The sequence below is a fragment of the Thermococcus aciditolerans genome (assembly GCF_008152015.1).
Classification (GTDB): Archaea; Methanobacteriota_B; Thermococci; order Thermococcales; family Thermococcaceae; genus Thermococcus; species Thermococcus celericrescens.
The window spans coordinates 1,537,993-1,588,881 of the sequence record NZ_CP041932.1 but is presented as its reverse complement, the minus strand read 5'-3'; the positions used below and the strand labels follow the sequence as shown (position 1 = coordinate 1,588,881).

Below are 50,889 nucleotides of genomic sequence, written 5' to 3'. Positions count from 1 at the left end.
CCGTGACTATCGGCCGCGTGCTGCCCTCGTTCATCTCCTCCAGGAAGCGGTGGGTGAGGTGCATGCCGTAATCGACGCCCAGGCCGACTATCATGGATATAACCCCCGCGAGGCTCTGGGTGAAGGGGATACCCGCGAGCCCCATGAAGCCCACGGTCCAGAGCGCCCCGAGGAACATGGGGGTTATCATTGCCAGGGCCACCCGGATTCTTCTGAAGAGAAGCATGACGATGAGGACAACAAAGATCGTTCCGTAGGTAGAGATGCGGTTTATCTCAACGCTGGTGAGCTGGTCGAGGACGTAGTTCAGGTACAGATCGCCGGTCAGGGCCAGCCTCACCCCGGGCGGAAACTCCGTCCCCTGGGCCAGCGCCGTCTCATCCTCGAAATAGCGCATTATCCTCCTGAACTCGTCCATACTCGCACCGCCGAAGTCCCCCGTGAACTTGATTATTGCCATTGAGTAATCCGATGAGACCAGGCCGGATCCCTGGTATGAGGCCAGTGCCGCCTTTATCTTTTCATCGTCGTTTGGAATGTGGCCGTACTGCCTGTAAACGACGTCGGCCAGGCTCTCGGAGCTGAAAACCCCGTTGTAGTAGGAGTCCGCCTTCACCTGATTCTCGAAGCGGTACATGGCCCTCACGATGGCGGGGTTCCTAACGTCGTCCGCCCTCACCAGCACGTACAGCTCGTCCTGGCCCCCAAACTCAGTTCTCACGTCCATGATTGCCTCTATCTCGGGCATTCCTGGGGGGATGAACTTTTCCAGCCTCACCTCGGTTGTAACCTGGGTCACACCGTAGGCGAAGATCAGGGTGACCAGAAAAACCGCCCCGAGAAACGCGTGGGGCCTTGCCTTTATCGCCTTCCCAAGGGAGTGGAAGGCGCTTCCTATGAATCCCGAGCTCGAGCGTACTTCTGGGGGAACGTAGTGTCCCCTCAGCTTCTTCATAACGTCCTCCTCCAGAATTATGACCGCGGGGGTTATCACAACGGCGTTGAGGGCCGCCAGGCTCAGACCGAGGATGAGTGTGGTTGCGAGGTTGTGGAGCATGGGGAGGGTGGAGAGGTACATGGCCGCGAAGCCCGCTATTGTCGTAAGCGCCGCGCCGAGGAGTGCTTTCCCCGTTTCGGCGACCGCCTCCGCCGCGGCCTCTTCGATGTCCCTGCCGTTGCGCCTCTCCTCGTAGTAGCGGTTCGTGACGTGGATGCCGTAGTCTATTCCCATACCGATGAGCATCGCGCCTATCGTGGTCGTCGCCAGATCCAGGGGAATGCCCGCCAGCCCCATGAATCCAAGCGTCATGGCCACTCCGAAGACGAGGGGAATGAGGGGGATGGCGGCTTTTACCGGGGAGCGGTAGAAGTAGAGCAGGAGCGCGATGACGAGGATGAAGGATATGGCCATGGTCTTGTTGAGGTCGCTCTGGAGGAGCTGGAGGATGCGGTAGGTTATGCCTATGTTCCCGGTCTGGATTATCTCGACGTTCTTTGGAAACTTGACGCTCTCCATGTCCTCCTGGATTCCCTCGTACACCCTCACGAGCGTCTCCGTTTTCTTCTCCCTGCTTATCGTGACGAGTATCATCGTCATCGTGTAGTCCCTGCTGACCAGGGAGTACCTCCGCTCGGGTGGGAGCATGTCGAGGACGAACCTAGCCTCCTCTTCCGTCCTGGGAAGCCTGCCGAGGACCTGCATGTACACGTCGGCTATGCTGATCGTATCCGTTACGTACTCCCTTTCCCTGAGCCGCTGCTCCAGCTCGTAAACTGCCTCTATAACCTGCGGGTCGCGGATGTCGTAAACGCCGCTCGGTTCGATTGAGTCTATCTTCACCACGATTATCGTGCTGTCGCCGCTCTGGAACTCGTTCTGCAGGGCGTTGTAGTCGTCTATGGCCGGATTGCCCTCGGGGAGCATTGAGCTGAGGTCGCTCTCAAAGCGAAGCTGGCTCATTCCATAGATGGAGACGACTAGCAGAAACAGTGCTATCAGCGCGAAGGCAACCCTGTACCTGACTATAACCCTCGCCGCTCCCCTGAGCACGTCCATGAGCTTACCTCCAAACTTTCGGAAACTTCCGAAAGTTTTAAATATGCAGAACTTAAAAACCTTTTGTCAGAGGCGACGGATGAAATCGAGGTGCGGACGATGGGTATTGAGGAGGCCAAGAGAATAGTCATGGAGCACTTTGCCGGGGCCGCGAGACGCTTCGGCTTCAACGAGCTTTACGGGTACATATACGGGGTTCTCTTCCTTGCGAGCGAGCCGATGAGCCTGGGTGAGATTGCGGAGACCACTGGATACTCGCTCTCCCACGTGAGCACCGCCCTCAAGTTTATGGAGCGCATAGGGCTCGTGGTGAGGATAAAGAAGCCCGGCGACAAGAAGGCCTACTACAGGGCCACCAAGCTCCTGAAGGACTGGCGTCAGGCCGCCTACTACATGAAGATAATGGAGGACATACAGCAGACGAGGGCCAACCTCGAGAGGGCTTTGCTAGAACTCGAGGGCGAAGAAGGAGAGGAGGCTGAGTCAATACGCGAAAGCATCGCACTTGCAATGGAGGGAAACGCACTCGCCGGCAGGATTCTGAAGTTCCTGATAGAACATGAGGACGAGGAGGTCCTTGAGAGGCTTCTCAACTGCCTCGAATCGGGTGAAAAGCGGTAGCTTTAAAACCGACGGTCTATACTCCAGACGGGTGGAATAATGGGGTTCGTTTCATCTCTCATCTGGGCGTTCTGGTACATACTGCCTGCCTACGTTGCCAACGCCTCCCCCGTGCTCGTTGGAGGAGGGCGGCCCATAGACGGCGGCAGACACTGGAGGGACGGCCGAAGGGTGTTCGGGGATGGAAAGACCTGGCGCGGCCTCATCGGTGGGGTTTCTGCCGGAACCCTCACGGGACTCATTCAGTACTTCATCACTCCGGGCTTCTACGGGGCCCTTAAAACCGCCCTCATGCTCGCTTTTCTGCTCTCGTTCGGTGCCCTTCTCGGTGACCTCGTGGGGAGCTTCTTCAAGAGGCGCGCGAACCTCCCGCGTGGCGCCCCTGCCATAGGCCTCGACCAGCTCGGCTTTCTCATAGCCGCCCTGGCCCTCGCGTATCCTGTTAAAACCCTCGATTCAGGCCAGATAATCTTCCTTCTGGTCGTCTCGCCATTCGTCCACTGGGGGGCCAACTACTTCGCCTACAGGATGGGCTGGAAGAGCGTGCCGTGGTAGCGGAACCGTCCAGCAATCCTTTTTAACCCTCCATCCAACTTTTTTCGGTGGTGTGAATGAGGGTCACGGTCAGGTATTTTGCCCGCTACCGCTCCCTCGTCGGGAAGGGCGAGGAGGAGCTTGAGGTTCCAGAGGGGATAACGGTTCTCGAACTCATCGAACTGCTGAAGGAGAGGCATCCTGTTCTCAGGAACGAGGTCTTCGCGGAGGAGGACGACCTCGCCGACGTCAACGTCTCCCGCAACGGCCGCTACGTCCGCTTCGACGAGGTATTGAGGGACGGCGACATCGTGGCGCTATTCCCCCCCGTGAGCGGTGGATGATATGCTGAGCGGAAAGGAGATCGAGCGCTACGACAGGCAGATAATGATCTTCGGGCGGGAAGGTCAGGAAAAGCTGAAGGGTTCGAAGGTGGCCGTCGTCGGTGTCGGCGGCCTCGGAAGCCCCGTCGCCTACTACCTCGCCGCCGCGGGGATAGGGAGACTCCTCCTCCTAGACGAGCAGGAGCCCGAGCTCAGCAACCTCAATAGGCAGATACTCCACTGGGAGGAGGATTTAGGGAAGAACCCGAAACCACTATCCGCCAGGTGGAAGCTGGAGCGCTTCAACTCCGACATTGAGATCGAGACATTCGTCGGCAGGCTGAGCGAGGAGAACATCGATGGGGTTCTTGAGGGCGTGGATGTGATAGTTGACTGCCTCGACAACTTTGAGACGCGCTTCCTGCTCGACGACTACGCCCAGTGGAATCGCGTGCCCCTCGTTCACGGTGCCGTGGAAGGTACCTTCGGCCAGGTCACGACAGTGGTGCCCGGCGTCACCAAGAGCCTGCGCGAAATCTTTCCGAGGGTAGGGAAAAAGAAGGAGAAATTCCCCATCCTGGGGGCAACTGCCGGAGTCGTCGGCTCGATTCAGGCGATGGAGGTCGTGAAGCTCCTCACAGGCATCGGTGAGCCCCTGCTGAACAAACTTCTCATAGTTGATCTTGCCTTCAACACCTTCGACGTCGTTGAGCTCAGGTAGATGGCTCCTTCACGCTCCTCTTCTCGTTTATTGAGTCTATCTCGAATGTCTCGCTCCACTTCCCGTCCTGCTTTATCGTCATCTTACCGAGGGTTGGGTCATCAACGTTCGTCTCCGAACTAACGCTGAAGCTCAGTCTGCCCCCGACAAGCCTTCCATCGCTGAACCATAGCTCCAACTGGCCGTCCTTTACGTATACAACGGTGTCGGGTGACGCCGCGAAATAAACCATCGCGAGGGGCTTAATCCGGTAGTCCGGGATGCGGTAGGTCAGCTTCGTGACGGCCCCAGTCTCGACCGAATCTGGCTTTTCCTTCAGGTATTCCCTGGCGAGGCCGACGATACTGTACCTCCAGAGGATATCGCTCGCGGTACTGTCTTCCGTCCTCACCCAGCCGACGATGGTCTGGATGTAGGTGACGTTGCCGACGACGATCCTCGATGTGTTGGTCCTCGCCCCATCTGGCAGGCTGACTGTTGTCGAGTTTATCCAGGCGCTCCAGGATTCAAAGTCCATGTATCCCCTTTCGAGTATGCGGAGGGTCACGTTGTCCCCCTGGGAGGTGCCGTTCCCTTCGATCGCCACGAACATCTCAAGGCTGGTGTTGCTTGTGTATGTGAACTGCCTGATCCCGGATACCCCTTGTAGCAGGGCGTTTACATCCGGCCCCGAGGGGGTTTCAGTCATGGTCTGGCTCGGCGTCGTGGTGGTCTGGTGGGCGGTGGTTGGGGTTGGAGCGGTGCTCTCGCTTTCTGCAGTGGTGCTTTGAGTCACGCTTGAGCCGCCCCCTCCGAGACAGCCCGCTACCGCGTCGGTCAGAAGGACTACGATGAGAAGGAGCGCGTACCTCTTCATCTCATCCACCTGGAGAGGCTGCGGTCGGAACCACTTAAACCTTTCCACCGCGCGGTTTTTAATCTCCGGGGCCCTATACCGAAGGGGGATCGATATGAAGGTGAGGCTCACGAAGGAACCCTTCGACCTGAATGAGGCACTGGGATACCTGCTCGTTCCCGAGGCAGGTGGCTACGTGTTTTTCCTGGGCAAGGTGCGGAACGAAAACCACGGGAGGCGCGTCAGGAAGCTCGTATACGAGGCCTATCCGGAGATGGCGGAGGCGGAGATGGAGCGGATAAGAAAGGAGGCCCTTGATAGGTTCCCCATTCTTGATATGCTCATATGGCACCGCTACGGGGAGCTGGAGATCGGCCAGGATACGATACTCATCATAGCCAGCGGGAGGCACAGGAAGGAGGCATTTGAAGCGTGTGAATGGGCCATAGACGAGGTGAAGAAACGCGTGCCCGTGTGGAAGAGGGAGGTGACCGACGAGGGCGAGTTCTGGATAGAGGGGGACAGGACGGTTCCCCTGAAGTGACCGTGAATTTTCCATTTTTTGCAGACTGCTCTTAGTGGTATGCAAAATCGGAATAGAAAAAGTATATATACGATTCCCCCTATTCTCCCAGTGGTGATGTTCGGTGGAGAAAGTGGCTTATGATACCGCTCATTCCTTTGGTATAGACCTCTCCCCCAGGGTAACGTCGGTGGCAAAGCCCCCCTGGAGCAACAGGCGCCACAACGGCGGACTCGAGAGGCTCATACTCCAGCTTGGTGCGGGTAGGGGTAGGTTCTCCGAACTGACCGGGATTCCCCGCTCGATTGGGTGCATTGGGAACAACTCTTTTATCCTCCGCCGAGACCCCCTGAGCGTTGAGCGCGTTAGGGAGCTTATCAGGGAGTTTCTGGAGGCTGGTGGAAGCGAGCTCTGGCTGACCAACTACGACAGCATCGGGCACCTCCTTTCAACGGCCGCGTACGCCGTGGAGATAGGTGTTCCTGAGGTCTACGCTGTGGTTCTTCTCGATGACCTGGACGAGGTAAAGCCGGTGGAAGGCGTCCGTTTCATCGCTGAGCTCGAGTACTCCCCGGAGAACATCCGGCGGCTTGAGGCTCTGGACTGGCTCCACGGTGCCCTGGTGATAATCAAAGGTTCCGACCTGGACGAGCTTAGGGGCCTCAGGACTACCTTCCCGGGGGAGATTTACATAGACGTTCTTTATCCCGGCTCCGCGAGGAAGCTCGACTTCAACGTCATTGAGCTGAGGCGCATACTCAACCCAGCCACCGAGAGGTACCACGACTGCCTGGCGGGGACCCTTGCTATAACGGCCGACGGCTACGCCCTTCCCTGCCCACTCCTCAGGAATAACGTGGTGGCGGATGCCAAGGAGGTTGAGATTAAGAAGATGCTCCGGAAGAGGCGCCTCAAGGAGTTCTGGAGGATGACAAAAGATAAGATCGAGGCCTGCAGTACGTGCCCGTTCAAATACATCTGCCACGACTGCAGGGCCCTCGAGTATCAGGCCACTGGCGAGATAGACGGCATAGAGTACTGCCAGATAGTCCTCTGACGTCAGAATTCCAGGATGGAGCGGTATCCGCTCCCGTCTTCTTTAACCATTCTTGAATACCTGTCCCGCAGGTTGTTGTCGTTGAGTTCCTTGAAAATGGGGTCGATGTACTCGATGAGGAGCTTCTCCACGTAGCCGCTGAACTCCAGTATCTTGCTTCCCATGTCTTCCTTTGATGAGAAGAACCATTCAAGCAGGTATCCGTAGCCGGGCAGGACTCCGACCGTTATCTCGTACTCCTTGAACTTCTCAAGGATGGTTTCATCGAGGTCCTTCGCCAGCCCTATAACGGCCCTGTCGTGAACGTTCACGTCCACCAGGGGGACGAACCGCCTAATGATCTCTTCGTCCTGGAGCCTGTTTATCATATACCTGATTGTCGGACGGCTCTTCCCCAGCCTTCGGGCTATCTCTGTTATGGGGGTTCGGGCGTCCCACTTGAGGATGTCCATAAGAACCGCGTAATCGTGGCTTAGGTACCAGTCCCCAAAGTTGTCGTCGCCGCTGTAGGGATACACCCTCACCTCGTAGTACTCGTAATCGTCCGAGTACTTTGAGAGCATCTCCCCAATGAGCTTCCTCTGCTTGTCGGGAATGTGGAACACGATGGAGAAGCCGTTCTTGAATCCGAAGGCTGGGTTTGCGTAGCTTACGAAGGGGTTTTTCATGAGCCGGTACGCGACTTCCATTATCTTGTCCGACGGCACGCTCAGAAACGTTATGAAGCTTCTCAGTCCGATCTTTTTTACGTTGTAAGAAGCGCTCACGGTCAGGTATTTCCCGTAATACTTGTCGTAGAGTCTCTTGAGCCGATAGTAGTCTATCCCCTCACTCTTGGCTATCTTTTTCAGACTCTCCATGGGGTACCTGTCGAGGATTTCAACCAGGAACTCCAGCTCGGACATGACCGGTTCGGTCATTTTACTCACCATTTCATCGGACGAGAAAAAGTTATATCGGTCGGGATATTAAATCCTTCCGGTGGTGACTATGGTAAAGATAGAGGTCGTTGACATCGAAAAGCCGGAGGGCGTCGAGGCCATAATCGGGCAGGGCAACTTCTCTATATTCACCGTGGATGACCTCGCCAAGACCCTTCTGACGACGGTTCCGGGCATAAAGTTTGGGATTGCTATGAACGAGGCGAAGCCCCAGCTGACGCGCTTCAGCGGCAACGACGAGGAGCTGGAGAAGCTCGCAGCAAAGAACGCCCTCAGGATTGGGGCGGGCCACGTCTTCGTTGTGCTCATGCGCAATGCTTTCCCGATAAACGTCCTCAACGCCGTCAAGAACCATCCCGCAGTGGTTATGGTCTACGGGGCCAGTGAGAACCCACTCCAGGTCATAGTAGCCGAGACGGACCTGGGACGGAGCGTCCTGGGAGTCGTGGACGGCAAGGCCGCCAACAGGATAGAGGACGAGGAGCTCAAGAGGGAGCGCAGGGAGCTCGTGGAGAAGATAGGCTACCGGATCGACTGAAGAACCGGCAACCTTTTTTACCCACCTTCCCCCTTCTCCTTCGGTGATGGTATGAGGCTGGCTTTTATCACTTCTAACCCCGGAAAGGTTGAGGAGGCGAGGAAGTACTTCGAGCCCCTCGGCGTTGAGGTCTACCAGCTCCGGTTTGAATACCCCGAGATACAGGCCGATACGCTCGAGGAGGTGGCGGAGTATGGCCTCCGGTGGCTCGCCGGGAGGATAGGCGGCCCGTTCTTCCTCGATGACTCCGGACTGTTCATCGACGCCCTGAGGGGCTTCCCGGGTGTGTACTCAGCCTACGTTTACAGGACCCTTGGAATAGACGGCATCCTCCGGCTTATGGCGGGCGTTGAGGACAGAAAAGCACACTTCAGGAGCGTGATAGCCTACTGGGACGGTGAGGTTCACCTGTTCACGGGCCGCGTCGATGGGGAGATAACCCTGGAGAAGCGCGGGACCGGCGGCTTCGGCTTTGACCCGATATTCATGCCTCAGGGATTCGACAGAACTTTTGCCGAAATGACAACGGATGAGAAGAACAGTATATCACATCGTGGAAGGGCTTTAAAAGCCTTCTCAGAGTGGCTAAAGGAAAACCTTAAATAAGCCTCATGTTCCAAAGTTAACAGTAATAATTGAATGAATGACGAAGGGGGTTGCGATGGTAAACACTCTTGATGCCACCGATTTAAGGCTGTTGAAGGAACTCAAGGAGAACGCGAGGGAGAACATAGCCTCGCTCAGCAAGAAGCTCGGCATACCCCGAACCACCGTCCACTACCGCATCAAAAAGCTGGTCGAGGACGGCGTCATCGAGAAGTTCACCGTCAAGCCTGACTACAAAAAGCTCGACCTCGGGACCACTGCCTTCATCCTCGCCCGCTACGAGCCTGATTCCGGCCTGAGCCAGCGCGAGGTGGCGGAGAGGATAGCGGCGCTCGACGGTGTCTACGAGGTCCACATAATAGCTGGTGAGTGGGACCTGCTCATAAAGGTGCGCGCCCCGAGCTCGGAGGCCGTTGGAAGGATAGTCGTGGACAGGCTCAGGGAGATAAAGGGCGTCGGGCAGACGGTTACGATGGTGTCATTTGTGACCGTCAAGGAGGAGCTTTAGTCTTATCGGGCGATGATCGGCGTTCTCCTTTCTGATTTATGATGATGCGAGGAATGGTGAGCCCGACGCGTGCCTTCTTCACATAACGCAGCACTCGTAGATTATCTCGACGTCCCTCACACTTTTTGCCCATTCGATAACTTTTCTAGGCGGATTCGTCAGCCTGTCAACGCCGGCCAGAATCGCCCCCCTGTCGAAGTCAACGCGCCACCTGCCCAGCGGACGCATGCAGCCTATGCTCAGCTCCCCACTAAAGCTCTCCCTCGCGTATTTCACGACCTTCAGGCTATCCTCGACGCCCGGCTTTGGAACTTTCTCCATCTCCGTCCCCTTCGTGGGGATGAGCACGTCCAGCACGAGGACGTCTATCGGATACTCCATCAGCAGGTCTATCGCCCTGTATTCCCAGCCGATTCTGCCGAAGTCGAGGCCTATGGTTATGTGGGGGGCCACCCTGACACCCGCCCCCGTGAGCAGGTCGAGGATTTTGAGGTAGTCCTCCACGGTCTTGTCTATCTTGTAAACGCGCCTTATGACCTCGTCATCGCCCACGAAGTCGAGGGAGACGACATCGACGTATTTGACCCACTCCAAATCGTTCTCGTCTATGAATCCCACGTGGGCGTTGAGCTTGAGGCTCGTTCTTCGCTTTATCTCCCTGATTTCAGCCGCGTACCTGTCAATGGGAACCTTGAGCCTCGAATCCATTCCACCGCTCAGCAGGCAGCCTGTGTAGCCCTCCCTCTCGAGCCCGGCGCAGTAATCAACCAGCTCTCTCCTCGTGGGCTTTCTCATGCCATCCAGGTAGTGTCTCCCGCAGTGGGCACAGTTCAGCGAGCAGTAGTTGCCCGTGAGCGAGATTGAGGGGAATTTGATACCGGGAATGTAGATTTTGAGTTTTTTTCGTTCTGCCATTTAAATCACCTCAGAGGGGTTGCTTTTGAGTTTCCCACCTAATCCCCCTCCCGCCTCGGGAGTCCGCCCTCCCGTTTAAAACCCTGACTGGACGGTTTTGTTTCCTCGAAGGTTAGGAGGAACTTGAGATAGAACAGCTTTCCGAGTATCGCGAGAACCGTGAAGGAACCCAGTATAGGGGCTGCGAGGATCGCCAGAAGCCAGGTTACCTCGCCGGCCTTGGCGAGCGCCGGCAGAAACGGAACCGCCGCCATGAGGAACAGCACGATTGAGTTAAGCCTCGACATCCAGAGGCTCATCTTCAGTCCCTTAATTTTCCAGAGCACGCTGTTCCTTATCCCGACAGCGATGTAGTTGAGTATCGCTCCAATCAGTGCAACGAGGGATGTTATCACGAACTCTGGTGGGCCGAATGGGAAGATGTTCTCTATGACCGCGTAGTAAGTGTAGAAGGCCGATGCGAGCATGAGAACCCATGAGAGGGCTCTGAGGAGATAGGCCAGGGTGAAGCGCTTCACCGCCCACCTTCCGAGCCTCTTCCGCACGAGCTCGGTCATGCCCATGTAGTACAGAACTGTGGAAACGCCGAGGCAGGCTATCGAGGCGTTGTAGGACTTCGAAGCCAGAACCGCCGCGGGCAGGAGGAATAACTCGGCCAGAATGAGGAACGGTCTGGGCTTTATGAGCTTCTCGGGGTCAAACTCCATCTGCTCCACCAAAATTAAGGAAAAGGGGTCAGAGGAACGGGTTACGGAACTTCCTGCCCGGATAGAGGGCTATTCCCTCGAGCTCTTCCTCTATGCGTATGAGCTGGTTGTACTTGGCGTTCCTGTCGCTCCTGGCTGGGGCACCGGTCTTTATCTGGCCGGCGTTGAGGGCAACCGCGAGGTCTGCTATGGTTGAGTCCTCGGTCTCTCCGGAGCGGTGGGAGACGACGACGCCGTAGCCGGCGCGGAATGAGGTGTATGCGGCGTCGATAGCCTCGCTGAGGGTTCCAATCTGGTTCACCTTGAGGAGGAGCGCGTTCGCTGCGCCCATCTCGATGCCCTTTCTTATCCTCTTCGGGTTGGTGACGAAGAGGTCGTCGCCGACTATCTGTATCTTGCCCCCGAGCTCCCTGGTTATCATAGCGAAGCCTTCCCAGTCCTCCTCGTGGAACGGGTCCTCAATGGAGACTATCGGGTAGGCTGAGACGAGCTCCCTGTAGAGCTCGAGCAGCTCGCCGCGGTCATACTCCTTGCCGCCGACGACGTACTTACCCGTCTCGGAGTGGAAGAACTCGCTCGATGCCGCGTCGAGGGCGAAGGCTATCTCGTCGCCGGGCTTGTAGCCGGCCTCCTCGATGGCCTTGATGAGGACCTCGAGCGGCTCGGTGGCTTCCTTCATCGGCGGGGCGAAGCCGCCCTCGTCACCGACGTTGACCGCGTTCTTTCCGTACTTCTCCGCTATGACCTTCTTGAGGACGTGGTAGGTCTCGCTGACCCACATGATGCCCTCCCTGAAGGAGCCGGCCCCAACGGGCATTATCATGAACTCCTGGAAGTCGAGCTCGTTGCCGGCGTGAACGCCGCCGTTGATGACGTTGCTCATCGGAACGGGCATGACGTAGGCGTTGGTTCCGCCGATGTACTGGTAGAGCGGAAGGCCGAGCGCGTTGGCGGCGGCCTTGGCGACTGCCAGAGAAACGCCGAGGATCGCGTTGGCGCCGAGGTTGCTCTTGTTCTCTGTGCCGTCGAGCTCGAGCATGAGGCTGTCTACGTCCCTCTGCCAGGTGACGTCCATACCAACTATCTCGGGCGCGATTATCTTGTTGACGTTCTCGACGGCCCTTCTAACGCCCTTGCCGAGGTAGCGCTTCCCGCCGTCGCGGAGCTCAAGGGCCTCGTGGGTGCCGGTTGAGGCTCCGCTCGGAACTGCAGCGCGCCCCATGCTTATCGGCGTGTAGACCTCAACCTCGACGGTCGGGTTTCCCCTGCTGTCGAGTATCTCCCTGGCAACGACTCCGGTTATCTCAAAGGGGTTCTCCATCTCAATCACCTCGGGTGATATTCCCGGCAGGGCATATAAAGGTTTTAGCTTCAATCCTGGCCGAAGCGATGGATAGGCGTATATATTTTGGCGCCCTAAACCATCCGGTGGGAAAATGAAGAGGCTCGCGGCGCTCATAGTCCTCATTATGTTTACTCTAACACCCATTGTTAAGGCCTGCATGAGTCCCGCCGACACGTACGCCGTCGAGGTGGTGCTGAACAAGCCGGGGATAACTTACCGGCCGTACCCGGCTTTCAACGCCCTCCACAATGCTATAGTCAAGAACGGCACCTTCATCTTCCGCTCCCACTACGATAGGAGGCTCTACGTCAGGCTCTGGAACGAGAGCGACGGCCCCCACCTCAGGGTTCAGATACCTGTCGAGTGGAAGACCATAGACGTTTCGAGGGCTTCGTTAAACCTCTCCATTCTCATCACGGAGGAAACCCTCGAGAAGCTAAGGGCCGACGGCTGGAACGTCACAGATAACACGACCTTTGAGAGGAACGGCGTTAGAATAAGCTTGACCCCGGTTACGGGAAAAGAGTGCACCTCCGACGCCGACTGCGCCACCGGCGGTTGTTCCGGTGAGGTCTGCGCCCCCAAGAAGGAAGCCCGGGAGATAGTGACGCCCTGCGTTTACAAGCCGTGGTACGACTGCCTCTCACTGACGAGCTGCGGCTGCGTCAGGTACTTTGAGCTTGAGGTTGAGGGGGTGAACAGGTCCGATGACGAGGTGAACGCGGCAGTCAAGGACTTCCTCAGCGCCTTCGGTATCTCCTGCGACGTCCCCCTGACGCTGGTCAAGACCTCCGTAACCCGGCTTTCCCCGTCGCTGGATCCCTCAGAGGTCAACGCCTCCAAAGCCTTAAAAGCCGAGCTCGAGTGGCTGATTGAGACCGGTGCCCTTCGGATGGACGAATCGGACGTTGAGGGCGTGCTCCGGGCTGCAGAGTGGGGAAACGCGGGGCACAACTCCCACATAGGCTGGTACGAAACGGGGAACGGCACCTTTGCATGGATACCCTACGATGAGAGCCTCAACCCCCTCCTCGTCAGGTGCTTCACCCGCGAGGTTCCCGTGTACGAGCTCCCGAACGGGACGGCCTACGTTGGGCCGACACTAACTAAGCCTCCTTCCGGGGATTCTACCACGACGTCTGGTTCGACTAAAGGGGAGGTATGCGGACCAGGAATAGTGGTCCTGCTGGCGTTGATTGCTGCCCTCGCGGGGAGGAGATGAGCTTTTAAACCTCCCCTCCAACTTTCCATATGGACTGGAAGAGACGGCTGCGCGAGGATGGTTTCGTCGAGGTTGATGACTTTCGAATAGAGCTCAGCCTGGACAACACGTTCATGGACATGGACTACATCCCCAGGGTGCTGTTCTACGACCCTCCAACTGGGAGATGGCACGTTCTCAGGAACCCGATTCCGAGGGGAAATAGCCTTGAGGAGAGCTGGGACAGAGCGGTGGAGGTCCTCTGCAGAATCTTGGATGGGAAGGAAACGCCGGTGTTCGGCGAGGAGGGGGTTGCGGAGAGGTTTCTCCGTGCGCTTGAGAGGCTGGAGGCCCGATAACATCCCTTTGAAATTTCTTCAAAAATCTGTATTTCTTTCTGTTCTGTGGATATGAAGCTGGAAATTGATGGAATTACAAAACAAAGTCCGCATATTTTCCGGGGACTTACGCATTTTTGGGGAGAAAAGCTCTAAATACATTGGAATGGAGTAGTTACCGGGTGATGGAAATGGCTGATCACATCGATATTGCGGGGTATATTGACCATACGAATCTGAAGGCCTATGCTACCGCCGATGACATTAAGAGGCTCTGTGATGAGGCCGTTGAGTACGGTTTCTACGCCGTTTGCGTCAACCCCTACAGGGTTAAGCTGGCAAGGGACTATCTCCGCGAGAAGGGTGCCGACGTCAAAGTCGCGAGCGTAATAGGCTTCCCGCTCGGAGCCACCCCCACAGAGGTCAAGGTCTTCGAGGCGGCGAGGGCCCTCGACGACGGTGCCGACGAGCTCGACATGGTCATCAATATAGGCGCCCTCAAGGACGGGGACTATGAGTACGTGAGGAAAGACATAGCCGAGGTCGTTAAGGTCGCCCATGAGAGGGGTGCGAAGGTCAAGGTCATCATAGAGACCTGCTATCTCACTGAAGAGGAGAAGGTGAAGGCCTGCGAGCTGGCGAAGGAGGCTGGGGCAGACTTCGTGAAGACTTCAACGGGCTTTGGAACCGGTGGAGCCACCGTTGAGGACGTCCGGCTCATGAGGAAGGTGGTCGGCCCGGAGATGGGCGTTAAGGCCGCCGGGGGAATAAGGACCTACGAGCAGGCGGTTGCCATGGTGGAGGCCGGCGCGACGAGGATTGGAACGTCGAGCGGAATAAAGATTGTGGAGGGAGCCCCGAAATGAATGAGGTACGCGACCTCCTGGACAAGGCCATCCGGGAGCTCCGGGAGGAGGGCCTCGAGCCCGACATACTCCTCGTGGGCCCCAACTTCATCGAGTACGCCGTTGAGCAACTGCGCGAGTGTAGGTTCAAGATATACAAGATAGATGAACTGGGCTACGACGCGGTGGTCGCCGACTCCAGCTACCTCGGCCAGGTGAAGCGCGCCTCAAGGAGGATATCGGTCGAGCCCCTGCTCGTCGAGAACGAGATGTGGGAAGAAATAAGGAAACTGGAGGTTTAGAGGAGGTCCTCTATCTCCGGGTATCTCTTCTTTATCGCCTGGGCCAGAAGCGTGCCTACCAGGACGCCGGTGACGGCCTGGACTATGTTGACGGGCACCTCGGTGGCGGCCGCAGGGATACCGTACATGTAGGCCTCGAAGGCAAAGTATCCGGAGACCATTATTATTCCGCCTATCAGGCCCGCTATCACCAGCGTCGAGACGTTGTCGCTTCTTCTGGCGATGTAGCCGATGGCGAGGCCCTCAAGCCCCTTGACGACGAGGGTTATCGGCGCCCATCCTGGATAGCCCGCTATTATGTCACCGAGGGCCGAACCAACGCCGCCCGCGAAGACGCCGATGACGGGGCCAAAGGCCATTGCCGAGAACATGACCATAGTGTCGCCGAAGTTGAGGTAGCCGCCGGTCGCGGGGGTGGCTATCGTTATGAACGCCGTGGTGACGCCCACCACCGCGGCCATCACGGCGGAGAGGGCAAGAACGCTCGCGCTCCTGAACTTCTTCCTGTTCATGAATAGGTACGCGACGTAGAGCAGGGTGACTGTGGCGAGGACGTATGGTCCGTACGGTTTGAGAATCTCGGTCAGCTCAGTCATGTTCACCACCGGGGGTATCTCAAGTTATAACTTTAAAAACTTGACTTTTCGGGATTACCACTCAAGTAAACGGATAAGAAAAGGGAGGAAATCACTGGAGAGCGGCCTTGAGGCTCTCCTCGAATATCTCCATGGCGACGTCGATCTCCTCCTTGGTGACGACCAGCGGCGGTATGAACCTTATGCTGTTGTCGCCGCATCCGAGGAGGATGAGTCCGCGCTTGACGGCTTCCTTGACGATGGCATCCCTGAGCTTGGGGTTCTTCTCCTTGGTGTCCTTGCTCTTGACGATCTCGACGGCCTGGGCGAGACCGAGACCGCGAGCGTCGCCGATGACCTCGTACTTCTCGAGAAGCTCTTCGAGGCGCTTGTGGAGGTAGTCTCCAACTTCCTGGACGTGCGGGAGGAGCTCCTTGACTATCTCGACGACCTCTATTCCGGCCGCTATGGCAACCGGGTTGCCGCCGAAGGTCGAGGCGTGCCTGCCCGGCTTGTCGAAGGCTATGTCGGCCCTGTGGACGACACCGGCGAGCGGGATTCCGCCGCCTATGGCCTTACCGAACTGGATGGTGTCGGGTGCAACGTCGAAGTGCTCGATGGCCCAGAACTTACCAGTCCTTCCGACGCCCATCTGAACCTCGTCGTCGGCGAGGAGTATGCCGTAGTTGTCGGCGAGCTTCTTGAGCTCCTTGAAGAAGTTCTTCGGCGGGACGACGTAGCCGCCCTCACCCTGTATCGGCTCGAAGACTATGGCTCCAACCTCGTGGGGCGGGACATGCCTGAAGACGTACTCCTCGATGAACTCTATGACTCTGTTAACGAGCTCGTCCGGCTCGGCGTAACCGTCGATGTGCCAGGGGTTCCTGTAGGGGTTCGGGTAGGGTATGTGTTCAACGCCCGGCATGGTTGGGAAGAACCTGTCCTGCTGAACCCACTTGCTGGCGGTAAGCGAGAGAACGGCCTGGCTCCTTCCGTGGAAGGCGTGGTAGAAGGCGATGAACCTCTTCCTGCCGGTGCCGTACTTGACAAGCTTCATCATGGCCTCGTTTGCTTCCGCACCGCTGTTCTGGTAGACGACCTTCTTCGGGAAGTCGCCGGGTGCAAGCTCGGCGAGCTTCTGGGCAAGAACGACCGCGTTCTCGTAGAAGAAGTCGTTCAGCGCGAAGTGGGTGAACTTCTCGGCCTGCCTCTTAACGGCCTCGACGACCCTCGGGTGGGCGTGGCCGACGTTCAGCACGCCGACGCCGCTTCCGAAGTCGTAGAAGGTGTTTCCGTCAACGTCGTAGACGAGGATTCCATCTCCGTGGTCGATGACAATCGGGAGGGTCTCCGGGTCCTGGGTGGTAACTGCGAGGGCTTCAAAGTTCTTTTCGATAACTTCCTTGCCCTTGGGTCCGGGGAGTTCCTTAACGTTCGGCCTAACCACCATGTGCATCACCGGTGTGAGATAGGGGTTCTCCTATATAAGTCTGTGTTCATCGATGAACATTTTTGACCGAAAAATCTTCGGGAGAATCGGAAAATACCTCGATTCCCAAAACGGAAATCCGAAAAACGCCGAGAGAAAAGAACGAAGGGGTGTGGAAAATCACTCCACGACCTTTGAGTTCCACTCGTCGATGAGCTCCTTCGCCGAGTTGGCCGCTATCGCACCCTGACCGACGGCAACGGCGATCTGCTTGAAGACGTTGGTTATATCGCCTGCGGCGAAGATTCCCTTCATCTTCGTGCGCATGTGCATGTCCACAGGGATGTAGCCGTACTCGTCGGTTATGCCGAGGTGCTTCACGAAATCCGTTTTAGGCTCGTAGCCGATGAAGATGAAGACTCCATCAACTGCCATCTCGATCTCCTCGCCGGTGACGCGGTTCTTCAGCTTGACCGCTTCGACCTTGCCGTTGCCCTTGATCTCGGTCACGACGGTGTTGAGTATCGCCGGAATGCCGCTCTCCTTGAACCTGTCCTGGAGTATCTTGTCGGCCCTGAACTGGTCGCGCCTGTGGACGAGCGTGACGTCAACGCCTATGCTCTTCAGATAGAGCGCCTCCTGCAGGGCGGTGTTTCCGCCACCGACAACGATAACCTTCTTGCCCTTGAAGAGCGGGCCGTCGCAGGTCGCGCAGTAGGAAACGCCCCTTCCGGTGAACTCCTCCTCTCCGGGCACGTGGAGCTTTCTCGGTGCGGCGCCGACGGTTATGATTACGGTCTTCGCCTTGTACTCCTTGCCGTTCTTGGTCTTCACCGCGAACTTGCACGGGCCCTCATAGTAGGCGCACTCCGTCGGGTCTATGCGCGCGACCTCGTCAAAGACGATGTCCACCCCGAGCTTCTTGACCTGCTCGTGCATCCTGTTCGTCAGTTCGGAACCGCTGATCCCCTCAGGGAATCCCGGGTAGTTCTCTATCATGTCGGTCAGCGCCATGTTTCCTCCGAGGTCCTTGCTGAGTATCAGCGTCTCAAGGCCGAAGCGCGCCGCGTATATTGCCGCGGTGAATCCGGCCGGTCCGGCGCCTATGATGAGCACGTCCCAGGTCTTGTTCTCGTACTCTCCCCCGCGTGAGAATCCTCCCAGACTGAACATCTCTCTCACCTCCGGACTTTCCTAACGTGGACTATTTAAAAGCATTATTGCCCAGTGGTGGGTATTCATACCACGACGTTAATTTCCGGACTGCCCTCGGGGAACCCTTCCGCGGGTTCGATCAGGAGTTCTGTCCCCGCGTGTTCGTCCTGCTTTAGGGGGATGTCCATCGTGAGCAGAACCTCGTATTTTCCGTGTCCCTCCAGAACCCTCCGCGCTCCGAAGGCCTCCCGGAGCTTCCGCGGATCGCTGAATTTTCTCTTTTTCAAGCCTCGTCCTTTAGGGCGGGGTGCAGTATTCTGAAAATCAGCCTTCAACGAGGGAAGCAATCTTTTTTAAAGCATAAAACCCATACCATACTTTGGAATGAAGCGTGCAGTAACGGTAAAACTCCAGCCGGGCAAGGAGCAGGAGAAAATCCTTTTTGAATTAGCTCAAGCCACAGCAGTAATCTGGAACAAACTCAACTACCAACGCTTAAAACAATTCAAAGAATTCGGCAAAATAGACTTTTCAACAACCGAAAAAGAAGCCTATCACGAGTTCAAAAACTGGATTGGAGGCTCGGCAGTTCAACAACTGGCCAGAAAAAACGCCGAAGCTTGGCGTTCATTCTTCACCCTCAACAGAAAGAAAAAGAATGGAGAACTACCGGAATGGTTTAAACCCAAACCACCGAAATTTGTCAGGGAGAAGAACGGCAGAGGACTCTTCATAATTCCCCTCAGAAACGACCAGTACAAGATTAAAGGAAACGTCATTGAATTTAGAAGACTCGGCAAGTTCGGAAAACTCGAAATCCAATTCAAGGGCAGAATACACTTGAGAGGCAAGCAAGGACGTTTAGAAATCGCCTATGACTCCGTTAAGAGGAAATGGTACGCTCACGTGAGCTTTTCCAGAGTTGAAGAAAGACTGGAAAAAGACAAGTGGATTAAACTCCCAAGAAATCCAAAAGGAGACCTTTCTGCTGGAATTGACGTGGGAGTGAACAATCTCATGGCCGTTTATGTCGAAAACGGGGAAAGCTTCCTCGTGAACGGAAGACCGCTGAAGAGCATTGACTTCGACTGGAAAAGAAAAATCGCCGATTATCAGTCCAAACTCAACAAATCGGGAGCTAAGACGAGCAGGAAGCTAAAAAAATGCACGAGAAGGCTAAACTTCAGGCTAAACACTACATCAACACTGCTGTGAGGCAAACCGTGAGAAGGCTTTACGATTTGGGAGTTTCCAGAATCGTCGTCGGCTATCCAAAAGGAATAGCCAGAAACTCTGAGAAAGGCAGGAAACAGAATTTTATCCTCTCACATGTCTGGCGGTTTAATACGGTGATTCAGCGTCTCAAAGAAGTTGCTGAGGAGTATGGTATTCGTGTTGTGGTTGTTGGTGAGGCTTTTACTTCTCAATCCTGCCCTCTCTGCGGCCAACGCCATTCTGACGGGAGAATTTTTAGGGGTTTGTTTAAGTGCCGTGGAGAGGGCGTTGTCTTGAATGCTGATTTGGTTGGAGCGTTTAATATTTTGAAGCGGGTTGTGGGAACGATAACCCCGAGCCTTTTCGCTTTGGCGGGGGTAGGGGTAACGGGGGGAAGACCCTCCCCGAGGGGTTCGAGGAACCCGTTTTAACGGGTGCCCTGATGAGAACCCCTCAAACCTCCCCGCCCTTAGCGAGGGGTTAATTCGTTGGAACCCTCGCCCTTCAGAGCGGGGAGGAGGTCAGGTTCCTGTCCATCACTAGTATCAGGGGCTTTTCCCAGAACCTTCTCTCAAAATCTTTTTCCCCGCTCCCCTGGACCTCCACGAGCTTTTCCTTCCCCTTCGATTCGGGGTGGATCAGCTCCACCCTGGCTCCCCTGCACTTCGCGACGCTGGTGTAGAGCCTCCCCGAGATCATTCCCCTCCCTGTCTCCAGCCGCAGGTGGGCGTACTCGTCGTTGTGGGACGTTCCCAGGGAGTTCTCCCCTGCCTCGATTCTGTACGTGGGCAGCACGGGGGATATCAGGGCGTCCCTGAACCTCCCCTCCGCGATAACGTAAACCGGGAGCTCAACCCAGGCATCGTCGTTTTCACCTATGAAGACGAAGAACCCCTCCGGCTCCAGTTCTATCCTGTCCGAGGTGAACTCCCCTGCGGTTCTAAGTTCCCTCTGCACGGAGTAGTGTCTGTGCTTTGCCCCGATCCATTCGCCCCTTATCCGCAGGGTTCCCCTCAGGAGCCTGGTTTTCTCGGGGAGTACGAGGGTTCTCCCGTCGATCCTCATCGAGGAGGCCAGTTCCGTGCACTTTTTCCTCGCCTTCGCTTCCCTCTCCATGTCCATCAGTATGATGCCCAGCATGATGAATATGAAGACGATAAACAGGGCCCCGCCACCTTCCATGTAACCACCGAGGCAAATACGAAGTTGGAAAATAAAAGAGTTTCTCTACAGCAGTGATAGCTCCCCGTCGAGGAGAAGGTGAAGGGCATAGCCGCAGAAGGCCGCGAAGCCGACGTAGAGTCCCTCCCCTGTCGTCATGTTGAGGCCGTACTCCACCAGAACGAACGCCAGGCTCCCATAGACCGCCGCGAAGAGGAAGGAGTGAACTATCCCCCTGTGCTTCGGCATCATCCATGTGAAGGCGAACCACGCTATCACGGCGGCAAGGACCGCTATGCCCCATTCCACGGCCATGTTGAGCCAGGGCTCCCCGACGTTTATCGATCCCGCGGCGTTGACGTAGACCGCCCCCCCGACCACCACGCTGACTATCGGCTTCGTCCCGCGGTGGATTAGGGCGTTTGGATGGTCCATGTCCGGCAGATCGCTTCCCAGAACGTAGAACGCATAGCCCAGCACCAGCGCCATCGTTGTGAGGGCAAGGGGGGCCCCGTGGGAGGCCGCGAGTCCCGCGGCGGCGACGATGACCGGATAGCTAGCTATCCCGCTGAGCATGTGAACGTCGTAGTTGGGCATCGGGCATCACTCTTCCTCGTTCTCAGCTTGCCCTTCCTCAAGGAACTTTCTCACGTACTCGGGAACCTTGTAGTTGCCCTTGGGGTCTCCGACCAGGAAGCCGAGCCTTATGAGCTCGTTGAGCTGGTCGTAGACCTGTATTCCTGGCCTCTTGACGGCCTTGGCTATCTGGATGTAGCTCACCGGTCCGCCGTTGAACTCATAGACTATGGCCTCAACGAGGTCCTTGTACTCCTTCGGAATCCTCGTGAGGTACTCCTCGAGGCTCTTCGGCTCCTCGAGTATAGTGGTCACCACGTAGTCGTCTATGGGGTCGAACTTGTGCTTGGAGGCCTCGCTGAGGACGTAGTGAAGGAGCCTCAGGATCTGCCTCGGGTTGCCCTTTCCGAGCTGGTGTATGAGCTTTATGGCCTCCTCCGTGAAGGGGTAGATTGGATCATCGGTGTCCCGTATCCTCACCTTGTTGAGCCTCTTCTTGACGAGCTCGTAGGTCTCGTCTATGCTCATCGGGCGGAGCTTGAACTCGTAGTGGAGGCGCATGAAGAACGCGGGGAATATTTTGGAGTACTCCTCGTAGGCCTCAGGGACGCAGGCAAAGGCAACGATACAGCCCTTGGGCATGTTGCTGATGAAGTGCCTGAGCATCTCGAAGAACTGTATCTTCTCCCTCTCGCTCGCGCTTCCCATGTTCTCAAGCTCGTCCAGGAGAAGGGCGCAGTAGGGGTATTTGCCCATCTGCTCGGTCAGAAGCTCGGCTATGTCCCTGCTCTTGTACTCGTCCCTGTCGCTCAGCATCTTCTCGAGCCTGTCTATGAATCCGAGCTTCCTTGAGAGGTTCTCGAGGAAGATGTTCGTCCTGCTCTTCGGCGGCTTGAGGGCGTAGAAGATGTCGCGCGTGAGCTTGAGGATGTCGTTCGTGTCAACCTTGACGTATATCGCCTTCCCGTGGTTCTCCTCTATGGTCTTGGCTATGGTCTTGAGCCTCTGCGTTTTGCCCATTCCGAGGGGGCCGACGATGCTCATGGCTATCGAGCTCTTGTTTCCGATAACCTCGGAGATTATCATCTGGAGGCGCATGTCTATCTCCTGATAGACGTGAATGCTCTCGACGTCGCTTATTCCCTCGCTTGCGAGCTGCTCGAAGGGGTTCCGAGAAAGACCGTAAACTTCGTATGACTGGTAGGGATAAAGCTTAAGGCCACCGGCTTCCATTTTAACTCACCGCATAGTTTAGGAACGCGAAATATAAAAACCTGTCCATCGGTGAGCGGAGATGACGATTCTTCTCGTTACGACTCCACAGGGACGCGAGGGCGATGGAATACTCGAACTGGAATGGGCGTTGGGGAAGGTCCGGGTTAGGGGAACGGACTGGCGGGGGGTTCTCCTGGCCGAAACGCCCCTACCGAAGGGCGAAACCCTTGAACGGCTGAAGAACTTCGAGACGCAGGCTATACAGAGGGTCGTTCCCCTCGACCTCATCGTTCCCGCCAGGAGGGAGGAGATTGAAGGGGCCGTCCTTGAACTGGCGGAGAAAATAGACGGAACCTTCGCGGTACGCGCCAAGGTCAGGGGAAATAAGAGGCTCTCCCAGAGGGAGCTTGAGATTGGCCTCGGCTCCCTGGTGGTCGAGCGCTTCGGCCTCGGGGTGAACCTGAGCGACCCGGATTACACCCTCGTGGTTGAGGTCCTTGGGAAGAAGGCAGGAATCGGGCTGGTGGGGAGGGATGAGCTCCTCCGCTTCGAGGTGGTCGAGTGAAGCCTAAAATAGGATGAAGTCGAATTCATAAACATGAACATCAAGCGAGTTTCGTACCTGGTTATCGCCTTGGTCGTGGTTTCTTCGGTTCTTCTTTTCGTCAAGCCCTACGTTATTTGGAGAGATGGGGGTGAGAGAATCTCCGGTGAGGTTGTTGTTCTTCCTGAGCCGAGACTGACTGGAGAGATGAGCGTTGAGGAGGCCATAGCAAAGCGGAGGAGCATCCGCTCGTACAGGAACGAGCCTTTGACCCTTGAGCAGCTCTCCCAGCTCCTGTGGGCGGCGCAGGGAATAACGGACCCGAGGAGGTACCGCTCGGCCCCAAGTGCCGGGGCCACCTATCCCTTCGAGGTTTACGTCGTGGTCGGAAACGTTGAAGGCCTCGAACAGGGTATCTACCGCTACGACCCCTTCAACCACACGCTGGTTCTGGTGAGGAAGGGGGACTGGAGGAGGGCCCTCCAGAAGGCCGCGCTGGACCAGTCGTGGGTCGGGAGGGCGGCGGTGGACATCGTCCTGGTGGCCTACTACTCCAGGACGACCTCCTACTACGGAGAACGGGGCGTCAGGTACGTCCACATGGAGGCTGGCCACATAGGCCAGAACCTCTACCTTCAGGCAACCGCTCTAAACCTAGGAACCGTCGCGGTTGGGGCCTTCTACGATGACCAGGTTGCCGAGATAGTAGGTGTCGAGGGCGTTCCGCTGTACATATTTCCGGTGGGTGTTCCCGGTGGTTAGTCTGGATCACTACACCTTGGGTTACACCGCCTTTGCCCTCATGAGCCTAGCCATGCTCAGCGGGGCACTGATATTCCTATCAAAGCGCAGAGAGACGTGGATAAAGGTCCATATCGTCATCAGCGTGATAGCGTACATCATCATGTTCCTCTCAATATGGCTCGTTAGATGAACCTAAAGCTTATTAGACCCTGCGGCTATCCGTACGGGGGATGGGAATGTACGACGTTCACGAGGTCGTTGAGGCCCTCTCAAGGCTGAGCTACAGGGACGCCCTTGCGTACTGGATAGAGGGTGAGAAGGAGGAGGCGGAATTTTACCGCGAGCTCGCGAGGCGTGCCCGCAACCTGGGTCTCGGAGAGGGACTGGTGAAAACCTTCGAGAAGCTGGCCGGGGATTCGCTTGCCCATGCGAAGGAGCTTGAGGCACAGTTTGAATCCAAGTACGGCCGGAAGCCCGTGAGCAATATCCCTCCTCTTGAGGTTCTCCCCGTCTTAGATAAGTTCGAGAGGGCCGACCAGCTGGAGGAGGTTTTGAAGGCGGCGATGGAGAGCGAGCTGATAGCCCACGAGTCCTACAAGCTGCTCTCGGAGAGGGTTGATGACGAGCGGCTGAGGGAGCTCTACTCCAAACTGGCCGATGTTGAGCTGGGACACTACGAGATGCTCCGGAAGAGGCATGAGGAGTTGGTAAAGGAAAAGGCATGAAAACCCGAAATCCGATTCAAAAGGCCCTCTGTTTTTGAGAAATCCTTTATCAACTGCCTATTTCTTCTAAACTCCTTTCATAGACGGTTGTGCCAAAGCTCGTATAAAACCTCCCGGGTATTGTTTACTGGGTGAGTGGGATGGTCGATCTCGAAGGCATGTCTTTCCTTGAGGGGCTTCCGATGAGGGAGCTTCTCGCCCACTGGATATCCCTGGAGGGTGACAAGGCCCTGCTCTACGAGAAGCTGGCCGAAAAGGCCAGGGGCATGGAGATTGAGGGGGCCGTAGGAGATATGTTCAAACTCCTCGGCCAGGAAGCGAGAAGACACGAGAAGAAGCTGAGGGCCCTCTACACCAGAGAGTTCGGGGTGGAGATTCCCGCAGTCAATGGACCATCTTTGGAGGAGCTCTCTGAGATAAGGGAGCTTGAGAGTGAGAACGATGTTTTTGCCGTTCTTAAATGTGCCCTTGAGCTGGAGGAGGTTGCCGAGAGGGTTTACTCAATTCTGGCCGGGAAGATAGACGACGAAACCGTGAGGGCGATATTTTCCTACCTCGGCTCGACGGAGAGGCTCCACGAGAGGGCCGTTGAATCCCTCATAGGGGATTACGACTACAGAAGCGGGGTGGGAAAAAGGGGATGGCGGCTTAGCTCGCGCTAGCCTTCTGACTCCGCTGCATCCTTCACTTCTTTTTTGAAGGGCTCCTTTGCCTCTGGAGGTTCTTCTATCAGGTTGTCGCTGTACTTGTCGTAGTCCGCTATCAGGAACTCCTCGCTCATCCTAAGTGCCTTGACGGCCTTCTCCTCGCCCGGGAACTTCTTGCCTGGGCAGACGTCAACGCAGAGGGCGCAGAACATGCAGCGCGAGACGTAGTGCCGTATCTTCTTGAGCTCCGGAATCCACTCCATAGCGTCAGCGGGACAGACCATTATGCACAGCCTGCAGCCTATGCACCTCTCCGGGTCGTAGAGGAGCTTGCCCCTGAACCCCTCCGGGACGGGAACCGGCGGGTTTATCTGGGCTTCACCCTTCTGGACCTTCTCTATGAGCGCCGTGACGTTAGCGGGAGCATGCTTAACCGGGAAGGGGTTGGTGGCGGGCTTTTTGACGAGCTGCTTGAGGAGGACGAACATCATCTTGTTTACCATGCATCACACCCCCAACCATACCAGCGCGAGCCCGACGAGAGCGATTATGTTGACGTAGACCCAGAACACCCTGGACGCCTGCTCTATCCTGAACCTTGCGAACGATGTCCTGACCAGCGTTATCGCCAGCAGGTAGATGACCATGACCTTGAAGAGGAACCACAGGGCTTCGACGACGTAGTAGGGCGTTCCCGTTAGGTTCAGGTTGAGCATGCTCGTCAGCGTGAACGGGAAGAACAGCACCACCTCCAGCGCCGCCATGGCGAAGCCCCTGACCGCGTCCGAGAGGTAGAACAGTGCCAGGTTCCTCCCACTGTACTCTGCGAGCATACCCTCACATATCTCCGTCTCAGCCTCTGCGATGTCGAAGGGCAGTTTCGCCAGCTCGGCCGGCGTGACGACGAGTAGGGCCACAAAGAGCAGCAGCACGCCCATGGCCGCGAGCGGACCCGCGACGCCCCACACCGGTGTGCTCGCTATGGTCGTCAGCGAGAAGCTCTTGTAGAGCACGGCGAAGCCGACTATAACCGTCGCCAGCGGCATCTCGTAGCTCATCATGAGCACCATTTCCCTCTGCGCACCCACCGAGGAGAACGGGCTTCCGGAGGCGAAGCCGCCTATGGCCATTGCCAGCGACTGGAGGGTTAGCAGGTACAGGATGACGACGAGGTCTCCGTAGCCCTCGAGCGGAGCTTTGAGCACTCCGAAGGGTATGTAGAGGAGCAGGGTCATCGAGGCCGCGAATGAGACTATGGGCATCGCGTTGAATATCCAGGCGACGGCGTTCTCGGGAACGACGGTCTCCTTCAGGAGCAGCTTGCCGACGTCCCAGAACGGCTGCCTTATGGGCGGGCCTATCCTGGAAGTCAGCCTGGCCGAGACGCGCCTGTCTATACCCTTGTAGACCAGCCCGAGGAAAACTCCCAGTATGGGGAACGTGAACGCGTACAGCAACGTTTCGGGGGTCATGCCCTCACCCCCTCAGCCCTTGCTTGCGCAAGCGCCGTTCTCACTATCGTTCGAACGTCCTTGACGGATGGCGGAATGTTGCTGACCTTAAACCTGGCTTTTCCGCTGGCGGGTGCCTCAATAGTGTCCATTGCCCATTTGCTCGCTCTTAAAGTGAGTCCAGAGGACGCAGGGTGGGTGTGAGCCTCACGAATGGCCGTGGTTCCCATGCACCCCTCATGAACGATGCTGCCATTCATTCTCTCACCCCCAGCTCTTCCCTAAGCTTCCTTGTTTTTTCAACCGCCTTCAGGTGCAGCGTTGCGGGGTCGATTAGCTTGCCGTTCTCGTCCCTTACCACCGCGACCCTGTCGTTGCAGCACATGCACGGGTCTATGTAGGCAACGACTATCGGTATGTCCGCCACCTCGGCTCCGAGGAGGAGCGGCCCCCACGTGTTGATGTTGTTGTAGCTCGGCGCTATTACCTTCCATACAACCGGCCCGTCGCGCTTGTTGCCGTACCTGAAGTAGTGGATGACCTCACCGCGCGGTGCCTCGTGCATTCCTATCGCTTCCCCTTCGCTCCTCCTTATTTTGGCCAGAAGCGCCACGTAGTTTGGAATGGCCATTATCTTGCCCTCTGGCATCTCCTCGAGGCAGAACTCGATTATGTCGAGGCTCTGCTCTATCTCGTATATCCTGACGAGGGTGATGTCGTACGCATCGCCCCTGGCCTCGCCGACTATGTCCTGGGGAACCACTGCCCTGACTCCGATGTCGGCGTAGGCGTCGTACGGGTTGTCCTGCCTAACGTCCATCCGCAGTCCGGCCGCCCTGGCAACGGGCCCGCATACGTTGAGCTTCTTCGCCATATCTCTGGAGAGCTGTGCCACTCCCCGCGTCCTGGCCTTGTAGACGGGGTCCGCCAGGAAGACGTCCTTCATCTCCTCCGTGAATATCCTGTAGTAGTTTATCATGTCCTTTATGGCCTTCGCCTGGCTTTCTGTTATGTCCCTCCTGACGCCGCCTATCATGAACACGGAGTAGTTTATCCTGTTTCCGGTCAGGAGCTCCAGGATGTCGAGGACCTTCTCCCTACCCTTCCACGTCCAGAACAGGAGGGAGTCGAAGCCCATCTCGTGCGCCACGACACCGAGCCAGAGTATGTGGCTGTGAATCCTCTCCAGCTCGGCTATTATTGTCCTTATGTACTGGGCCCTCGGCGGGGCCTCTATTCCCAGGGCCTTTTCGCTCCCTATGACGAAGGCGTAGGGGTGCGATATCGAGCAGATTCCACATATCCTCTCTGAGAGGTAGAGGGTCTGTATGGCGTTCCTCTTCATGCCCATGTACTCTATTCCCCTGTGGGCGAAGCCCCTCTTGACGTCCACCTCGACTATCCTCTCTCCCTCGACCTTGGCCTCGACCCTTATCGGCTCCTTCAGCGCCGGGTGGATTGGGCCGACTGGAATGTAGTACTGGGTTTTCGCCATCACTCTCCCCTCCTTATCTCATTCACGCTCTTGTGGGTGTGCTTCACCATGTCCTCGACGCCGTACTCGTCCCTTCTCCACGGGTACTTGCCCTCGGGCCAGTCGTCGGGCAGGAAGATGTGCCTCTTGTTCTTCAGTCCCTCAAACTCAACGCCGAGCATCTCCCTGATTTCCCTCTCGTTGGTCTCCGCCCCGGGCATCAGGTCGGTTATCGTGGGCAGGACGAGCTCCTCCTTCGGAAGGTTGAAGCGCATGGTGACGCTGAGCTCCCCCCAGGGAATGGCCCAGAACAGGCCGAAGGAGTAGACCATTCTCAGGGAGTCGCCCCCATCGTCCTCTCCGGTTATGAAGTGCAGGTGCGGGTAGTCAAGCTCGAACATGACTTCGACGGCTCTCCTGAAGGCCCTCGGGTCTATCTCTATCCAGAGTTCCCGGTACGTCCTCTTCCTCCTGACTCCCATCGTGTACTCCCTGACCTCGTGGGAGAGCAGGGCCTCCCCGAGCGCCTCCTGGAGCCTCTTGAGGACCTCTTCCGCGCTCATTGGTTCCCTCATTCTTTCTTCCCCTCCAGCTCCTTTTCCAGCTTCTCTATCTTGAGCCAGGCCTTCACAACGCCGTCTATTATCGCCTCGGGCCTCGGGGGGCAGCCGGGAACGTAGACGTCCACCGGGATTATCTCGTCTATCGGGCCGGCTATGTTGTAGGAGTCGTAGAACACTCCCCCGCTGGTTCCGCAGTTCCCGATGACCACGACGGCCTTCGGGTCGGGCATCTGCTCGTATATGCGCCTCAGCTTGTCGGCGAAGTCCCTCGGGATGGCCCCGGTTACGAGGAGCACGTCAGCGTGCCTTGGACTTCCGACGAGTTTGATTCCAAAGCGCTCCACGTCGTAGCGTGGCGTCAACGCGGCTATAATCTCGATATCGCAGGCGTTACAGCTCCCTCCGGAGGCATGGAAAACCCAGAGGGAGCGTTTAAAGTTGGTCAGCTTCCCCATTCACACACCCCCAACGAGGATGAACAGGATTATGGCACCGAGTCCGAGGTACCAGAGGATGTAGTCCCTGACGTCTCCTGTGTGCATTCTCATGAGCACGTTGTAGTAGCCCTTCAGCGCCTCGATGAAGCCCCAGTATATGTCGCCGGCCCTTACGCGGATTTCTTCCACGTCCTCAACCTCGTTACCGCTCAGGAAGGGCTTCACCTGGTCGGTGTTCGGCTTGTAGCTCCTGTTTCCGCGGGAGTAGATTACGTAGCCGATGACCGCGAAGACGATGAGGAGGGCCAGCCAGACTATCGGGTTCCAGAATCCCGACGGGGAGTTCAGCGTAAGGCTCTCAATCCACGTCATAGTATACCACCCCACGTCTGGTAGCTGCCCAGCTTCAGCAGCGCGTCAACCGCCGGGTAGACCAGCTTGTCCAGCACAACGTTCGGGAACAGACCGAACAGCAGACACAGCGCCGCCAGGATGAGCATCGCTATTACCATGCTCCTTGGAACCTCCTTTACCTCCTCGTACTTCTTGACCGGCGGTCCGAGGAAGGCTGAGGCAAAGACCTTGACGAACGAAGCCAGCGTCAGTACGCTCGTGACCATTGCGAATATCGCGAATATCGGGCTCAGCTGGTAGGACGTCTCGTAGATGAGGAATTTGCTCGCGAAGCCGTTGAAGGGCGGGATTCCGGATATTGCTGCTGCGCCTACTATGAAGGCTATCGTGGTGTAGGGCATCCTTCTAGCCAGACCGCCCATCTCGTTGAGGTTTCTCGTTCCGGTCACGTAGAACAGCGCTCCTGCCGTCATGAGGAGGAGGCTCTTGTAGATGATGTGGTTGATGATGTGGAATATACCTCCCGCCATCGCGTCCCTTCCGAAGGCGGCGAGCTTTGCTGGGTCGTTGAGGACGGCTAGGCCAACGCCAACGCCGAGGAGCATGTAGCCGGTCTGCGAAATCGCGTGGTAGCTCATGAGCCTCTTGACGTCCTTCTGGACGAGGGCCATCGTAACGCCTATGAACATGGTGAGCACTCCAAGGACGCACATTATCCAGCCGACGCTGCTCATTCCCGAGCTAACCTTGCCGAAGAGGCTGAAGCTCACCCTGAAGAGGGCGTAGAGGCTCGCGTAGGTCGCCACCAGGAGAGTGGGGTTGATTCCCGAGGGAACCTCCGTGTACGCGTCTGGAACCCAGTGGTGGGTCGGTACCGAACCGCACTTCATCGCGAAGGACGTGAAGAGTATTCCGAGGGCGATTATGTCAACGGTGTTGAACCCTATCTGGGTGCTCAGGTAGGCTATGTTGAGGTTCCCGTACTGGCCGTAGAGCAGGCCGATTGAGAACAGCACCATCAGCGAAGCGATCGCGCTGACTATGAGGTACTTGATTCCGGCCTCGCTTGCCTCACCACGGTAGTTTCTGAAGCCAACCAGCGCTGAACCGGCTATTCCAGCTATCTCCAGGAACACGAAGAGGTTGAACAGGTCTCCCGTCAGGACCATGCCGAGGATTCCGACCTCGAGGAGGAGAAGCAACGCGTAGTACTTCTCAAGGCCCGTCTCGTTCCTCACATGGCTGTAGGAGTACATCGCTCCGATGAAGCTCATGAGCGTTGCGGAGAGTGCCATGAAGGCCCCTATCGCGTCGACCTCGAATATTATCCTTATCGGAACCCTGTATCCGGAGGGCAGAACGAGGTGCGGGCCCTCTGCTCCGAAGACGTACACCATCATTCCCTGGGCGAGCACCTCCCTGACGAGGAGGAGCGCCATCCCCAGCGTCACGCCGGTGATTATCACCGCCCAGACTGCTGGAGCACTGCCCTTTTTCTTCAGCAGGGGAGCCACGAACGCCCCGAAGAGGGGCACGGCTATCATGAGTGCTGGCAAGTGCTCGATCATCCTTTCAGCCTCCTGGCCTTTGTAACGTCAAGGGTTCCGTAGTGGTGGTAGATGTTGACGGCGAAGGCCAGCATCAGGGCCGAGACGGCGACGCCTATGACGATGCTGGTCAGTGTGAGCGCCTGAGGCGTCGGCAGAACCATGTTGTTGACCGCATCCTTCGGTGCCATGGTGTATATCGGGGCGTAGGCGCCTTTGACGTAGCCGAGGGCTATCAGAAACAGGTTAACGGCTCCCTCAAGGATCTCAATGCCTATGACGACCTTGATGAGGTTCCTCTTGAATCCTATCGTGTAGAACCCCACCGCCAGCAGGAGCGCCACGACTATGAACGGGAGGTTGACTAGAATCACGTTATTCATCCTTCCTCACCCCCGGGAGGAGGTAGAACACCAGGATTATGCTGGTTAATCCGGCTAAAACCTTCGTTCCGACGAATATGTTCATGTACGGCAGCGTTCCGCCCGTGTTTAGGTAGCCCGGGTTTATCCCTAGAGGGGTCGGGTCTCCGAAGAGCGGGAACCCGCTGTTGGCTATGACGTTCCTGAAGAATGTGTACCCCATGAAGCCGAGGGTGGCCATTCCCAGAAAGCTGAGGGCGCCGATGCTCTCAAAGGCGCTCAGGGGCACCTTCTTGAACCGCTCCCTTATCACTCTGTCCTCGCACGCGACTATGAGGAGTGCCAGGCCGCTGGCGAAGACAGCTCCTCCCTGGAAGCCGCCTCCCGGCGTAAGGTGGCCGTGGAGGATGATGTAGGCTCCGAACGTCAGTATGAGCGCCGTCAGGTACCTGGTGGTTGTCTTGATGATGAGGGTCGTCATGCTTTCACCTCCCTCCTTCTGAGGGCCATCAGCACGCCCGCAACCGCGGTGAACAGTACAGTGGCCTCTCCGAGGGTATCGAAACCCCTGTAGTCGAAGACTATGCTGGTGACGACGTTGTTTGACGATGCCTCCTCCTGTGCGTGCCCGATGAAGTAGGAGTCCATCTCGGTGTGAACCGGCTCACCGAAGGGCCTGAGGCTCGCCGCGGCCACGAGGAGGAACAGAGTGAAGCCTATGAACGCGAAGAGGCCGAGGGCTCTCCTCATTCTATCACCTCCTCGTCGGTGGTTTTCTTGATCGCCAGCAGGTACATCGCCGTCGTGAGGCACGCTCCAACTCCCGCCTCTGCTATCGCGACGTCGGGTGCCTGCAGTATGTAGAACTCCAGCGAGAGTATCAGACTGAACACCGCCATCGCGATGACGGCTGAGACCAGGTTCTTGAACCTCACCGCCGCTATGGCTGCTATCAGAAGCCCCAGCCCCACCATGGCCTGAAGCACCCAGAAGAGCTCTTCGAAGTTCATAGGTGACCCTCCAGCTCGTCTATAACCGCCCCGTGGGGCCGTATGCCCGACTTCCTCGCGGCCCTGCCGATGGCGTGGGCTCCAACGGGGTTGGTGAGCACCAGGAATATGACCACCAGGGCCGAGTGTATCCCTATGGTTATCCAGGATGGGTCCCTCTCCACCCAGAAGTAGCTGTATATTGAGTACGTGACGGCGGCTAGGACTATGAATATCGTGCCGAAGGTCGTGCACTTGGTTGCCGCGTGTATCCTCGTGTAGACGTCGGGGAAGCGGAGGATGCCAACGCTGGCCAGAAGGTTGAAGAACACGCCGATGGCCAGGAATGCCGCTATTAGCCACTCTATCATGCCGTCTCCCCCTCCTCGCACTCGCATGCAACTCCCACCCTCTTCTTGACCAGGTAGCGGGCTATGTAGAGGGTCGCGATGTAGCTCAGAACCGCGTAAACCAGCGCGACGTCTATGAAAACCGCCTGTCTGGTTACCACGCCGTAAATGACCATGGCCCCTGCTGTGGTGGTCGTCATGGAATCCAGGGCGACGGCCCTGTCCGGTATCGTCGGCCCCGCAAGAAGCCTTATGAGCGTCAGCATGGCTGAGAACAGTAGCAGTATCAGCGCCCACATAAATGCTCCATCGACCGTCATTCTCCAATCCTCCTTGCCCATTTTGGAAGATACCCGCACAGCTCCTCTGGGGTGGGTTTCTCCTTTCCGGGCGGTACGTTTATCCAGTGAACATAGAAGTTGCCCTCTTCGTCTATCTCCAGCGTGAAGGTTCCAGGGGTCAGTGTTATCGAGTTGGCCAGAAGAGTCCTGCTCTCATCCCTGGTCAGGTCCGGAGATATCCTTACGATTCCGGGCCTTATTTTGCCGGTTATGACGCGGTAAGCTACGTCAATGTTCGCCTTGGCCATGGCGAAGAAGAACGGCCCTATCGCGTAGACTATGAAGAGCAGCCATCTCCTTGGGCTGAAGAAGTAGTCCACCTTTTCGTCCATGACTTCCTTTGTGGCGTAGCCGATGATGGCCGCTATTACAATCCCTGCAATCAGCTCCCCGGGGCTCCAGGCGATGACCTTGCCGGAACCCGCTGTGAGGAGCAGATAGACGATAAGGGACCACAGGAACGGTGCGGCAAACCCCATTTTCCCACCTCAACTTTAGGTTTTAAACCCTATTCGGGCCTATTTTCCCGAAATCTCGATTATAAATTGGCTAAATTTTTATAAATGGGTTTCTAAAACAAATGGTTAACAACCAGAAATTTGACAAATATAAATTGGACGACTCTTGACGTACGTCCATAAAACTGTACGTTGTAGTAGATTAGGGGGGACAAACGTTCAGAAAAGTTCATTATAGAACTGAAATCGTCGGTGGGAAAAACAAGGAAAGAAGGGGGCTACTTCTTCTGGGACTCGGCCCCTTTCTTTGCCGCCTCCTTGGCCTTCTTCTGCTCCTCCAGCTTCTTTTTGAGCTCCTCTATCTCATCCTCCTTGAACCAGCGGAGGTTGTCGTTGTACTTGTCGTCCGTCGCCAGGAGGAACTCATCGCTCATCTCCAGGGCCTTTACGGGGCAGACGTCCACGCACTGCTGGCAGAAGACGCACCTTCCGAGCCAGAAGGTGACCTTCCTGACCTCGGGAACGTACTCTATAACCCCGGCAGGGCAGACCATGACGCAGAGCCTGCAGCCGACGCACTTGTCGGGATAGTAGACGAGCTTGCCCCTGAAGCCCTCTGGAGTCGGAACCGGATCGCTCGCAGGGAAGGGGTTGGTTGCCGGCTTCTTGAACAGGTTGCTCAGCACGGCTGAGAGCGTCGGTGGGACCCTCATGCCACCACCCCCAGGGTGTCTATTGCCAGCAGCAGCGCCCCGACTATCGCGGCCGGAAGCATCCTGGTCCAGAACAGGGTCACCGCCTGGTTTATCCTGAGCCTTCCAGTTACCGCCCTGAAAAGGCTCATGCTCACGAAGAGCACGGCGAAGACCTTGAGGGTGTGGAAGAGCAGGTCTATGACTACCGCCGGAAGCCCCGTGAGCCCGATGTAGCCGGATATGCCCCACGGGAAGAATATCACCACGACGAGGCTCGCGCTCACGAAGGCCTTTATCGCGTTGGCCAGCTCGAAGAGGGCCAGGTGCCTTCCGCTGTACTCGGCCATCGTTCCCTCGGCGAGCTCGGTCTCGGCCTCGGGGATGTCGAAGTAGCCGACCTCAATCTCGCTGGCAAGCCAGGCCATGAAGACGAGCAGGAGCACCACGGCCCCTATTATGCTCATCGGCGTCCCGAGCTCCCAGACGTTGTGCTCGTAGAAGGTGCCCATGCTGAACGGCTTTGTAACGCCGAGATCGCTGAGGCGCCAGAGTATGGTGAAGAGGGCCAGCATCATCGGCCCCTCCCTGGAGACGAGGATTATCATCTCCCTCTGGGCGCCTATCTGGGCGTAGGGGGAGCCCGAGCTAACGGCACCAACGACCCTGAGGAAGCCGATTAGAGTCAGCAGGTAGATGAAGAGTATCACGTCACCCTTGGTTCCAAAGAGCGGCTCGAAGCCGAGCGGGGTGTAGGCGAGCAGGGCGATGGAGGTGGCGAGAGCCAGCACGGGGGCCAGTTCGAAGAACCTGTTGGCGTCCCTTGGGATTATGGACTCCTTGCTGACCAGCTTCAGGAAGTCGTAGAACGGCTGGAGCAGTGGGGGGCCCATCCTGCGCTGCATCCTTGCAACCAGTTTCCTGTCTATGCCTCCCCAGAGCAGTGAGGCGAAGGATACGTAAGCGTAAATCCCCAGGAATCCGAGCGTTGCGTAGAGGACGTTCATAGGACACCACCCCTCGGGCAGCCTACTCCAACAACTTCGGGCTTCGCCCTAACGTTCGGGTTCAGCTCCCTGGTTTTCTCTATCGAGAGCCTGAGGAGGTCCCTCTCGGTGAGGACCTTCTTCCTTCCTGTGTTAGCATCCACCACCGCGACCCTGTCCGTACAGCTCAGGCAGGGGTCTATTGAGGCTATTGCAACCGGAACATCCGCCACCTGCTCACCGACCAACGCTCTAGCTATCGCGAACAGGTTCGGGAATGTGGGCTCGCGCATCTTCCACTTCGCCGGAACGTCCTTGCCCTTCTGGGCCATGACGTAGTGGATGAGTTCACCGCGCGGGGCCTCGTACCTGCCTATTCCCTCCCCCTCGGCTTTCTTGAGCTGGAACAGGAGGGTGTTGTCCTTTGGAACTGCCTTTATCTTGCCCTCTGGCATCTGGTCTATGGCCCTCTCTATGAGCTCCATGCTCTGCCAGAGCTCGCCGACCCTGACCACCATCCTGTCGAAAACGTCCCCCTTGACAACTCCGGTGAACTCCTTGGGCGTTATCGGCTTCACGCCGAGGTCCGGGTAAACGCTGAGCTTCTCGTTGTAGCGGACGTCTTTCTTCACGCCGCTTCCCCTGGCAGTCGGTCCCTGGGCGCTGTACTCGATGGCTATTCTCTTGGGAATAACGCCAGCGTCCCTCAGCCTGGCCTCGACCGTCGGATCGTAGAGGAATATCTCCTCTATCTTGGGCATGACCTCGTTCCTGTAGTTCTCTATCATGTCGAGTATGGCCCTGATGTGCTTCTCCTCCAGGTCCCTCCTCACTCCGCCGATGGTGTTGATGGAGTAGTTGACCCTGTTGCCGCCGATGGCCTCTAGGATGTCCATGACGCGCTCGCGGGCGAGCCAGCTGAGGTGGAGGGTGGTGTCGTAGCCTATGGTGTGCCCAACGACTCCGAGGTTGAGCAGGTGGGAGTGGATTCTCTCGAGCTCGCCGATTATCACACGGATGTATTCGGCCCTCTCGGGCACCTCTATGCCGGCCATCTCCTCAACGGCTCTGGAATAGGTGTGGTTGTGGGAGAAGGAACAGATTCCGCATATCCTCTCGGCGAGGTAGAGTATCTGGATGTAGTTTCTCCTCATGGCTATCCATTCGAGGCCCCTGAGGTTGTAGCCGAGCTTGACGTCGACGTTGATTATCCTCTCTCCGTCGAGCGTGATGATGAACTTCTCGGGCTCCTCCAGTGCGGGGTGAATGGGTCCGATGGGTATCTTAACCCAGTACTCAAGCTTTCCGTTCATTTTGAGCCCTCCTTTTTGATTTTGTACGGGTGGCCGGCGTTCTTCACCATCTCGGGCTTGATTCCGGTCTCGTCGAGCCTCAGCGGGTAGATTCCCTCCGGGAAGTCGTCGGGCAGGAAGAGTCTTCTCGGGTCGGGGATTCCCTCGAAGAACAGCCCGAGGAACTCCTGGTTCTCCCTCTCGTAGGGCAGCGCGCTCGGGAAGACGTCCGTGACTGTGGGCAGCTTGGGGTCATCCTTGGGGACGCTCGTGCCTATGACGAGCGACAGGCTCTCCCCCTCCTCCCAGAACATCTCCATGTGGTACTTGGCGAGCAGTCTGTCGCCGGCGTCCATTCCGATTATGATGGAGAACTGGGCCTTCGGGTCGAGCTCCTTGATGAACTTCATGGCGTCGTGGAACTTCTCCCTGTCTATCTCAACCCAGACGCGCCTCTTCGGGTGGGGCATCTTGTTCTCGCTCACCCTTATCTCGGCCTCGGGGAACCTCTCGCCAAAGGCTTTAACGAACTCGTCAACGTTCATCTCTTACCCCCCTCAATTCTCTCTATCAGCTTCTGCAGACCGAGCACGACTCCGTAGAGTATCGCCTCGGGCCTCGGCGGGCAGCCGGGTACGAAGACGTCCACCGGTATGTGCTTGTCCAGCGGCGCGTTGGTGAAGGGGCTCTCGAAGAACACGCTTCCGCCGGTGGGGCAGGCTCCGACGGCTATGACAACTTTCGGGTCCGGAGTCTGCTCGTAGACCAGCTTGACCCTCTCAAGGCTCTGGTCGGTCACAGGCCCGGTTACGAGCAGTATGTCGGCGTGTCTCGGCGTTCCGACGAGCTTCACACCGAAGCGCTCGGCGTCGTACCTCGGCGTCAGTGCGGCTATTATCTCGATGTCGCAGCCGTTGCAGCTGCCGCTGTTCACGTGGAACACCCAGGGTGAGCGCCCTATATACCTGCAGAGCTTTGATATCTCCCTCTCAAGCCTCTCGCGCTCCGAGGAGTTTGAGCTGACATTGGTCTCTGCCCTTGTAACCTTAATCGCCATTCATCTCACCTCCTCATCCCCACACTATCAGCGCTCCCACAATTATCGCGGTCGTGACGAGCAGGTAGCTGATGTAGTCGCTCAGCAGTCCGGTGTGCTCCCTGCGGAAGATGAGGAACATCCTGTGAATTCCTCTTATGAGGCCCCACATGACGTGTCTTCCGGTGACGTAGCCCTGGAAGTGCTCGAACTGCGGAATAATCTCGTCCTGGTCCTCACCGCTGAGGAATATCTTCGTTCCATCGCCGGTTCTCCTCGTCCCCGTGCTGGAGCGCTCGGCCCACTTGTAGAGCACGTACGAGATGAGCAGGCCTATGGCAAAGACGTAAACGAAGTAGAGTGCATCCCAGTAGCCAAACATTTCACGCACCCCCCAGCACCGCCGAAACGTAAGCCCCTATGTTCTCCAGAGTCTTTGCCGCCGGAAGCATGACCTTGTTGCTGATGGCCCATGGGAAGAGTCCCATGACGATTATTGCCACCACCAGTATGAGCATCGGCACGAGCATGGCCTTTCCTGGCTCCTCCGCGTTCATGACCCTCTCGCTCGGCCTTCCGAAGAATGTGAAGAGCACCCTGATGTAGGCGGCGGTACAGAAGGCTGTGCCTATGACGGCTATTGCCGCGAGGAACGGGTTGAAGAGCGCCGAGCTCTCGTAGATGAGCCACTTGCTCGCGAAGCCGTTGAGCGGCGGAAGGCCAATTATCGCGGCCGCACCGACCAGGAAGGCGAAGCTCGTGACCGGCATCTTCCTGGCTATTCCGCTCAGCTCGTTGAGGTTCTTGGTTCCGAGCTGGTGTATGACCGCTCCCGCGACGAGGAACAGGAGGGCCTTCATTATCGCGTGGTTCACGGTGTGGTATATCGCACCCGCCAGAGCGACCTGGCCGACGTCGCTTCCATACGCGGCAAGGCCAATTCCGATTCCTAGGAGGATGTAGCCGATCTGGCCGACGCTGGAGAAGGCGAAGAGCCTCTTCATGTCGGTCTGTATCACCGCCATCGCGTTTCCGACTATGAGGGTCACGCAGGCGAAGAATATGATTATCCAGCCGACCGTTCTGGTGCTGATTCCGGCGCTGAAGACGCTGAAGGCGAGCCTCGCCAGGGCGTAGGTACCGCCTATCTTGATGACGAGACCCGAGAGCATGGCGCTGATCGAGCTCGGAGCGGCCGGGTGTGCGTCTGCGAGCCACATGTGCACCGGAACGGCACCGCTCTTGAAGAGCAGTCCGCCCGCGAGGAGGCCGAGGGCCACCTTGGCGGTGAAGGTTGGGTTCTCGGCTATCATCCTGGCCAGATATGCCATCGTCAGCGTTCCGTACTGGCCGTAGAGGAGCACTATGCCGAGGAGGATGAACGAGCTGGCCAGCGAGCCGACGAACATGTACTTTATGCCCGCCTCGATGCCCTCCCAGGTGTCGTTCCTGAAGGCGACGAGGGCGTAGCTCGCTATGCTCATTATCTCCAGGAAGACGTAGAAGTTGAACAGGTCGCCGGTTATGGCTATGCCGAGCATGCCGACCTCGAGGACGAGGACTAGGGCATAGTACTTCTCAAGCCCCGTATCGTGCCTCATGTACTCGCTGGAGTAGAGCACGGCCACGAAGGCTATGAAGGTCACCATCAGGGCGAAGAGCGCGCTGAGGAGGTCCACCTCCCAGACTATCCTTATCGGGAATGGAACGCCGTTTCCAAGGGGGCTCTTCGCTCCAAGGGTGTAGACGAGTATCTCGCCGCTCTTCCAGACTTCTTTGAACAGTCCGGCCGCGACGCCGAGGGTGACGCCCGTGATGAGTATCGCCCACAGCTCCCTGGCCTTCCTTCCCGCGAGGCCCACTATGGGCAGTGCGAATGCTCCAAGGAGCGGGACTATGATGAGGTATGGGATCAGCCCGTTCATCCTCTCAACCTCCTGAGCTTGTTAACGTCGAGGCTTCCGTAGTGCCTGTAGGCGTTTATAGTGAGGGCCATCGCCAGCGAGAGAACGCAGACTCCGATGACTATGCTGGTGAGCGTGAGCGCCTGCGGAATCGGGGCGACCATGGCGCTCTTTACGGTCTCGTAGCCCGTGTAGATTGGCGCGGTTGGTATCTGGCCTGCCTCTATGCGGTATCCGAAGCTTATGAGGAGCAGGTGTATGCCGGCATCTATGATGTTGAGGGCCAGTATGAGCTTGATGAGGTTCCTCTTGTAGAGGAGGGCGTAGATTCCCATGGCTATTAGCAGGAACGCCGTGATGAACTGGAACGGTATCATTCGTTCCACCTCCTGAATGCCGCTATGGCAACCATCGCGCTGACCAGTCCCGCGAAGACCTTCAGTCCCACGGCGAGGTTCATTACCGGCAGGTATCCGGCAGAGAGCAGCGTTCCCGGCTGGCCGTTGAAGACCGGCCCGTTGTGCCACAGCGTGTTGTAGAAGAACGCAACTCCCAGGCCGAGCATCGCCGCTCCGAGGAATACCAGGCCGCCGAGACCCTCTAGGGCCGAGTAGAGGTGGTGGTTGTAGCGCCTCTTCATCTCGCCCAGCCCGAAGGCTATGAGGAACAGTATCCCGGCTCCCGCTATGGTCGCTCCACCCTGGAAGCCGCCTCCCGGCGTAAGGTGACCGTGTGAGACCACGTAGGCACCGAAGATTCCTATGAGCGGAATGGTGGCCCTCGCGGTGGTCTTAACAATTAGTCCCATGTCACTCTTCATCCTCATCCCTCCTCCAGGGCCTGAGAAGTGCAACCGCTCCGGCTATAGCAGTGAAGAGAACCGTCGCCTCTCCGAGGGTATCGTAGCCACGGTAGTCGAAGACTATGTCGGTGACTATGTTGGTTCCACCCACCTCTTGCACGCCGTGGTCTATGTAGTACTGGTCGGTGTAGCGGTAGGCCTTCCAGTCCTCACCGCCGAGGCCGAACTTTATTCCGGTTGAAGGGCTCGCAACGACGAGCAGCACTCCGAGGAGGAACAGCAGTGCGAGAGCTCCGAAAGTCCTCTTCATGGTCCCTCACGCTCCCATCTCTCCGTTTTGGCGATTCCATACACGACTATGGCCGTAACGACGCCGGCTCCGACCGCGGCCTCGGCTATCGCCACATCCGGCGCGTGGAGCATGTAGAACTCAAGGCTGAGGAGCAGGCTCATGGCCGCCGAAGCGATGGCCGCACTGAGCAGGTCGCGCATGGTTATCGTGATGTAGGCCGCTACCAGCACGCCGAGGAGTATTCCGAACTGTATGACCATGTCCATCGAAAGAGCGTTCATTCGGCACCACCCCTGAGCTTGTCCTCGTACGCGTCAATGACGGCTTTGGCTGGCTTATAGCCGCTCAGATGGGCCGCCTTGGCTATCGCGTGCGCTCCGGTCGGGTTTGTGAGGAGCAGGGCGATTAGGGCAACGAGGCTGTGAAGCGCCATCTGGAGGTACTTGGGGTCGCCGGTGAGGTGGAGCTGGTAGGCAGCGTGAACTACCACCGCCAGAACCGCGAATATCGTCCCGAAGGTGGTGCACTTGGTCGCTCCGTGGAGCCTTGTGTAGACGTCCGGGAACCTGTGGAGCGAGAAGCTGCCCAGCAGGTTGAAGACTATGTTTATCGTGAGGAATGCGTAGATGACGTAGGTGACCGCACTCATTCCAATCCCCCCTGGAGGTATTTGGCTATGGCCAGGGTTCCCACGTAGCTCAGAAGGGCGTAAACGATGGCGATATCGATGTATATCGTCCTGTCGTAGGCCGCTCCGAGGAGAACCATTCCGGCAACGATCAGCGTGTTAAGGGTGTCTACTCCGACCACTCTATCCGGCACGCTCGGTCCGAAGAACACCCTGAGCAGAGCCAGGAATGCTCCAATCATGACTATGACCGCGGCATAGAAGAACTCCGGTGCTATCATCTTCCCAGCCTCCTCGCCCATTTTTCAAATGAACCCGCTATGACCTCGGAGCTCTCCGGCTCCTTCTCGGTCACGTTTATCCAGTGGACGTAGAGGGCCTTCTCCTCGGGGCATGCGTCCACGGTGAGCGTTCCGGGGGTGAGGGTTATTGAGTTGCTGAGGATTGTGTACTGAGCGTCGTTTTCGAGCTCAACCGGAACGCGAACGATTCCGGGCTTTATCCTGCCGGTTATGACGCGGTAGGCAACGTCGAGGTTGGCCTTGACCATACCCCAGAAGAGCGGGCCGATGGAGTAAACCACAAAGCCAGCCCACTTCGCCGGGTTGAGGAACCTCGCGGCCTTCTCACCTATGATGTCCTTCGTCGTGAAGGCGATTATCCCCGAGAACACCACTCCCGCGACGAGCTCTTCGGGGCTCCACAGCATACCCTTGCTGCCCGCTGTCAGCACAAGCCAGAGCACGAATGACCAAATGAATACAGGAATGAAACCCATTGTGCGTCCCCCCACTTTTGGTTTACAACCTTATCTCGGCTTCATTTTCCCGGATTTCCGCTTAACATAGAAAAAATTCTCTTAAAAGGGTTTTTTGAAGCTTAGAATTGAAAACAAAGGTACTTAACCCTTTGTTGTTAACCAAAGGTTAATTACCTGCCTGCTGACATCGGCGCCGAAACCCTCCACGGTTAAGGGTTGAAAGCGCGGGATTTCTGGAAAATAATGCATCAGTGTCCTCATGTGGCTCGAAACAGCATTTTGGTGACTTTGAGGACCTAAAATCCACCCAAAGCTTTATATACCCTTGACGATGAGTTCTCAATGGGACTCTTCTCGGAGTCTTTCGAGGGAGCCCTGAAAGTTGAAAGAGTTGGTGTTAGATATGTATGGAGATGGATTTGGCGGTGGCTACGAAGCCCCTGTTAAGGTTGGAGAAAGGTATAGAGTTAGGATCGAAAGCCTTGGAAAGGGTGGCGATGGTATCGCCAAGATAAAGGGCTTCGTTATCTTCGTCCCGAACACCCAGGTCGGCGACGAGGTTGAGATCGTCATTAACTCAGTCAAGAGGAAGTTCGCTTTTGGCGAAGTCATCTGATTCTTTTTTCCTCTTATTCTTACCTGCCCCTTTTGCGAGACGTTTTTAATGGATTGACCCAAGGATTTCCCGGTGGTTCCATGGACGAGGACTCCATAATGATCGGAGTTGTAGTTGTGTTCCTGGTTCTTCTCTCGCCGATACTGCTCTACTGGACTGTGGCTTTTCTCGACACCTCTGGCATCGACCGCCACCTGCCGGGCACGCTCTTCATAGCGGTTTCGGCCCTCGTCCCGGTTCTCATAGTTTCCCTCCTTTCCTTTCTGGTCATGAGGCACTACAACAAGCCCCCCGGCTGGATACGGAAGAAACTGGCCTTTGTGGCCCTTTTTCTCTTCGCTGCCCTCTTCATGCTCCTCAGTATTATGGGTGCGGTTTAATCCCCATTTTTGAACCGCACCCTTTTTAAACCCCTTTCCAGAGCGCCCACCGATGGTTAGGGTTCACGTCGAGACCTACGGGTGCACGAGAAACAAGGCAGATGCCGAGATGATGGAGGGCCTTCTGGTTAGCGCGGGCTATGAGTTGGCGGAGACCCCTGAAACTGCCGACTACGTTGTGGTCAACACCTGCGCGGTCAAAGACCCAACCGAAAAGCACATGCGCGAGAGAATAAAGGAGCTCCTTGACGCCGGCAAGAGGGTAATCGTCACCGGCTGCCTCCCCCACGTCAACCCGGATGCCATAGATTCACGCGTTTCCGGAATACTCGGCGTTAAGAGCATAGATAGGATAGCCGAGGCGATAAGCGTAGCGGAGCGCGGTGAAAAGCTGGTGAGCGTCGAGGGCTGGCGTGAGAAGAGCATAGACAAGCTCGAGCTCCCGCGCCTCTGGAAGAGTGGCGTCGCCTTCGTCGTCCCGATAAGTGAGGGCTGTCTCAACGCCTGCACCTACTGTGCCACGCGCTTCGCCAGGGGAGTTCTGAAGAGCTACAAACCGGAGCTCGTCGTCAGGTGGGTCAAGGAGGCCCTCGCCAGGGGATACAAGGAGATACAGCTGTCGAGCGAGGACACCGGCTGCTACGGCTTCGACATCGGGACGAACCTGGCGGAGCTCCTAGACGAGATAACGGCCATCGAGGGCGACTTCAGGGTCAGGGTTGGAATGATGAACCCGAACCACGTTCTCAAGTTCCTCGACGAGCTCGTTGATGCCTACACCGATGAGAAGATCTACCGCTTCCTCCACCTGCCCGTCCAGAGCGGCGACGATGAGGTTCTGAGGCGGATGGGCAGAACGTACACTGCGGAACAGTTCGAGGAGATAGTTCGAACATTTCGTAAGAAGGTTCGTGATTTGAACCTCAATACGGACATTATAGTGGGCTTTCCCGGGGAGACTGATGAGGCTTTCGAGAACACCGTTGAGCTAATCAAGCGCGTCCGGCCGGACAAGATAAACGTTTCTCGCTACTCGCCGAGACCTGGCACGATCGCGGCGAAATGGAAGCAGCTTCCGGGATGGCGGGTCAAGGAACGCTCAAGGGCCCTTCACAGGCTTAGGCTCCAGATAGCCCACGAAATAAACAGGGCGTATCTTGGCAGGACGGTGGAGGTTCTCGTCCATGGGGCCGGGGAGAAGGGCGGCGTTGAGGCCAGGACTTTCAACTACAAGGACATAATCCTTGATTCTGGTGAGCCCGGCGAATTCCTGCAGGTTCAGGTTGAGTGGGCTGGTTCAACTTACCTGAAGGGCACTCCCCTCCGCTGAGGTATCTTTCTTGTGGAGTATTCAACGGTTGTTGGGAGATACCTAACCGGACACTGGTTTTGTTGTAGAACTTACAACGTCAAAGGGTGAACCAATCCGGTTGGATTTAGAAAACTATTTATACTATCGTTCAATCATAAAGTATAGCTCTCCATCTTGGGGGTGAATCAGAATGAGGAGAAGTAATAAGAAGAGGTTAATTCCACTGACACTCGCCCTTGTGCTGGCCATGGTTGGTGCGGCTCTGGCTGTTCCGACTATAAATGTGCACTTTCAGGAGCTTGACGCCGGAAATGGTGGCATGCCGCAGACTGTTCACCATGCCTACATCGACTGGACCCTTAGCAATGATGCCCAGTACGTCACATCTGCAACCATAACCCTCACCGACAACCAAGGCACCAAGGTTGGTACTGGGAGTGACACTGTTTACCTCATAATTGATGGCCAAAAGTACCTCGCCACGTACAGTGGGAGTACTGGGGTGTATACTGTGGACTTCACCAATAACGGCCTGAATAATGGGATATCCCTCGACAATAACAATCTAAATACAGTTACCGTCGTGTTCCAGGGCCAGACAGTTTCCCCGTGAAATCTGAATTGATCCCTGCCTTTTCTTATTCTTTGCTAGTCTCGCCCTCAAACAGCACCGGCAGGGTGGGGAAGGTCTCCAGTGGAACTGTTATGGGCCGCCGTGTCGTTGAAACCAGCAACCGCTTCAGGGACAGGGAAATTTCCATCGGCTTCGGCCAGGCCAACGCAGACATTTTCGGCACCGTCAATCTTTTAGCCTACGTCGACTGGGTTTATATAGTGAGGTACGCCAACTATAGGGCTGGAATAGTGAGGATGGGTGCCGAATGCGGCTTTAATTAGGCGGTGGTTTAATGGTGAAGCGTCGTATCGACGTCCTTTCAATCATCTCGTACCTCCTCCTGTTCTTCGTGGTCCTAGTCATGGCTCTCCACTTCGTCTTTGGCTTCCAGTACGTCGTTATCCTGACCGACTCGATGGAGCCTCACATCAATCCCAACGACCTCGTCATAACAATGCCCTCTTCGCCAGATGGGCTCCACGTTGGGGACGTTATCCTCTACCGCGTGACCCTCGGCAACTCGACCTACATGATAACCCACCGCATCGTTGGCATGAAGGCCGATCCAGAAATGCGGATGTACTATATCACCAAAGGGGACAACAGGAACTACACAGACCCCTGGCGGGTCTATTACTCCCAAGTGGTTGGCAGGGTTGTTCTGGTGATTCCAAGAGTCGGTGTGGTCTGGTACTACACTCCGCTGATAGTTTTCGGGATTTTTCTGTTCATAATCGCCTCTCTGGCATACGACCTGGCGTGGCTCCTGCTCGAGGAGGAACCCCTACGTTCAAAATCCAGAAAGGCAGACCTCGTCGCTCTGAGAAGGAAGAAAATAAAGGCCTACTATCACAGACGCCGCTAGGCCCACTCATCCTCAGGAATGGCCTCCTTCTTGGCGGGGATTATGCAGAGAAACTCCAGCGTTTCTCCGGTCGCCTTGTAGCCGTGGGTCTCGTTGGGCGGAACGTAGAGGAAGTCTCCCTCCCTGACGTGGAACTCTTCCTTTCCGTTCGTTATGATTCCCTCTCCCCTCACGATGAATATCTCGTGCTCCCAGTCGTGGTGGTGGAGCGGTATCTCCGCGCCCTTCTTGAGGACGAAGTAGCGCATCGCATAGTTCTTTGCTCCGAGCTTTGGAGAAACGAGCCACCTTATCGTCACTCCCTCAAAACCGGTGTCCTTCTCGGGGACCTCGATGTAGTGTCCGACGAACATGGTACCACCGAAATACTTTCGGCCTGGGGCTATTTAAATCTGCCGAGTTCGTGATGCCAATCAAAAGTGCTTTAAGCTCCCGTTCCAATTTTCCGGAAGGTGAACGCAATGAAGAAAGCCGTTTTTGGAATTCTCCTGGTTTTCATCGTGCTGGCGTCGGGATGCATAAGCCAGAGTACTCCAACGGAGACTTCCACCACAGCTACCTCGTCCTCCGGTGGAATAGACTTCGGGAGCTACGAGAAGGGACAGGTTCTGGCCCAGTGGAGCAGCCTTGCCGACGCTTCCAAGGTTTACGTCAGCGAGGGCTACGAGGACCTCGCGAAGCACTACTTCCCGAACGCGCAGATACTCCCCGCGAGCCAGTACGATGGGGGGGTTGCAATACTGTCCCCTGCCGATGCCAGAGAACTGCTCAGAGGAAAACCGATACTAATAACGGTCAACGACTACTTTGGTTACATAGTCTACAAGTTCGGCGTCAAGTTCGTTGGAAAAGACAAGGGCGTTTTTGCGGCCTTCAATAAGGATGGAAAGGCGTACTTCGTCTTCACCGGTACCAGCAAGGCTGGCGCTGGCGCGGCCATTGAATACGCTATAAACCTCAGGAACGGGGCATCCCTTAGAACGGACGATGTTCTGAGGAGCGGCGAGTTTGAGGGAATTCTCCTCAAGGTCATAGGGGACAACAACTGGAACGGAATTCCAGACGACGGTGAACACTGGTACCTTAGCTCTTTCAGGAGCAGGGAGCCGTTCATATACTACTGGCGCATCGTTGACGGGGAGAACATCACCGTAAAGGGAGGCTTTATCAGGCTCGTCAACGGCTCCACGGTTTACATCCGTGCCCTCGGCTTCAACGTCAGCGTGGAGGTTAAAGACGGAACCGGGGCTGCACTTACCTACGTTATCGAGAACACCAACCCCTCGGTGCTGAACCTGCCCGAGGGAGCCGAGACCGGCGATACGTGGGTTAAGATAACAACCTCCGAGCCTTCCTTCAGTGTCGTTCCAAAAGACATCGGAGACTACACGGTTTTTGCCTTCGGTGACCACAGGCCGGACGGCGGCACGGAGGTTCCGAAGGCTTTCCTGCAGCTGAGGGACAGGATGAACGAGAATAACGCCGTTTTCGTGATAGACGGTGGAGACCTAGTCTATTCGGGCAAGGTTGACGAATGGGGCGAGCTGATGAAGGAGTGGAAGTGGAGCAAGCCGATTTTCATAGCGGTCGGAAACCACGAGTATCGCGGGGAGGGCATAAACGTCTACCACCAGCTCTTCGGCCCAACGGACTATTCCTTCGTCCTCGGGGATTACTACTACATCTTCATGAACAATATCGAAAACGACTACGGGCTGAGCGACGAGCAGTGGAGCTGGCTTCAGAACGAGCTTGAGAGGGCTAAGGCCATGGGCAGGAGGCCGGTGATAGTGATGCACGCTCCGCCCGTGGATCCGAGGCCGAACGGCGACCACGGCATGAACCCCACCGACGGGAAGAAGTTGCTGGAAGTGATGGGGGAGTACAACGCCTTTGGAATCTTCAGCCACATCCACATGTTCTGGAACGGAACCATCGAGGGAGTCCACTACATAGTAACCGGCGCGGGAGGCGCTCCTCTCTACGCAAAGCCGGACGAGGGGGGCTTTTATCACTACGTCAAGCTTGGAATGATGACCGATGGCAGCATAAGTATCGAACCTATCAAGGTTGAGTCCTAACCTTTCTCTTTATTCTATTTGGACCTATATAGTTCATGGTAGCTAGCTATATTCTACTGCGACAAGGTATTTATATGCCGCCCTCGAGTCCCTCCCGGTGGTGAGTGTGGACGTATGGTTGCTGATAACCGTGGTGCTAGGATTTTCGATGGCCTGGGCGATAGGTGCCAACGACGCCGCAAACTCCATGAGCACTGCCGTCGGCGCCAAGGCGATAACCCCAAAGCAGGCGGTTATAATAGCTGGCCTCCTTGAGTTCACAGGCGCGTACTTCTTCGGAAAGAGCGTCACCGAAACGATAAGGAAGGGCATCCTCGACCCGACGATGATAACCGACCCGATGGTCCTCGTGTATGGCTCCGTTGCGGCCCTTCTCGCGGCCACGATATGGCTAATAGTGGCCACCAAGTTCGGCCTGCCGGTCTCGACCACCCACTCTATCATAGGAGGTATAGCGGGCTACGGAATAGTCTACGCCGGCACCGCGATAGTCAACTGGGGCAAGATGGGTCAGGTCGTCCTCAGCTGGATTCTCTCACCGATAATCGGCGCCATAATGGCCTACTTCATCTTCAAGGCCTTCACGAAGAGCATCTTCGAGAGAAAGGACCCCGTCAGGAGCGCCAGGATATGGTCCCCGTTCTGGATCGGGCTGGCGTTCGTCGTCATTGGAACCATGTTCTACATCAAGGTTCTCCACGGGAAGGACCTCAAGACGGGAGTTTTAATGTACGGCGTCCCGCTGGGCATAATCGTGTTCGCGGTAACGTACCTCCTGATAAAGCTCCGCTTCCCGAGCAGCGACCCCTTCATCGGCGTTGAAGCGATATTCCGGAAGGCGCAGGTCTTAACCTCCGGCTACGTGGCTTTGGCCCACGGCGCCAACGACGTCGCCAACGCGATAGGTCCGGTCGCGGCCGTCTACGCGGTAGCCACGATGGGTCTCGGCGGCATGCAGGTTCCCGTCCCTAAGTGGATACTCGCGATGGGCGGTCTCGGAATAGCAATTGGTGTCGCCACCTACGGTTACAGGGTCATGGAAACGGTCGGCAAGAAGATAACCGAGCTTACCAACACCCGCGGCTTCACCATCGACTTTTCAGCGGCAACCGTTGTTCTCGCTGCCAGCTGGCTTGGACTGCCCATCTCGACGACCCACACGGTGGTCGGCGCGGTCATAGGAATAGGCCTCGCAAGGGGAGTAAAGGCAATAAACAAGGACATCGTTAGGGATATAATAATCTCCTGGTTTGTTACCGTTCCGGTCGCGGGTCTGATAAGCGCGGCCATATTCAAGCTCCTGATGATCGTGGGGTGATATCATGCAGGTGTGGACGAAGCTCTTCGCGAAGAGCCCCTTCAAGCCCCTCATAAAGCACGCGGATGTCGTGCTCAACACCGTTGAAACGCTCGAGAAGGCGCTTCAGGCATGGTACGCGTGCGACTACGAGGGTATGAGAGAGTTTGCCATCGAGGTTGACCGCCTTGAGGACGTTGCGGACAGGATAAAGGAGGAGATAAGGGATTCCCTCAGCTCGAAGCTCATGATGGCAGTCGCTAGGGAGGACGTTATAATATACCTCCACATGCAGGACAAGGTGGCGGATGCCGCTGAAGACACTGCGAAGTGGCTGCTCGTCAAGAAGCCCGACTGCGTCCCGACGGAGGCCAAGGATATAATTCTCGAGATGGGTATGGAGAGCATCAAGGCTGCAAAGCTCGTCCACGAGGCCATAGTCCAGATGGACCGCGTTATAGAGAGCGGTTTCACCGAGGGCGAGATAGAGAGGGAGTACGAGATAATCAGGCAGATAGAGAGTGTTGAGAACAAGATAGACGGCCTCGATACGAAGCTCATGCAGCTCGTCTTCGAGAACGCCGACTCGATGAGCTGGGGCGACGGCTTCTACATCCTCAACATCGCCAGAACGCTCAGCAACATCTCGGACAAGGCAAAAGACGCCGCCGAGAGGATAAGGCTCATGATGAACAAGTGAGCCGATATTCTTTTAAACCTCCCTTCTAACTTTTTTCGGTGGGAATGAAGGACGGTGTTAGAATAGTCCGCGAGTTCTTCAACATTCAGAGGGAGGTCTTTTTCAGCTACCGCTGGGACGTGGTCAGCTATCTGATAGGCCTTCTAATCCAGGTTGCGGTGATGGGGATATTCGCCAGCCTGGTAACGATAGACGCCAACATCGAGCAGTACGGGACCGACTCCTTCCTCCAGTTCTTTCTGATAGGCTTCATCGTGCACAACATAATATTCCTTCCGCGGGGCAGCCTTTCCAAGCTCCTGATTGGGCGGAGCTTCCCTATGCTCTACGCCTCCCCCGCCGGAATGGTGGCGATCTTCGTGGGAATAAACGCCTGGAACGTCGTCTGGAGCCTTATGATAATGGGCCTGATAACGGCAGTCTTCGTTCTCTTCTACGGTCTGGTCATACACATCAACCTCGGTGCTTTGCTTGTTATCCTCGCGGGCTTCACCCTCACCTTCGCCCTTGAACTTTTCTCCGCCGGCTTTCGGGCGGCGACCAAGGCCAGGCAGGACCCGATAAACTGGTTCCTCAACCTCACCTCCCAGCTCGTGAGCGGTCTCTACTTCCCGCCCGACGCGCTCCCCTGGTGGCTCCAGCCTATTTCCAAGATACACCCCGAGAGGTACATTCTTGAGATGGCCAGGCTGACGATGGGTGGGGGCTATTCAGTGTCCCAGATCTGGCCCAGCTTCGTGAACCTTGCCCTGACCACGGGCGTCATGCTCCTGGTTGGAATCGCGATGTTTCGGTGGGGCGTTGGAAAGGCAATGCAGCTGGGCACCCTCGGGCACGTGTGAGGTGGTCAGATGATAGAAGCCGAGCATCTCACCAAGTACTATCCACCCCCTTTCAGGGGCTTTTTCGATCTGGGTAGCCTTCGTGATTTTCTCGGAAAGCCCAGGGAGGAGATTCCGGCCCTCATAGACCTGAGCTTCCGGGTGAGGGAGGGGGAGATATTCGGCCTCCTCGGCCCCAACGGCGCGGGAAAGACAACCCTCTGTAAAATCGCCAACGGCCTCCTCGAGCCGAGTTCTGGAAAACTGCTCATCGACGGCCACGACAGCTTTAAGGAGCACGGCAAAGTGGCGGGCAAGATGTTCACCGTTTTCACCGGCGAGAGGGACATGTGGGGCATATTCCAGTGGCGTCTGAGCGTTCAACGAAACCTCCAGTTCATCGCGAGGCTGTGGAAGGTCCCGGAGGGTGAGATAGGGGAGCGCATAGAGTACGCGCTCAAGCTGCTGAACCTGTGGGAGAAGAGGGACGAGTGGTACCAGAAGCTCTCGGCCGGAATGAAGCAGAAGGTTTACATCGCCTCCGCCCTGGTGGTGAGGCCGAAGTACCTCATACTCGACGA

72 protein-coding genes and 1 pseudogene (2 of these 73 cut by a window edge) are annotated in these 50,889 nt (G+C 56.7%); 30 read left to right on the top strand and 43 right to left on the bottom strand.

The window, feature by feature from the left end; all coding sequences use genetic code 11:
* A protein-coding gene (locus tag FPV09_RS08805; RefSeq protein ID WP_210411123.1) for a hydrophobe/amphiphile efflux-3 (HAE3) family transporter crosses the window boundary here: on the bottom strand, positions 1-2,056 show its 5' portion. The gene continues 212 nt to the left of window position 1, outside the view; 2,056 of the gene's 2,268 nt are visible here — the first part of the coding sequence; the start codon lies at positions 2,054-2,056; the stop codon falls past the left edge of the window.
* Between the two features lie 99 nt (positions 2,057-2,155).
* On the opposite strand from FPV09_RS08805, the gene FPV09_RS08800 reads away from it, so the two are divergent.
* From FPV09_RS08800 to FPV09_RS08785, 4 genes are read left to right on the top strand one after another with little or no spacing between them, the layout of a single operon-like run.
* On the top strand, positions 2,156-2,677 hold the full coding sequence (locus FPV09_RS08800; RefSeq protein WP_148883795.1) for a GbsR/MarR family transcriptional regulator: 522 nt from the start codon (positions 2,156-2,158) through the stop codon (positions 2,675-2,677).
* Positions 2,678-2,716: 39 nt separating this feature from the next.
* Complete coding sequence (locus FPV09_RS08795) at positions 2,717-3,232, top strand: CDP-2,3-bis-(O-geranylgeranyl)-sn-glycerol synthase (RefSeq protein ID WP_148883118.1); 516 nt, start codon at positions 2,717-2,719, stop codon at positions 3,230-3,232.
* 56 nt (positions 3,233-3,288) lie between these two features.
* On the top strand, positions 3,289-3,555 hold the full coding sequence (locus tag FPV09_RS08790; RefSeq protein ID WP_058939049.1) for a ubiquitin-like small modifier protein 1: 267 nt from the start codon (positions 3,289-3,291) through the stop codon (positions 3,553-3,555).
* Between the two features lies 1 nt (position 3,556).
* Positions 3,557-4,255 carry a ThiF family adenylyltransferase gene (locus FPV09_RS08785; RefSeq protein ID WP_148883117.1) on the top strand — a complete coding sequence of 233 codons (699 nt, stop codon included), beginning with the start codon at positions 3,557-3,559 and terminating at the stop codon, positions 4,253-4,255.
* Here the strand turns inward: FPV09_RS08785 and FPV09_RS08780 are convergent.
* On the bottom strand, positions 4,248-5,111 hold the full coding sequence (locus FPV09_RS08780) for a hypothetical protein (protein ID WP_148883793.1): 864 nt from the start codon (positions 5,109-5,111) through the stop codon (positions 4,248-4,250). The genes FPV09_RS08785 and FPV09_RS08780 overlap by 8 nt on opposite strands.
* A 94-nt stretch (positions 5,112-5,205) precedes the next feature.
* On the opposite strand from FPV09_RS08780, the gene FPV09_RS08775 reads away from it, so the two are divergent.
* Together FPV09_RS08775 and FPV09_RS08770 are read left to right on the top strand one after the other, a co-directional pair.
* A complete protein-coding gene (locus tag FPV09_RS08775; protein WP_148883116.1) occupies positions 5,206-5,634 on the top strand; it encodes a molybdenum cofactor biosynthesis protein MoaE in 429 nt (142 codons plus the stop codon).
* 103 nt (positions 5,635-5,737) lie between these two features.
* Entirely contained in the window at positions 5,738-6,670 is a 933-nt protein-coding gene (locus tag FPV09_RS08770) for an SPASM domain-containing protein (RefSeq protein ID WP_148883115.1), read from the top strand.
* A gap of 2 nt (positions 6,671-6,672) precedes the next feature.
* Here the strand turns inward: FPV09_RS08770 and FPV09_RS08765 are convergent, their stop codons facing one another.
* Positions 6,673-7,590: an Lrp/AsnC family transcriptional regulator gene (locus FPV09_RS08765; protein ID WP_148883114.1), complete on the bottom strand. Its 918-nt coding sequence runs from the start codon at positions 7,588-7,590 to the stop codon at positions 6,673-6,675.
* Positions 7,591-7,660: 70 nt separating this feature from the next.
* Here FPV09_RS08765 and FPV09_RS08760 point away from each other — a divergent pair, with 70 nt between their 5' ends.
* Genes FPV09_RS08760 through FPV09_RS08750 form a run of 3 tightly spaced genes read left to right on the top strand, consistent with a single transcriptional unit; the run spans position 7,661 to position 9,263 of the window.
* The gene (locus FPV09_RS08760; protein WP_014013047.1) at positions 7,661-8,149 is read left to right on the top strand and encodes an adenosine-specific kinase; all 489 of its coding nucleotides are present in this window, start codon (positions 7,661-7,663) and stop codon (positions 8,147-8,149) included.
* Between the two features lie 51 nt (positions 8,150-8,200).
* A complete protein-coding gene (locus tag FPV09_RS08755; protein ID WP_148883113.1) occupies positions 8,201-8,755 on the top strand; it encodes an XTP/dITP diphosphatase in 555 nt (184 codons plus the stop codon).
* A 55-nt stretch (positions 8,756-8,810) separates the two neighbouring features.
* Complete coding sequence (locus tag FPV09_RS08750) at positions 8,811-9,263, top strand: Lrp/AsnC family transcriptional regulator (RefSeq protein ID WP_148883112.1); 453 nt, start codon at positions 8,811-8,813, stop codon at positions 9,261-9,263.
* A gap of 78 nt (positions 9,264-9,341) precedes the next feature.
* Here FPV09_RS08750 and FPV09_RS08745 read toward each other — a convergent pair whose 3' ends face one another.
* Genes FPV09_RS08745 through eno form a run of 3 tightly spaced genes read right to left on the bottom strand, consistent with a single transcriptional unit; the run spans position 9,342 to position 12,206 of the window.
* Complete coding sequence (locus FPV09_RS08745) at positions 9,342-10,178, bottom strand: radical SAM protein (RefSeq protein ID WP_148883111.1); 837 nt, start codon at positions 10,176-10,178, stop codon at positions 9,342-9,344.
* Between the two features lie 38 nt (positions 10,179-10,216).
* Positions 10,217-10,885, bottom strand: a complete 669-nt coding sequence (locus FPV09_RS08740) for a hypothetical protein (protein ID WP_148883110.1) — start codon at positions 10,883-10,885, stop codon at positions 10,217-10,219.
* Between the two features lie 28 nt (positions 10,886-10,913).
* Positions 10,914-12,206, bottom strand: coding sequence for a phosphopyruvate hydratase (gene eno / locus FPV09_RS08735; RefSeq protein WP_148883792.1), 1,293 nt, complete (start codon positions 12,204-12,206; stop codon positions 10,914-10,916).
* Positions 12,207-12,321: 115 nt separating this feature from the next.
* Between eno and FPV09_RS08730 the strand changes: the two genes are divergently transcribed.
* From FPV09_RS08730 to FPV09_RS08715, 4 genes are all read left to right on the top strand, one after another.
* A complete protein-coding gene (locus FPV09_RS08730) occupies positions 12,322-13,452 on the top strand; it encodes a CGP-CTERM-anchored Cys-rich protein (protein ID WP_148883109.1) in 1,131 nt (376 codons plus the stop codon).
* A gap of 29 nt (positions 13,453-13,481) precedes the next feature.
* Entirely contained in the window at positions 13,482-13,790 is a 309-nt protein-coding gene (locus FPV09_RS08725; protein WP_148883108.1) for a hypothetical protein, read from the top strand.
* A gap of 170 nt (positions 13,791-13,960) precedes the next feature.
* Positions 13,961-14,635: a deoxyribose-phosphate aldolase gene (deoC, locus tag FPV09_RS08720; RefSeq protein ID WP_148883790.1), complete on the top strand. Its 675-nt coding sequence runs from the start codon at positions 13,961-13,963 to the stop codon at positions 14,633-14,635.
* Positions 14,632-14,916 carry a family 4B encapsulin nanocompartment shell protein gene (locus FPV09_RS08715; protein WP_148883107.1) on the top strand — a complete coding sequence of 95 codons (285 nt, stop codon included), beginning with the start codon at positions 14,632-14,634 and terminating at the stop codon, positions 14,914-14,916. The genes deoC and FPV09_RS08715 overlap by 4 nt, the downstream gene beginning before the upstream one ends.
* Here FPV09_RS08715 and FPV09_RS08710 read toward each other — a convergent pair.
* The 4 genes from FPV09_RS08710 to FPV09_RS08695 form a co-directional block, all read right to left on the bottom strand.
* Positions 14,913-15,512, bottom strand: coding sequence for an ECF transporter S component (locus FPV09_RS08710; RefSeq protein ID WP_148883791.1), 600 nt, complete (start codon positions 15,510-15,512; stop codon positions 14,913-14,915). The genes FPV09_RS08715 and FPV09_RS08710 overlap by 4 nt on opposite strands.
* A gap of 91 nt (positions 15,513-15,603) precedes the next feature.
* The gene (locus FPV09_RS08705) at positions 15,604-16,941 is read right to left on the bottom strand and encodes an ornithine aminotransferase (protein WP_148883789.1); all 1,338 of its coding nucleotides are present in this window, start codon (positions 16,939-16,941) and stop codon (positions 15,604-15,606) included.
* Positions 16,942-17,100: 159 nt separating this feature from the next.
* A complete protein-coding gene (gene trxB / locus FPV09_RS08700; RefSeq protein WP_148883106.1) occupies positions 17,101-18,093 on the bottom strand; it encodes a thioredoxin-disulfide reductase in 993 nt (330 codons plus the stop codon).
* A 65-nt stretch (positions 18,094-18,158) separates the two neighbouring features.
* Positions 18,159-18,362, bottom strand: a complete 204-nt coding sequence (locus FPV09_RS08695) for a hypothetical protein (protein WP_148883105.1) — start codon at positions 18,360-18,362, stop codon at positions 18,159-18,161.
* Positions 18,363-18,459: 97 nt separating this feature from the next.
* Here FPV09_RS08695 and FPV09_RS08690 point away from each other — a divergent pair.
* Positions 18,460-19,774, top strand: a pseudogene (locus FPV09_RS08690) (RNA-guided endonuclease InsQ/TnpB family protein).
* Between the two features lie 20 nt (positions 19,775-19,794).
* Here the strand turns inward: FPV09_RS08690 and FPV09_RS08685 are convergent.
* The 3 genes from FPV09_RS08685 to FPV09_RS08675 are packed head-to-tail and all read right to left on the bottom strand — an operon-like array spanning position 19,795 to position 22,260.
* Positions 19,795-20,472 carry a hypothetical protein gene (locus FPV09_RS08685; RefSeq protein WP_148883104.1) on the bottom strand — a complete coding sequence of 226 codons (678 nt, stop codon included), beginning with the start codon at positions 20,470-20,472 and terminating at the stop codon, positions 19,795-19,797.
* Positions 20,473-20,517: 45 nt separating this feature from the next.
* Positions 20,518-21,048: a metal-dependent hydrolase gene (locus tag FPV09_RS08680; protein WP_148883103.1), complete on the bottom strand. Its 531-nt coding sequence runs from the start codon at positions 21,046-21,048 to the stop codon at positions 20,518-20,520.
* 6 nt (positions 21,049-21,054) lie between these two features.
* Positions 21,055-22,260, bottom strand: coding sequence for an AAA family ATPase (locus FPV09_RS08675; protein ID WP_148883102.1), 1,206 nt, complete (start codon positions 22,258-22,260; stop codon positions 21,055-21,057).
* Between the two features lie 61 nt (positions 22,261-22,321).
* Between FPV09_RS08675 and FPV09_RS08670 the strand changes: the two genes are divergently transcribed.
* From FPV09_RS08670 to FPV09_RS08650, 5 genes are all read left to right on the top strand, one after another.
* A complete protein-coding gene (locus FPV09_RS08670; protein WP_148883101.1) occupies positions 22,322-22,807 on the top strand; it encodes a THUMP domain-containing protein in 486 nt (161 codons plus the stop codon).
* A 33-nt stretch (positions 22,808-22,840) separates the two neighbouring features.
* On the top strand, positions 22,841-23,548 hold the full coding sequence (locus FPV09_RS08665; RefSeq protein WP_148883100.1) for a SagB/ThcOx family dehydrogenase: 708 nt from the start codon (positions 22,841-22,843) through the stop codon (positions 23,546-23,548).
* On the top strand, positions 23,541-23,720 hold the full coding sequence (locus tag FPV09_RS08660) for an LPXTG cell wall anchor domain-containing protein (RefSeq protein WP_148883099.1): 180 nt from the start codon (positions 23,541-23,543) through the stop codon (positions 23,718-23,720). The genes FPV09_RS08665 and FPV09_RS08660 overlap by 8 nt, the downstream gene beginning before the upstream one ends.
* Positions 23,721-23,760: 40 nt before the next feature.
* Entirely contained in the window at positions 23,761-24,255 is a 495-nt protein-coding gene (locus FPV09_RS08655; RefSeq protein WP_342781706.1) for a ferritin-like domain-containing protein, read from the top strand.
* A 140-nt stretch (positions 24,256-24,395) separates the two neighbouring features.
* Entirely contained in the window at positions 24,396-24,917 is a 522-nt protein-coding gene (locus FPV09_RS08650; protein WP_148883098.1) for a ferritin-like domain-containing protein, read from the top strand.
* On the opposite strand, the gene FPV09_RS08645 is transcribed toward FPV09_RS08650, so the two are convergent.
* The 29 genes from FPV09_RS08645 to FPV09_RS08505 all read right to left on the bottom strand — a co-directional run bounded on the left by FPV09_RS08645 (position 24,914) and on the right by FPV09_RS08505 (position 41,638).
* Positions 24,914-25,405, bottom strand: a complete 492-nt coding sequence (locus FPV09_RS08645) for a 4Fe-4S dicluster domain-containing protein (RefSeq protein WP_148883097.1) — start codon at positions 25,403-25,405, stop codon at positions 24,914-24,916. The genes FPV09_RS08650 and FPV09_RS08645 overlap by 4 nt on opposite strands.
* 3 nt (positions 25,406-25,408) lie before the next feature.
* Entirely contained in the window at positions 25,409-26,374 is a 966-nt protein-coding gene (locus FPV09_RS08640) for a respiratory chain complex I subunit 1 family protein (RefSeq protein ID WP_148883096.1), read from the bottom strand.
* Positions 26,371-26,613 (bottom strand): hypothetical protein, encoded by a 243-nt coding sequence (locus FPV09_RS08635; RefSeq protein WP_148883095.1) that lies wholly within the window; start codon positions 26,611-26,613, stop codon positions 26,371-26,373. Before FPV09_RS08635 ends, FPV09_RS08640 begins: the two co-directional genes overlap by 4 nt.
* The gene (locus FPV09_RS08630; RefSeq protein WP_148883094.1) at positions 26,610-27,848 is read right to left on the bottom strand and encodes a hydrogenase large subunit; all 1,239 of its coding nucleotides are present in this window, start codon (positions 27,846-27,848) and stop codon (positions 26,610-26,612) included. Before FPV09_RS08630 ends, FPV09_RS08635 begins: the two co-directional genes overlap by 4 nt.
* A complete protein-coding gene (locus FPV09_RS08625) occupies positions 27,848-28,402 on the bottom strand; it encodes an NADH-quinone oxidoreductase subunit C (RefSeq protein WP_148883093.1) in 555 nt (184 codons plus the stop codon). Before FPV09_RS08625 ends, FPV09_RS08630 begins: the two co-directional genes overlap by 1 nt.
* On the bottom strand, positions 28,399-28,845 hold the full coding sequence (locus FPV09_RS08620; protein WP_148883092.1) for an NADH-quinone oxidoreductase subunit B family protein: 447 nt from the start codon (positions 28,843-28,845) through the stop codon (positions 28,399-28,401). The genes FPV09_RS08625 and FPV09_RS08620 overlap by 4 nt, the downstream gene beginning before the upstream one ends.
* The gene (locus tag FPV09_RS08615; protein ID WP_088181253.1) at positions 28,846-29,199 is read right to left on the bottom strand and encodes a hydrogenase; all 354 of its coding nucleotides are present in this window, start codon (positions 29,197-29,199) and stop codon (positions 28,846-28,848) included. It lies immediately after the preceding gene.
* Positions 29,196-30,749, bottom strand: a complete 1,554-nt coding sequence (locus FPV09_RS08610) for a proton-conducting transporter transmembrane domain-containing protein (RefSeq protein WP_148883091.1) — start codon at positions 30,747-30,749, stop codon at positions 29,196-29,198. The genes FPV09_RS08615 and FPV09_RS08610 overlap by 4 nt, the downstream gene beginning before the upstream one ends.
* Entirely contained in the window at positions 30,746-31,111 is a 366-nt protein-coding gene (locus tag FPV09_RS08605) for a sodium:proton antiporter (RefSeq protein WP_148883090.1), read from the bottom strand. Before FPV09_RS08605 ends, FPV09_RS08610 begins: the two co-directional genes overlap by 4 nt.
* Positions 31,104-31,571 (bottom strand): MnhB domain-containing protein, encoded by a 468-nt coding sequence (locus FPV09_RS08600; protein ID WP_148883089.1) that lies wholly within the window; start codon positions 31,569-31,571, stop codon positions 31,104-31,106. Before FPV09_RS08600 ends, FPV09_RS08605 begins: the two co-directional genes overlap by 8 nt.
* Positions 31,568-31,840: a hydrogen gas-evolving membrane-bound hydrogenase subunit E gene (mbhE, locus tag FPV09_RS08595; RefSeq protein WP_058939012.1), complete on the bottom strand. Its 273-nt coding sequence runs from the start codon at positions 31,838-31,840 to the stop codon at positions 31,568-31,570. Before mbhE (FPV09_RS08595) ends, FPV09_RS08600 begins: the two co-directional genes overlap by 4 nt.
* Complete coding sequence (locus tag FPV09_RS08590; RefSeq protein WP_014013080.1) at positions 31,837-32,100, bottom strand: hydrogenase subunit MbhD domain-containing protein; 264 nt, start codon at positions 32,098-32,100, stop codon at positions 31,837-31,839. The genes mbhE (FPV09_RS08595) and FPV09_RS08590 overlap by 4 nt, the downstream gene beginning before the upstream one ends.
* Positions 32,097-32,450 carry a monovalent cation/H(+) antiporter subunit G gene (gene mnhG, locus FPV09_RS08585; RefSeq protein ID WP_148883088.1) on the bottom strand — a complete coding sequence of 118 codons (354 nt, stop codon included), beginning with the start codon at positions 32,448-32,450 and terminating at the stop codon, positions 32,097-32,099. The genes FPV09_RS08590 and mnhG (FPV09_RS08585) overlap by 4 nt, the downstream gene beginning before the upstream one ends.
* Positions 32,447-32,749 (bottom strand): cation:proton antiporter, encoded by a 303-nt coding sequence (locus FPV09_RS08580; protein ID WP_148883087.1) that lies wholly within the window; start codon positions 32,747-32,749, stop codon positions 32,447-32,449. Before FPV09_RS08580 ends, mnhG (FPV09_RS08585) begins: the two co-directional genes overlap by 4 nt.
* A complete protein-coding gene (locus FPV09_RS08575; protein ID WP_148883086.1) occupies positions 32,746-33,249 on the bottom strand; it encodes a Na+/H+ antiporter subunit E in 504 nt (167 codons plus the stop codon). Before FPV09_RS08575 ends, FPV09_RS08580 begins: the two co-directional genes overlap by 4 nt.
* 257 nt (positions 33,250-33,506) lie before the next feature.
* Complete coding sequence (locus tag FPV09_RS08570) at positions 33,507-33,941, bottom strand: 4Fe-4S binding protein (protein WP_014013084.1); 435 nt, start codon at positions 33,939-33,941, stop codon at positions 33,507-33,509.
* Positions 33,938-34,927: a respiratory chain complex I subunit 1 family protein gene (locus tag FPV09_RS08565; protein WP_148883085.1), complete on the bottom strand. Its 990-nt coding sequence runs from the start codon at positions 34,925-34,927 to the stop codon at positions 33,938-33,940. Before FPV09_RS08565 ends, FPV09_RS08570 begins: the two co-directional genes overlap by 4 nt.
* The gene (locus FPV09_RS08560; protein ID WP_058939005.1) at positions 34,924-36,219 is read right to left on the bottom strand and encodes a hydrogenase large subunit; all 1,296 of its coding nucleotides are present in this window, start codon (positions 36,217-36,219) and stop codon (positions 34,924-34,926) included. The genes FPV09_RS08565 and FPV09_RS08560 overlap by 4 nt, the downstream gene beginning before the upstream one ends.
* Positions 36,216-36,743: an NADH-quinone oxidoreductase subunit C gene (locus FPV09_RS08555; RefSeq protein WP_148883084.1), complete on the bottom strand. Its 528-nt coding sequence runs from the start codon at positions 36,741-36,743 to the stop codon at positions 36,216-36,218. Before FPV09_RS08555 ends, FPV09_RS08560 begins: the two co-directional genes overlap by 4 nt.
* Positions 36,740-37,255 (bottom strand): NADH-quinone oxidoreductase subunit B family protein, encoded by a 516-nt coding sequence (locus tag FPV09_RS08550; RefSeq protein WP_058939002.1) that lies wholly within the window; start codon positions 37,253-37,255, stop codon positions 36,740-36,742. Before FPV09_RS08550 ends, FPV09_RS08555 begins: the two co-directional genes overlap by 4 nt.
* A 13-nt stretch (positions 37,256-37,268) precedes the next feature.
* Positions 37,269-37,616 carry a hypothetical protein gene (locus FPV09_RS08545; RefSeq protein ID WP_058939001.1) on the bottom strand — a complete coding sequence of 116 codons (348 nt, stop codon included), beginning with the start codon at positions 37,614-37,616 and terminating at the stop codon, positions 37,269-37,271.
* A gap of 1 nt (position 37,617) precedes the next feature.
* Positions 37,618-39,159 (bottom strand): proton-conducting transporter transmembrane domain-containing protein, encoded by a 1,542-nt coding sequence (locus FPV09_RS08540; RefSeq protein WP_148883083.1) that lies wholly within the window; start codon positions 39,157-39,159, stop codon positions 37,618-37,620.
* Complete coding sequence (locus FPV09_RS08535) at positions 39,156-39,515, bottom strand: NADH-quinone oxidoreductase subunit K (protein ID WP_014013091.1); 360 nt, start codon at positions 39,513-39,515, stop codon at positions 39,156-39,158. The genes FPV09_RS08540 and FPV09_RS08535 overlap by 4 nt, the downstream gene beginning before the upstream one ends.
* Positions 39,512-39,958 carry a Na(+)/H(+) antiporter subunit B gene (locus tag FPV09_RS08530; RefSeq protein ID WP_088181575.1) on the bottom strand — a complete coding sequence of 149 codons (447 nt, stop codon included), beginning with the start codon at positions 39,956-39,958 and terminating at the stop codon, positions 39,512-39,514. Before FPV09_RS08530 ends, FPV09_RS08535 begins: the two co-directional genes overlap by 4 nt.
* Positions 39,948-40,250 carry a hydrogen gas-evolving membrane-bound hydrogenase subunit E gene (gene mbhE / locus FPV09_RS08525; protein WP_014013093.1) on the bottom strand — a complete coding sequence of 101 codons (303 nt, stop codon included), beginning with the start codon at positions 40,248-40,250 and terminating at the stop codon, positions 39,948-39,950. Before mbhE (FPV09_RS08525) ends, FPV09_RS08530 begins: the two co-directional genes overlap by 11 nt.
* A complete protein-coding gene (locus FPV09_RS08520; protein WP_058938999.1) occupies positions 40,247-40,513 on the bottom strand; it encodes a DUF4040 domain-containing protein in 267 nt (88 codons plus the stop codon). The genes mbhE (FPV09_RS08525) and FPV09_RS08520 overlap by 4 nt, the downstream gene beginning before the upstream one ends.
* Positions 40,510-40,881 (bottom strand): monovalent cation/H(+) antiporter subunit G, encoded by a 372-nt coding sequence (gene mnhG / locus FPV09_RS08515; RefSeq protein WP_058938998.1) that lies wholly within the window; start codon positions 40,879-40,881, stop codon positions 40,510-40,512. Before mnhG (FPV09_RS08515) ends, FPV09_RS08520 begins: the two co-directional genes overlap by 4 nt.
* On the bottom strand, positions 40,878-41,141 hold the full coding sequence (locus FPV09_RS08510) for a cation:proton antiporter (protein WP_048056655.1): 264 nt from the start codon (positions 41,139-41,141) through the stop codon (positions 40,878-40,880). The genes mnhG (FPV09_RS08515) and FPV09_RS08510 overlap by 4 nt, the downstream gene beginning before the upstream one ends.
* Positions 41,138-41,638, bottom strand: coding sequence for a monovalent cation/H+ antiporter subunit E (locus FPV09_RS08505; protein WP_148883082.1), 501 nt, complete (start codon positions 41,636-41,638; stop codon positions 41,138-41,140). Before FPV09_RS08505 ends, FPV09_RS08510 begins: the two co-directional genes overlap by 4 nt.
* A 385-nt stretch (positions 41,639-42,023) precedes the next feature.
* On the opposite strand from FPV09_RS08505, the gene FPV09_RS08500 reads away from it, so the two are divergent.
* The 6 genes from FPV09_RS08500 (at position 42,024) to FPV09_RS08475 (ending at position 45,409) form a co-directional block, all read left to right on the top strand.
* A complete protein-coding gene (locus FPV09_RS08500; RefSeq protein ID WP_014013099.1) occupies positions 42,024-42,236 on the top strand; it encodes a TRAM domain-containing protein in 213 nt (70 codons plus the stop codon).
* Between the two features lie 80 nt (positions 42,237-42,316).
* On the top strand, positions 42,317-42,616 hold the full coding sequence (locus FPV09_RS08495) for a hypothetical protein (protein ID WP_148883081.1): 300 nt from the start codon (positions 42,317-42,319) through the stop codon (positions 42,614-42,616).
* A gap of 52 nt (positions 42,617-42,668) precedes the next feature.
* A complete protein-coding gene (locus FPV09_RS08490) occupies positions 42,669-43,946 on the top strand; it encodes a tRNA (N(6)-L-threonylcarbamoyladenosine(37)-C(2))-methylthiotransferase (protein WP_148883080.1) in 1,278 nt (425 codons plus the stop codon).
* A gap of 172 nt (positions 43,947-44,118) precedes the next feature.
* A complete protein-coding gene (locus tag FPV09_RS08485) occupies positions 44,119-44,541 on the top strand; it encodes a hypothetical protein (protein WP_148883079.1) in 423 nt (140 codons plus the stop codon).
* 92 nt (positions 44,542-44,633) lie between these two features.
* The gene (locus FPV09_RS08480) at positions 44,634-44,825 is read left to right on the top strand and encodes a hypothetical protein (protein WP_148883078.1); all 192 of its coding nucleotides are present in this window, start codon (positions 44,634-44,636) and stop codon (positions 44,823-44,825) included.
* An 11-nt stretch (positions 44,826-44,836) separates the two neighbouring features.
* A complete protein-coding gene (locus FPV09_RS08475) occupies positions 44,837-45,409 on the top strand; it encodes a signal peptidase I (RefSeq protein ID WP_148883077.1) in 573 nt (190 codons plus the stop codon).
* On the opposite strand, the gene FPV09_RS08470 is transcribed toward FPV09_RS08475, so the two are convergent.
* Positions 45,406-45,762, bottom strand: a complete 357-nt coding sequence (locus FPV09_RS08470) for a cupin domain-containing protein (protein ID WP_148883076.1) — start codon at positions 45,760-45,762, stop codon at positions 45,406-45,408. The genes FPV09_RS08475 and FPV09_RS08470 overlap by 4 nt on opposite strands.
* 108 nt (positions 45,763-45,870) lie before the next feature.
* On the opposite strand from FPV09_RS08470, the gene FPV09_RS08465 reads away from it, so the two are divergent.
* The 5 genes from FPV09_RS08465 to FPV09_RS08445 all read left to right on the top strand — a co-directional run.
* Positions 45,871-47,490, top strand: coding sequence for a metallophosphoesterase family protein (locus FPV09_RS08465; RefSeq protein ID WP_148883787.1), 1,620 nt, complete (start codon positions 45,871-45,873; stop codon positions 47,488-47,490).
* A gap of 148 nt (positions 47,491-47,638) precedes the next feature.
* Entirely contained in the window at positions 47,639-48,808 is a 1,170-nt protein-coding gene (locus FPV09_RS08460; RefSeq protein ID WP_394343845.1) for an inorganic phosphate transporter, read from the top strand.
* Positions 48,809-48,812: 4 nt separating this feature from the next.
* Positions 48,813-49,487: a TIGR00153 family protein gene (locus tag FPV09_RS08455; protein ID WP_148883074.1), complete on the top strand. Its 675-nt coding sequence runs from the start codon at positions 48,813-48,815 to the stop codon at positions 49,485-49,487.
* A gap of 44 nt (positions 49,488-49,531) precedes the next feature.
* A complete protein-coding gene (locus FPV09_RS08450) occupies positions 49,532-50,329 on the top strand; it encodes an ABC transporter permease (RefSeq protein ID WP_148883786.1) in 798 nt (265 codons plus the stop codon).
* A gap of 9 nt (positions 50,330-50,338) precedes the next feature.
* Positions 50,339-50,889, top strand: the 5' portion of a protein-coding gene (locus FPV09_RS08445) for an ABC transporter ATP-binding protein (RefSeq protein ID WP_148883073.1). 427 nt of this gene lie beyond the right edge of the window; the window shows 551 of its 978 coding nt (coding positions 1-551); its start codon is at positions 50,339-50,341; its stop codon lies beyond the right edge, outside the window.

Bases quoted from the DNA above. Each gene is read 5' to 3' on its own strand.
- FPV09_RS08465 (WP_148883787.1), top strand. From the start codon at position 45,871: ATGAAGAAAGCCGTTTTTGGAATTCTCCTGGTTTTCATCGTGCTGGCG.
- FPV09_RS08790 (WP_058939049.1), top strand. From the start codon at position 3,289: ATGAGGGTCACGGTCAGGTATTTTGCCCGCTACCGCTCCCTCGTCGGG.
- FPV09_RS08795 (WP_148883118.1), top strand. From the start codon at position 2,717: ATGGGGTTCGTTTCATCTCTCATCTGGGCGTTCTGGTACATACTGCCT.
- FPV09_RS08650 (WP_148883098.1), top strand. From the start codon at position 24,396: ATGGTCGATCTCGAAGGCATGTCTTTCCTTGAGGGGCTTCCGATGAGG.
- FPV09_RS08765 (WP_148883114.1), bottom strand. From the start codon at position 7,590: ATGACCGAACCGGTCATGTCCGAGCTGGAGTTCCTGGTTGAAATCCTC.
- mnhG (WP_148883088.1), bottom strand. From the start codon at position 32,450: ATGATAGAGTGGCTAATAGCGGCATTCCTGGCCATCGGCGTGTTCTTC.
- FPV09_RS08555 (WP_148883084.1), bottom strand. From the start codon at position 36,743: ATGAACGTTGACGAGTTCGTTAAAGCCTTTGGCGAGAGGTTCCCCGAG.
- FPV09_RS08570 (WP_014013084.1), bottom strand. From the start codon at position 33,941: ATGAGGGTCCCACCGACGCTCTCAGCCGTGCTGAGCAACCTGTTCAAG.
- FPV09_RS08580 (WP_148883087.1), bottom strand. From the start codon at position 32,749: ATGACGGTCGATGGAGCATTTATGTGGGCGCTGATACTGCTACTGTTC.
- FPV09_RS08565 (WP_148883085.1), bottom strand. From the start codon at position 34,927: ATGAACGTCCTCTACGCAACGCTCGGATTCCTGGGGATTTACGCTTAC.
- deoC (WP_148883790.1), top strand. From the start codon at position 13,961: ATGGCTGATCACATCGATATTGCGGGGTATATTGACCATACGAATCTG.
- FPV09_RS08535 (WP_014013091.1), bottom strand. From the start codon at position 39,515: ATGATACCGTTCCAGTTCATCACGGCGTTCCTGCTAATAGCCATGGGA.
- FPV09_RS08655 (WP_342781706.1), top strand. From the start codon at position 23,761: ATGGGAATGTACGACGTTCACGAGGTCGTTGAGGCCCTCTCAAGGCTG.
- FPV09_RS08635 (WP_148883095.1), bottom strand. From the start codon at position 26,613: ATGAATGGCAGCATCGTTCATGAGGGGTGCATGGGAACCACGGCCATT.
- FPV09_RS08710 (WP_148883791.1), bottom strand. From the start codon at position 15,512: ATGACTGAGCTGACCGAGATTCTCAAACCGTACGGACCATACGTCCTC.
- FPV09_RS08550 (WP_058939002.1), bottom strand. From the start codon at position 37,255: ATGGCGATTAAGGTTACAAGGGCAGAGACCAATGTCAGCTCAAACTCC.
- FPV09_RS08745 (WP_148883111.1), bottom strand. From the start codon at position 10,178: ATGGCAGAACGAAAAAAACTCAAAATCTACATTCCCGGTATCAAATTC.
- FPV09_RS08730 (WP_148883109.1), top strand. From the start codon at position 12,322: ATGAAGAGGCTCGCGGCGCTCATAGTCCTCATTATGTTTACTCTAACA.
- FPV09_RS08485 (WP_148883079.1), top strand. From the start codon at position 44,119: ATGAGGAGAAGTAATAAGAAGAGGTTAATTCCACTGACACTCGCCCTT.
- FPV09_RS08560 (WP_058939005.1), bottom strand. From the start codon at position 36,219: ATGAACGGAAAGCTTGAGTACTGGGTTAAGATACCCATCGGACCCATT.
- mnhG (WP_058938998.1), bottom strand. From the start codon at position 40,881: ATGAGTGCGGTCACCTACGTCATCTACGCATTCCTCACGATAAACATA.
- FPV09_RS08615 (WP_088181253.1), bottom strand. From the start codon at position 29,199: ATGACGTGGATTGAGAGCCTTACGCTGAACTCCCCGTCGGGATTCTGG.
- mbhE (WP_058939012.1), bottom strand. From the start codon at position 31,840: ATGAGGAGAGCCCTCGGCCTCTTCGCGTTCATAGGCTTCACTCTGTTC.
- FPV09_RS08510 (WP_048056655.1), bottom strand. From the start codon at position 41,141: ATGATAGCACCGGAGTTCTTCTATGCCGCGGTCATAGTCATGATTGGA.
- FPV09_RS08480 (WP_148883078.1), top strand. From the start codon at position 44,634: ATGGGCCGCCGTGTCGTTGAAACCAGCAACCGCTTCAGGGACAGGGAA.
- FPV09_RS08780 (WP_148883793.1), bottom strand. From the start codon at position 5,111: ATGAAGAGGTACGCGCTCCTTCTCATCGTAGTCCTTCTGACCGACGCG.
- FPV09_RS08495 (WP_148883081.1), top strand. From the start codon at position 42,317: ATGGACGAGGACTCCATAATGATCGGAGTTGTAGTTGTGTTCCTGGTT.
- FPV09_RS08505 (WP_148883082.1), bottom strand. From the start codon at position 41,638: ATGGGTTTCATTCCTGTATTCATTTGGTCATTCGTGCTCTGGCTTGTG.
- FPV09_RS08715 (WP_148883107.1), top strand. From the start codon at position 14,632: ATGAATGAGGTACGCGACCTCCTGGACAAGGCCATCCGGGAGCTCCGG.
- FPV09_RS08460 (WP_394343845.1), top strand. From the start codon at position 47,639: ATGGCCTGGGCGATAGGTGCCAACGACGCCGCAAACTCCATGAGCACT.
- FPV09_RS08475 (WP_148883077.1), top strand. From the start codon at position 44,837: ATGGTGAAGCGTCGTATCGACGTCCTTTCAATCATCTCGTACCTCCTC.
- FPV09_RS08785 (WP_148883117.1), top strand. From the start codon at position 3,557: ATGCTGAGCGGAAAGGAGATCGAGCGCTACGACAGGCAGATAATGATC.
- FPV09_RS08470 (WP_148883076.1), bottom strand. From the start codon at position 45,762: ATGTTCGTCGGACACTACATCGAGGTCCCCGAGAAGGACACCGGTTTT.
- FPV09_RS08675 (WP_148883102.1), bottom strand. From the start codon at position 22,260: ATGGAAGCCGGTGGCCTTAAGCTTTATCCCTACCAGTCATACGAAGTT.
- FPV09_RS08610 (WP_148883091.1), bottom strand. From the start codon at position 30,749: ATGATCGAGCACTTGCCAGCACTCATGATAGCCGTGCCCCTCTTCGGG.
- FPV09_RS08725 (WP_148883108.1), top strand. From the start codon at position 13,482: ATGGACTGGAAGAGACGGCTGCGCGAGGATGGTTTCGTCGAGGTTGAT.
- FPV09_RS08760 (WP_014013047.1), top strand. From the start codon at position 7,661: ATGGTAAAGATAGAGGTCGTTGACATCGAAAAGCCGGAGGGCGTCGAG.
- FPV09_RS08500 (WP_014013099.1), top strand. From the start codon at position 42,024: ATGTATGGAGATGGATTTGGCGGTGGCTACGAAGCCCCTGTTAAGGTT.
- FPV09_RS08665 (WP_148883100.1), top strand. From the start codon at position 22,841: ATGAACATCAAGCGAGTTTCGTACCTGGTTATCGCCTTGGTCGTGGTT.
- FPV09_RS08670 (WP_148883101.1), top strand. From the start codon at position 22,322: ATGACGATTCTTCTCGTTACGACTCCACAGGGACGCGAGGGCGATGGA.
- FPV09_RS08455 (WP_148883074.1), top strand. From the start codon at position 48,813: ATGCAGGTGTGGACGAAGCTCTTCGCGAAGAGCCCCTTCAAGCCCCTC.
- FPV09_RS08490 (WP_148883080.1), top strand. From the start codon at position 42,669: ATGGTTAGGGTTCACGTCGAGACCTACGGGTGCACGAGAAACAAGGCA.
- FPV09_RS08530 (WP_088181575.1), bottom strand. From the start codon at position 39,958: ATGAAGAGTGACATGGGACTAATTGTTAAGACCACCGCGAGGGCCACC.
- FPV09_RS08520 (WP_058938999.1), bottom strand. From the start codon at position 40,513: ATGAACGCTCTTTCGATGGACATGGTCATACAGTTCGGAATACTCCTC.
- FPV09_RS08600 (WP_148883089.1), bottom strand. From the start codon at position 31,571: ATGACGACCCTCATCATCAAGACAACCACCAGGTACCTGACGGCGCTC.
- FPV09_RS08775 (WP_148883116.1), top strand. From the start codon at position 5,206: ATGAAGGTGAGGCTCACGAAGGAACCCTTCGACCTGAATGAGGCACTG.
- FPV09_RS08645 (WP_148883097.1), bottom strand. From the start codon at position 25,405: ATGGTAAACAAGATGATGTTCGTCCTCCTCAAGCAGCTCGTCAAAAAG.
- FPV09_RS08750 (WP_148883112.1), top strand. From the start codon at position 8,811: ATGGTAAACACTCTTGATGCCACCGATTTAAGGCTGTTGAAGGAACTC.
- FPV09_RS08740 (WP_148883110.1), bottom strand. From the start codon at position 10,885: ATGGAGTTTGACCCCGAGAAGCTCATAAAGCCCAGACCGTTCCTCATT.
- FPV09_RS08590 (WP_014013080.1), bottom strand. From the start codon at position 32,100: ATGAACTTCGAAGAGCTCTTCTGGGTGCTTCAGGCCATGGTGGGGCTG.
- FPV09_RS08625 (WP_148883093.1), bottom strand. From the start codon at position 28,402: ATGAGGGAACCAATGAGCGCGGAAGAGGTCCTCAAGAGGCTCCAGGAG.
- mbhE (WP_014013093.1), bottom strand. From the start codon at position 40,250: ATGAAGAGGACTTTCGGAGCTCTCGCACTGCTGTTCCTCCTCGGAGTG.
- FPV09_RS08800 (WP_148883795.1), top strand. From the start codon at position 2,156: ATGGGTATTGAGGAGGCCAAGAGAATAGTCATGGAGCACTTTGCCGGG.
- FPV09_RS08540 (WP_148883083.1), bottom strand. From the start codon at position 39,159: ATGAACGGGCTGATCCCATACCTCATCATAGTCCCGCTCCTTGGAGCA.
- trxB (WP_148883106.1), bottom strand. From the start codon at position 18,093: ATGTTCAGTCTGGGAGGATTCTCACGCGGGGGAGAGTACGAGAACAAG.
- FPV09_RS08620 (WP_148883092.1), bottom strand. From the start codon at position 28,845: ATGGGGAAGCTGACCAACTTTAAACGCTCCCTCTGGGTTTTCCATGCC.
- FPV09_RS08755 (WP_148883113.1), top strand. From the start codon at position 8,201: ATGAGGCTGGCTTTTATCACTTCTAACCCCGGAAAGGTTGAGGAGGCG.
- FPV09_RS08575 (WP_148883086.1), bottom strand. From the start codon at position 33,249: ATGGGGTTTGCCGCACCGTTCCTGTGGTCCCTTATCGTCTATCTGCTC.
- eno (WP_148883792.1), bottom strand. From the start codon at position 12,206: ATGGAGAACCCCTTTGAGATAACCGGAGTCGTTGCCAGGGAGATACTC.
- FPV09_RS08685 (WP_148883104.1), bottom strand. From the start codon at position 20,472: ATGGAAGGTGGCGGGGCCCTGTTTATCGTCTTCATATTCATCATGCTG.
- FPV09_RS08630 (WP_148883094.1), bottom strand. From the start codon at position 27,848: ATGGCGAAAACCCAGTACTACATTCCAGTCGGCCCAATCCACCCGGCG.
- FPV09_RS08605 (WP_148883090.1), bottom strand. From the start codon at position 31,111: ATGAATAACGTGATTCTAGTCAACCTCCCGTTCATAGTCGTGGCGCTC.
- FPV09_RS08450 (WP_148883786.1), top strand. From the start codon at position 49,532: ATGAAGGACGGTGTTAGAATAGTCCGCGAGTTCTTCAACATTCAGAGG.
- FPV09_RS08680 (WP_148883103.1), bottom strand. From the start codon at position 21,048: ATGCCCAACTACGACGTTCACATGCTCAGCGGGATAGCTAGCTATCCG.
- FPV09_RS08640 (WP_148883096.1), bottom strand. From the start codon at position 26,374: ATGACCCCCGAAACGTTGCTGTACGCGTTCACGTTCCCCATACTGGGA.
- FPV09_RS08545 (WP_058939001.1), bottom strand. From the start codon at position 37,616: ATGTTTGGCTACTGGGATGCACTCTACTTCGTTTACGTCTTTGCCATA.
- FPV09_RS08705 (WP_148883789.1), bottom strand. From the start codon at position 16,941: ATGGTGGTTAGGCCGAACGTTAAGGAACTCCCCGGACCCAAGGGCAAG.